Origin of the sequence: Streptomyces sp. BV286 (genome assembly GCF_019090165.1) — a bacterium.
Classification (GTDB): domain Bacteria; phylum Actinomycetota; class Actinomycetes; order Streptomycetales; family Streptomycetaceae; genus Streptomyces.
In genome coordinates, this window is sequence record NZ_JAHRIB010000008.1 from 57672 (window position 1) to 113891 (window position 56220).

Consider the following 56220-nt stretch of genomic DNA (forward strand, 5'->3'; position numbering starts at 1 on the left):
GTCGTCCCCGAAACGCCCCGGTATCCTGCGGATGTCCACACCCCAAAGGGCAACCCCAGTCATCCGAAGCCGAAGGGCACACCCGTGAGCGCCAACCTTCCCCAAGCTTTCGGCTCCGCTCGAGCAGGGGGAACCCCGCTCGCAGCCGTCGTCGTCCTCGCAGCGGGTGAGGGCACCCGTATGAAGTCGGCGACGCCCAAGGTCCTGCACGACATCTGCGGCCGTTCCCTCGTCGGCCATGTGCTCGCCGCGGCGGGCGAGTTGGAGCCCGGGCACCCCGAGAAGACCGTCGTCGTCGTGGGCCACGCCCGCGAGAAGGTCACGGCGCACCTCGCCGGGACCGCTCCGGGCGTCCGGACGGCGGTGCAGGCCGAGCAGAACGGCACGGGGCACGCCGTGCGGATGGGCCTGGAGGAACTGGGCGGCGTCGTCGACGGCACCGTCGTGGTCGTCTGCGGGGACACCCCCCTGCTCACCGGCGAGACCCTCCGCAGGCTCGCCGCCACGCACACGGACGACGGCAACGCGGTCACCGTGCTCACGGCCGAGGTCCCGGACGCCACCGGGTACGGCCGTATCGTCCGGGACGGCGCCTCGGGTGCGGTGACGGCGATCGTCGAGCACAAGGACGCCTCCGAGTCCCAGCGCGCGATCCGTGAGATCAACTCCGGCGTGTTCGCCTTCGACGGACAGCTGCTCGCGGACGCGCTCGGCAAGGTCCGCACCGACAACAGCCAGGGCGAGGAGTACCTGACGGACGTCCTCGGCATCCTCCGGGAGGCCGGGCACCGCGTCGGCGCCGCCGTGGCGGGCGACCACCGCGAGATCGCCGGCATCAACAACCGTGTGCAGCTGGCGGAGGCCCGCCGCACCCTCAACGACCGTCTGCTGGAGCGCGCGATGCTCGCGGGCGTGACCGTCGTCGACCCGGCCTCGACGTGGGTCGACGCCACCGTCACCTTCGAGCAGGACGCGATCGTGCACCCCGGCACCCAGCTCCAGGGCGCCACGCACCTGGGCGAGGGCGCCGAGGTGGGCCCCAACACCCGCCTGAAGGACACCAGGGTGGGCGCGGGCGCGCGGATCGACAACACGGTCGCGGACGGCGCGGAGGTCGGCCCCCAGGCGAACGTGGGCCCCTACGCGTATCTCCGTCCCGGCACCCGCCTCGGGCTGAAGGCCAAGGTGGGTACGTACGTGGAAACGAAGAACGCCTCGATCGGCGAGGGCACGAAGGTCCCGCACCTCTCGTACGTGGGTGACGCGACGATCGGCGACCACTCCAACATCGGGGCCGCGAGTGTCTTCGTGAACTACGACGGCGAGGCCAAGCACCACACGACGGTGGGGTCGCACTGCAAGACGGGTTCGGACAACATGTTTGTGGCGCCTGTCACCATCGGGGACGGCGCGTACACCGCCGCGGGGTCCGTGATCACGAAGGACGTGCCGCCCGGTTCGCTGGCCGTGGCCCGGGGCCAGCAGCGGAATATCGAGGGCTGGGTGGCCCGCAAGCGTCCGGGGAGCGCGGCCGCGAAGGCGGCGGAGGCGAGCTCCCGGGAGGCGGGCGGCGAAAGCTGACCGGAAAGCGTCGGGCCGGACTCGGCGTACCGTGATAGACGAACACCCGCACACCCAGCTGAGACCGCATCTGAGAACTGACTCGACATCCAGCTGAGACACCTCTGAGGAGACAGTGCTGTGACCGGGATCAAGACGACCGGCGAGAAGAAGATGATGTTCTTCTCCGGCCGCGCCCACCCCGAGCTTGCCGAGGAGGTCGCCCACCAGCTGGGTGTCGGGGTCGTCCCGACGAAGGCCTTCGACTTCGCCAACGGTGAGATCTACGTCCGCTACGAGGAGTCGGCCCGTGGCGCCGACTGCTTCCTGATCCAGAGCCACACGGCTCCGATCAACAAATGGATCATGGAACAGCTGATCATGATCGATGCTCTGAAGCGGGCCTCCGCCCGGAGCATCACGGTGATCATGCCGTTCTACGGTTACGCCCGTCAGGACAAGAAGCACCGTGGGCGTGAGCCGATCTCGGCCCGTCTGATCGCCGACATGATGAAGACGGCGGGCGCGGACCGCCTCCTGACGGTCGATCTGCACACCGACCAGATCCAGGGCTTCTTCGACGGCCCGGTGGACCACCTGTTCTCGCTGCCGCTGCTCGCGGACTACGTGGGTCACAAGGTGGACCGCACCAAGCTCACGGTCGTCTCGCCGGACGCCGGCCGCGTGCGCGTCGCCGACCGCTGGTGCGACCGTCTGGGCGCTCCGCTCGCGATCGTGCACAAGCGGCGCGACAAGGACGTCGCGAACCAGGTGACGGTCCACGAGGTCGTCGGTGACGTCGAGGGCCGGGTCTGTGTCCTGGTCGACGACATGATCGACACCGGTGGCACGATCTGTGCCGCCGCGGACGCGCTGTTCGCGCACGGCGCGGAGGACGTCATCGTGACGGCGACGCACGGTGTGCTGTCCGGTCCGGCCGCGGACCGTCTGAAGAACTCGAAGGTCAGCGAGTTCATCTTCACGGACACGCTGCCCACGCCGGGCGAGCTGGAGCTCGACAAGATCACGGTGCTGTCGATCGCGCCGACGATCGCGAACGCGGTGCGTGAGGTCTTCGAGGACGGTTCCGTGACCAGCCTCTTCGACGAGTAGTGAGTCCGGCCGCGGCCTCCTCGGGGTCCGCGTAGATCGATTTCTTGTACGGCCTCCCCGCCGCGTAAGCTGTCACAGTTGCTCGGCGAGGGAGGCCGCACTCTTCTGGTGCGGCGGTCCGTTATCGACGCGCTCTTCGTAGCAGGCCGACGGTGTGGCCGGGTGACTTTCTTCCCCCTGTACTACGAGGAGTGACATGTCCGAGGTCAAGCTCGCCGCCGAGACCCGCACCGAGTTCGGCAAGGGTGCCGCGCGCCGCATCCGCCGTGAGAGCAAGGTTCCCGCCGTTGTGTACGGCCACGGTGGCGACCCGGTCCACATCACGCTGCCGGGCCACGAGCTGCAGCTCGCCCTGCGTACCCCGAACGTCCTGCTGACCCTGGACATCGAGGGCAAGTCCCAGCTGGCGATCCCGAAGGCCGTCCAGCGTGACGCCATCAAGGGCTTCCTCGAGCACGTCGACCTGCTGCTGGTGAAGAGCGGCGAGAAGGTCAACGTCGAGGTCTACGTGCACACCGAGGGCGACCTGGCTCCCGGCGCCTTCCTTCTCGAGCACGTGCTCAGCACGCTGACCGTCGAGGCCGAGGCCACGCACATCCCCGAGTCGGTCACCGTCTCCATCGAGGGCCTGGAGGCCGGTGCCGCCATCCTCGCCAAGGACATTCCGCTGCCCGAGGGCACCACGCTGGCCATCGACGAGGACGCGGTCGTGCTGCAGGTGCTGGCCGCCCAGGCCGAGGAGCCCTCGGACGAGTCCGCGGGTGACGAGTCCGCCGAGGCCTGATCCCGCACCGGATCACTGTTCGCCGGCCGCCGCTCCTGCGGGCCCTGTCGTCACGACGGGACCCGGGGGCGGCGGCCGGCGCGTATCCGCCGATCGACGACCGCTGGTCGAGAGCAGCTGGTCAAGGACCCTTGGGAGACACGGACGTGACCACGGAACCAGGCGCCCCCTGGCTGATCGTGGGGCTCGGCAACCCCGGCCCCGACTACGCCATGAACCGGCACAACGTCGGCTTCATGGTGGCCGACCTCCTCGCCGGGCGGATCGGCGGGAAGTTCAAGAGGGCGGGCAAGGCCCAGGCGCAGGTGATCGAGGGGCGGATCGGCCCGCCGGGTCCGGCGAACCGCCGGGTGATCCTGGCGAAGCCGATGTCGTACATGAACCTGTCGGGCGGACCGGTGACGGGGCTGCGTGACTTCTACAAGGTGCCGACGGCGAACATCGTGGCCGTGCACGACGAGCTGGACATCGACCACGGGGTGCTGCGGCTCAAGCTGGGCGGTGGCGACAACGGCCACAACGGTCTGAAGTCGATGACGAAGGCGATGGGTCCGGACTACCACCGGGTCCGGTTCGGCATCGGCCGTCCGCCGGGGCGTATGCAGGTCGCGGATTTCGTGCTGAAGGACTTCTCCTCGGCCGAGCGCAAGGAGCTGGACTACTTCGTGGACCGGGCCGCGGACGCGGTGGAGGCGCTGGTCATCGAGGGGCTGGAGCGGGCGCAGTCGACGTACAACTCGTGAGGTGTGACGTGCGGCTTCCCGGGTGGGCCGGGCGGATGTGCCGGGGCAGTTGAAAGGTCCGTACAACGCGGGACTTGTCCCCCACCGGAGTTGACCGGGCGCGGGGCCATGGCCAAGGATCGCCGCCATGCCTGCCCATGCCTCCCGTCGGAACGCGTCCGCGGCGCTGCTGTTCGGGCGGCTCGCGGCGATGGGTACGGTCGCGGCGCTGATCCTGATCGCGGGTGTCTGGGCGTCCTGGGGCACCGCTCAGCACGTGATGCTCACCAAGGGGCGTGAGCGCGGCACGATGACGGTCACCCGGTGTGCCGAGGACCGGTGCACGGGTCCGTACCGGCCGGTGTCGGCGGGGTCCACGGCGCGGGAGCTGGTCGTGCTCGACAGTGAGGTGGCCGTCGAGAAGGGCCGCACGTACGCGGTCGTGGTGAAGCCCGGCAGCGACGATGTCGTCCGCACGGGCACGGGTGGTCTTCTCTATGCCTGGGTGCCACTCGGGGGCGCGCTGATGCTCGCGTCGATGGTGGTGGCGGGCGGGCTGCGGCTGAGCCGGCCGGCGTGGGTGCTGGGCGGTGCGGGTCTGACGCTGGTGACGGCCGCGTTCCTGGCGCTCTGAGGTTTTCTCCCCGAACGCGAAGGCGCCTGTCCGGCTCGTACGGGCCGGACAGGCGCCTTCGTGTGCCGTGGCGGTGCGGGTCAGCCGGTGTTGCGCAGGCCCGCCGCCACGCCGTTGACGGTGAGGAGCAGGGCCCGGGACAGCAGCGGGTCCGGCTCGGAGCCGGCCGCGGCGGCGTCGCGCTGGCGCTTGAGGAGGGCGACCTGGAGGTAGGAGATCGGGTCCAGGTAGGCGTCGCGGATGGTGAAGGTCTGCTTGAGCACCGGGTGGGCGTCGAGGAGTTCGGCCTCACCGGTGATGCGCAGCACCTCGCGGACGGTCAGCTCATGCTCGGCCTCGATGGTGGCGAAGACGTGCTGGAGCTCCTCGGGGACGAGGGTCTCGACGTAGTGGCGGGCGATCCTGAGATCGGTCTTGGCGAGCGTCATCTCGACGTTGGAGATGAAGTTGCGGAAGAAGTGCCACTGCTCGTGCATCTCGTCCAGGACGCTGTCGAGACCGGCCTCGCGCAGTGCCTTGAGGCCGGAGCCGACGCCGAACCAGCCGGGCACGATCTGCCGCGACTGGGTCCAGCCGAAGACCCACGGGATGGCGCGCAGGCCGTCGAGCGAGACGCCCGAGCCGGGGCGGCGGGAGGGCCGCGAGCCCAGGTGCAGGTCGGCGAGCTGGTCGACCGGCGTGGAGGCGAGGAAGTACGTCGGCAGGTCGGGGTCCTCGACCAGGCGGCGGTAGGCGGCCTCGGCCGACTCGGAGACGACGTCCATGGCGGCGTCCCAGCGGGCGAGTGCCTCGTCGGACTGGCGCGGTGCGGTGTGCAGCGCGGAGGCCTGGAGGGTGGCCGCGACGGTCAGTTCCAGGTTCTCCCGGGCCAGGGACGGCACGAGGTACTTGTCGGAGATGACCTCGCCCTGTTCGGTGACCTTGATCTCGCCCTCCAGGGTGCCCCAGGGCTGGGCGAGGATCGCGTCGTGCGAGGGGCCGCCGCCGCGGCCGACGGTGCCGCCGCGGCCGTGGAAGAGCCGCAGCCGTACGCCGTACCGGTGGGCGACGTCGCGCAGGCGGCGCTGGGCCCGGTGGATCTCCCACTGCGAGGTGGTGATGCCGCCGAACTTCGAGGAGTCGGAGTAGCCGAGCATGACCTCCTGCACGTCTCCGCGCAGCGCCACGAGCCGCCGGTAGGACGGGTCGGACAGCATGTCCTCGAGGATGGTGTCGGCGGCCTTGAGCTCGTCGGTCGTCTCCAGGAGCGGCACGATGCCGATCTTCGCCCAGCCGGCGTGCAGGTCGAGGAGTCCGGCCTCGCGGGCCAGCACGGCGGCGGCGAACACGTCGTCGGCGCCCTGGCACATCGAGATGATGTACGACTCGATCACCTCGGGTCCGAAGACCCGGAGCGCCTTCTTGACCGTCTCGAAGACGCCGAGGGTCTTCTGTCCTGCCGCGTCCAGGGGGGCCGGGGCCGGCGCGAGGGGCCGGCGGGAGCGCAGTTCCTTGGCGAGCAGCTTGTGGCGGTACTCGCGGGGCATGTCCTCGTAGCGCCAGGACTCCTCGCCGAGGCGGTCGAAGAGCTGCCCGAGGGCGTGGTGGTGGGCGTCCGCGTGTTCCCGTACGTCCATGGTGGCGAGCTGCAGGCCGAAGGCGGCGAGGGTGCGGATCGTGCGGTTCATGCGGCCGTCGGCGAACAGGGCGCCGCGGTGCTCGCGCAGTGAGGACTGGATGAGGGTGAGGTCCTGCAGCAGCTCGGCGGTGCCGAGGTAGTCGCGGCCGTCCTCGTGGGCGGTCCCCCGGGCCAGGCGCTGCTTGGTGTTCTCCAGCTTCTGCCGGATGCAGGTGGCCTTGAGGCGGTAGGGCTCCTCGGCGTTGAGGCGCTTGTAGCGGGGGCTGATCTCGGGCAGCCGCTCCAGGTCGGCCCGGAGGGAGGCGAGCAGCTCTTCGGTGGCGCCGGTGTAGCGGATCGAGTTCGACAGGAAGCCGCGCAGCTCGTCGATCAGTTCCAGCGCGTCGTTGATGCCGTGTTCGTGCTGGAGGATCAGGACGTCCCAGGTGACCTGGGGTGTCACGTTCGGGTTGCCGTCGCGGTCGCCGCCGATCCAGGTGCCGAAGGTGAGGGGCCGGGTCTCGTCGGGGAGCCGGACGCCCACGCGCTCCAGTTCGGCGGTGAGGTCCTCCAGGACGTCCCCGACGGCGCCGGCGTGCAGCTCGTCGAGGTAGTAGATGGCGTTGCGGGCCTCGTCGGCCGGTTCGGGGCGCACGACCCGCAGCTCGTCCGTCTGCCAGACGAGGTCGATGTTCTCGGCCAGACGGGTGTCGTACCGGCGCCGGTCGGCTTCGATGACCGGGGTCTCCAGCAGGGCGGCGATGCGGCGCAGCTTGTTGAGGACGGAGCGCCTGGCCGCCTCGGTGGGGTGCGCGGTGAAGACCGGGCGGACGTTGAGGTGCTGCACGGTCGCGCGCAGGTGCTCGGGGTCGGCGTCCTTCAGGCGGTCCGCCGTACGGGCGAGGAGTCCGCCCTCGGCGGCGCGTCTGGCGCGCAGCTCGCGGCCGCGGTGCACCTGTTCGGTGACGTTGGCCAGGTGGAAGTAGGTGGAGAAGGCGCGGACCAGCTTGGCCGCGGTCTCCAGTTCGGTCCCGCGCAGCAGCTCGGCGGCGGCCTCGCCGTCCTCGCGGGTGAGGCGGCGGACCTTCTCGACCAGTTCGAGGAGTTCGGGTCCCTCCTGGCGTACGAGGGTCTCGCCCAGCAGATCGCCCAGGCGGCGGATGTCGGCGCGCAGCTCACTGCTGGTGGTCGTGGTCCGGTCGTCGGCACTGCTCACAGGTGCGGCTCCTTGCAGTGTTGAAGCTCGTCTGGAGGGGAACCCGTCGGCCCGAGGCGGCGAGTGCCGCATCAGCGGCTGGGCATCCGGGAATGAAACAGAGCGGACCGCGCTGTCCGACCGAGACCAAGGATAGGTGTCCGTGCGGACGCGCAGTTTCTGGGGCTCTTGCCCCCGGGCGGCGCGCTGCCATACTTACGATGCCGTAGGTTACGGACCCGTAGGTGCTGTTTTCGGCTACCCACGGGTGCGATTACCGGCCACTCTCTCAACCCTCGACCCCACAGGGGACGCCCCATGACCACGAGTTCCGATGTGATCGATGACGCCCCGAAGGCGCACGACGACTCCGCGCTCACCTCCGCCACGCTGGGCGGCGAGAAGAAGCGTTCGATCGAGCAGATCACCCTTCTCCTCTTCATCACCGTCCCGTTCCTGGCTGTCCTCGCGGCGGTTCCGCTGGCCTGGGGCTGGGGTGTGAGCTGGCTGGACCTCGGCCTGCTGGTGTTCTTCTACTACCTGGGCTGCCACGGCATCACGATCGGTTTCCACCGGTATTTCACGCACGGCGCCTTCAAGGCGAAGCGTCCGCTGCGCATCGCCCTGGCGATCGCCGGTTCGATGGCAGTCGAGGGGCCCTTGGTCCGCTGGGTGGCCGACCACCGCAAGCACCACAAGTTCTCCGACGCTGAGGGCGACCCCCACTCGCCGTGGCGTTTCGGTGAGACGGTGCCGGCCCTGATGAAGGGCCTGTGGTGGGCGCACATCGCCTGGATGTTCGACGAGGAGCAGACGCCACAGGAGAAGTACGCGCCGGACCTGATCAAGGACCGGACGATCCGTGCGATCTCGCGCCAGTTCCTCCTGTGGGCGGGGCTCTCCCTCATGCTGCCGGCGCTGATCGGCGGCCTGGTGACGATGTCCTGGTGGGGTGCGTTCACGGGCTTCTTCTGGGGCTCGCTCGTGCGCGTGGCGCTGCTGCACCATGTGACCTGGTCGATCAACTCGATCTGCCACGCGGTCGGCAAGCGCCCCTTCAAGTCGCGTGACCGTTCGGGCAACGTGTGGTGGCTGGCGGTGCTGTCCTGCGGCGAGTCGTGGCACAACCTGCACCACGCGGATCCGACGTCGGCGCGGCACGGTGTGGAGCGCGGGCAGGTGGACTCCTCGGCCCGGCTCATCCGCTGGTTCGAGAAGCTCGGCTGGGCGTACGACGTGCGCTGGCCGTCACGCTCGCGTATCGATTCCCGTCGCAACCCGGACGGGAAGGGCGCCCGACGCAAGGCGGAGGCCGCCGACGCGGCATGATTGACGGCGTGGCCGACTCCAGCACACCCAGCAATGAAAAGCCGCGGCGCGTCCGCCGCACCCGGATGACCGGTGCGGAGCGGCGGGCCCAGTTGCTGGAGATCGGCCGCACCCTCTTCGCCCAGAAGGGCTTCGAGGCGACGTCGGTGGAGGAGATCGCGGCGAAGGCGGGCGTCTCCAAGCCGGTCGTGTACGAGCACTTCGGCGGCAAGGAGGGGCTGTACGCGGTGGTGGTGGACCGTGAGATGCGGCGCCTGCTGGACGGGGTGACGAGCTCACTGACGGCAGGGCACCCGCGTGAGCTCTGCGAGCAGGCGGCCTTCGCCCTCCTCGACTACATCGAGGAGTACACGGACGGTTTCCGCATCCTGGTCCGCGACTCCCCGATCCCCCAGTCCACAGGCTCCTTCGCCTCCCTGATCTCGGACATCGCGACGCAGGTGGAGGACATCCTGGGCCGCGAGTTCAAGCGCCGCGGTTTCGACCCGAAGCTCGCGCCGCTGTACGCCCAGGCCCTGGTCGGCATGGTCGCGCTGACCGGCCAGTGGTGGCTGGACGTCCGCCGCCCGAAGAAGGCGGAGGTGGCCGCCCATCTGGTGAACCTGGCGTGGCACGGCCTGGACGGCCTGGAGGCGAAGCCGCGGCTGATAGGCCGCCGGAAGGCCTAGCAGGCGCTACGGCGGGAATGTGCGGGTCCGCGCACCTTCCCACCGAAAGAGTTAAACCAAGAGAGCGCAAGGTCAACCTTGTGGTACCAATGCGTCCATGACTGAGATTGCGATCAGCGCTGCCCGTTCCCAGCTCGGCGACCTCGTCCGGCGCGCGGCGCACGGCCGCGAGACCATCGCCCTCACCGATCACGGCCATGTGGCCGCGCTCCTGATCTCGCCCCAGGTCATAGAGGATCTCGAAGACGCACTCGCGGTCGCCGACTACCAGCGGCGCAAGGCCGAGGGGACGCTTGGACCCGGCATCCCCATGGCGGAGGTACGCAAGCAGCTGGGGCTCGAACAGCAGTGACCTACGAGATCAGCTTCGAGCCGCATGCCCTCAACTCCGCAGCCAGGTTCCTCAAGGAGGACCCCAGCGGCCTCGCCCTTCTCCTGGACACCATCGACAAGCTGGCTGACGATCCTCGTCCGGCAGGTTCGACTCCATACGGCTCTCCCGACCTCCGCCGCCTGCACATCGGCGACTACCGGGTTCTGTACGTCATCGACGACGACGTGATCCGCATCCTCATCACCCACCTGGGCCGCACGCCCTGAGGCCCGGCTCCAGGAACTCCAGCCGGTTGCCCACGGGGTCCTCGGAGTAGAAGCGGCGGTGCCCCGGGAGCCCACCGTCCCAGGTCACGGCCGCTCCACATGCGGTGAGGCGGGCCGCGTACGCCTCGATGCCCGTGACCCGCAGCCCCGGGTGGGCCTTCTTCGCGGGACGGAAGTCCCGCTCGATTCCCAGGTGCAACCGGACCTCCCCCGCCTCGAACCAGCAGCCCCCGCGCGCCGCGAGCACCGGCGGCTTGGGGACCTCCGTCATGCCGAGGGCGTCGGCGTAGTACGTGCGCAGAGCGCCCTCGGAGCCCGGCGGGGCGGCGAGCTGGACATGGTCGACGGCAGCGAGCATGGCGTCACGCGGTCTTCCGCGCGACCGCGAACAGGCGGCGGAACGGGAGGACCGTGCCGTACGGGGCCGCCGGGTAGGCCGTGCGGAGCAGGTCGCGGTACTCGGCGGTGAAGACGTCCGCGGCCTCCGGGTCGTCGGCGAGGGCCGTGAGGACGGGACGCATCCCGGTGCCCTTGGACCAGTCGAGGACCGCGTCGTCGCCCCGCAGGAGCTGCATGTACGTCGTCTCCCACACGTCCACCTCGCAGCCGAGGCGCGCCAGCCGGTCCAGGTAGACGAGCGGGGCGTGGACCGAGTCCTCGCGGCGGAGGACTCCGGTCAGGCGGTCCTTCCACCGGGCGGACGTGGCGAGTTCACGCATCAGGGCGTGCAGGGGCGCGTCGATGTTGTTCGGGACCTGGAAGGCGAAGGTCCCGCCGGGGGCCAGCGCGTCGAGCCAGCCGGGCAGGGCGTCCAGATGCCCCGGCACCCACTGCAGCGCCGCGTTGGAGACGATCAGGTCGTACGTTTCCGTGGGCACCCAGTCCGTGAGGTCCGCGTGGGCGAAGTCCAGCTGTCCGCCGCCGGCCGTGGGGCCCGCGTACTCGTCCGTCCGGGCCAGCATCTGCGGGGAGTTGTCGTATCCGGTGATGTGCGCGCTCGGCCGGCGGCCGGCGAGCTGGACGGTGACGTTGCCGGGGCCGCAGCCCAGGTCGGCGATGCGGGCCGGGTCGCCGGGCAGGGCGGGGACGCGGTCGAGCAGCTCGGCGAAGGGTCGGGCGCGGTGCTCCGCGTGACGCAGGTACTGGCCCGGATCCCAGGTGGGAGTGGTGGCGGGCATCGGGTCCTCCTCGAGGTCGCGGTCCCGGCGGCGGCCACCGGGGAGGCGGGCGGGCGCCGGCCGGGATGCGTCCACCCTCACACCGTAACTCTCTCGACGTCAAGAGACTTCACGTCAAGAGACTTCATGTCGACACAACCACTACACTGATCGTCATGGAGGACGAGGTCGATCGGCTGGTCGCTGCGTGGCGCCGGGAGCGCCCTGACCTCGACGTGGAACCGCTCGAGGTGCTCAGCCGCGTGAGCAGGCTCGCCCGGCATCTGGACCGCGCGCGGCGGATCGCGTTCGCCGAGCACGCCCTGGAGCCCTGGGAGTTCGACGTGCTCACCTCGCTGCGGCGGGCGGGAGCCCCCTACCAGCTCTCTCCCGGTCAGCTCCTCACCCAGACCCTCGTCACCTCGGGCACGATGACGAACCGTATCGACCGGCTCGCGAAGAAGGGCCTGGTCGAGCGGCTTCCCGACCCCAGTGACCGGCGGGGCGTGCTCGTGCGCCTCACCGAGGAGGGCCGCGACCGCGCAGACCAGGCGCTCGCCGGACTCCTCGACCAGGAGCGGGCGATCCTCGCGGAACTGAGCCGCGCCCAGCGCGGCGAACTGGCCGGTCTGCTACGCCAGTTGACCGCCCCGTTCGACAACATCCCGGGTTAGGTCGACCGGGCCGACCCCGGCACGGCGGGCCAGCGCCACGGCCGCCAGCGTCGAGTGCACGCCCAGCTTCCCCAGCACGTTCTGCATGTGGGTGCGGACCGTGTGCGGGGAGAGGAACAGCCGCTCGGCGACGGCCTTGCGCCCGAGTCCGGCCACCATGCAGCGCAGCACCTCACGCTCGCGCGGCGTCAGCGACTCCACGAGCCGCTCGCTCTCGGTGCGGTGCTTGCGGGCGGCGGTCAGTTCACGCAGGACGCCGGTGAGCAGGGCGGGCGGCAGGTGCGTCTCGTCCCGCAGCACGCCCCGGATGACGGTCAGCAGCCGGGACAGCGAACAGTCCTTGGCGACCCAGCCCGAGGCGCCCGCCTGCAGGGCGAGTGCCGCCCGGCGCGAATCGTCCTTCTCGGCGAGCACGACGGTACGGACGCCGGGCTGGCCCGAACGGACGCCCGCCACCAGCGAGATGCCGTCGACCAGGCCTTCTTCGTTGCTGTCGTGCACGGGCACGGCGGGGCGGGCGCCCGGCACGTTGCCGCCGAGGTCGGCGTCGACGAGCAGCACGTCGAATCTGCGGCCTTCCGCGACCGCCCGCTCCAGGCAGCGCAGCGCGGCGGGGCCGCTGCCGGCCGCGGAGACGTCGACGTCGGGCTCCGCCGCCAGGGCGGCTGCGAGCGACTCGGCGAAGATACGGTGGTCGTCGACGACCAGGACACGGATGCGAACCACTGAAACCCCCACTGGTCGGGGGACGGACCGTCGCGGGTACGGCGCCCGAGGTGATCCCGAGCCTCCTGTCGACTCGGAAAACGGGGTACCGCACAGTCCGCACGGCCGCCGCCGTGCTGGAACTGCTACCCCCACTCCGGGCGTCGTACCCGACTGTCTCGCCCCCTGAGCAGCACCGGCCCCCACCGGTGCTGCTCATCAGAGTACGGCTGGGCGCCGGGAGCGGAAGGTGATTTGCAGAACTGATTGGCCAGCGCGTTTATGGTGGGCCGTATGTTTCGTATTGAGACAGAAGTCGACAAAGAGCGTAGCCGATTCCTGCGATCACGGCTGCGGGAGGGCAATACGGCCGCTTCTCCCGTGCTGCGTTCGCTGCGCGGAACGCCTGGTGAACGGGAAGTTCCGCTCCAGGTCTGGGCGTTGGAGGACGACGACCGGGTCGCCGGTGGGCTGGTCGGGCACACCTGGGCGACGTGGCTTCATGTCGCCTACCTCTGGGTCGACGAACGCCATCGCGGGTCCGGGCTCGGGGCGCGTCTGCTGTCCCGGGCGGAGGATCTGGCGCACTCGTCACGGGGTTGCCGGGCCGCGCGCCTGGAGACGTGGGACTTCCAGGCGCCGGACTTCTACCGCAAACAGGGCTACGAGGTGGTGTGCGTGGTCCCCGACTATCCGCCGGGGATCACGGAGTACACGCTGACGAAGCGGCTGCCCTGAGACCGACGGGCTGAACCTGAGACCGACGGGGGGTCGGACGGTCAGGCCACCCGCCGGGCCCCCGCGGACGGCACCGCGGGGAACACCCGCGGCGCGGTGTACCCCGCCGCGGCGAACGCCTCCTCGACCGCCTTGGTGACCGTGTCCGCGTCCGCGGCCTCGACCAGCACGACCGCCGAGCCCCCGAAACCGCCGCCCGTCATACGGGCCCCGAGAGCTCCGGCCTGGTTCGCCGTGGAGACGACGAGGTCCAGCTCCGGGCACGAGATGCGCAGGTCGTCGCGCAGCGAGGCGTGGCCGGCCGTCAGGACGGGCCCGATCGCGCGGACGTCGCCCGCGTCGAGGAGCGCGATGACCTCCTCGACCCTGTGGTCGTCCGAGACCACGTGCCGCACGTACCGCCGTACCCGCTCGTCCGAGAGACGGGCGAGGGCCGCGTCGAGGTCCTCGTGGGGAAGGTCCCGCAGGAAGGGGACGCCGAGCTGTCGCGCGCCCTCCTCGCAGCCCTCCCGCCGCTCCGCGTACGCGCCGTCGCCCAGCGCGTGCTTCACCCGGCTGTCGACGACCAGCAGTTGCAGCCCCTGCGCCGGCAGGTCGAACGGGACCTGCCGGATCGACAGGTCGCGGCAGTCGAGGTGCAGGGCGTTGCCCTCCGTGCAGCAGGCGGACGCCGTCTGGTCCATGACCCCGCAGGGCACGCCCACGAAGTCGTTCTCCGCGCGCTGCGCGACGCGGGCCAGCTCGGGTCCGGTGAGCCCGAGGCCGAACAGGTCCGTCAGGGCCAGGGCCGTGACCACCTCCAGCGCCGCCGAGGAGGACAGGCCGGCGCCCGTCGGGACCGTCGACGCGAGGTGGATGTCCGCGCCGGTGACGGCGTGGCCCGCCTCGCGCAGGACCCACACGACACCCGCGGGGTAGGCCGCCCAGCTCGTGTTCGTCAGGGGCGCCAGCTCGTCGACGTGCAGTTCGACGACGGGGCCCTCGATGTCCGCCGAGTGGATGCGCAGGACGCCGTCGTCGCGTCGTGAGACCGCCGCGACCGCGGTGTGCGGCAGCGCGAGCGGCAGGACGAAGCCCTCGTTGAAGTCGGTGTACTCGCCGATCAGGTTGACCCGGCCGGGGGCCGCCCAGATCCCGTCGGGGGCCGTCCCGTACAGCTTCTCGAAGCCGTCACGGACCTGCTGCTCCACCTGTTCTGCCGCCACTACTGCTCCTTCGAGTTCGCGGTGTTCTGCTGCGCGACGTGCTGTGCGAACTCCCATGCGTCCGCGACGATTCCCGCGAGGTCCGCGCGGGACGGGTTCCAGCCGAGGCGCTCGCGGGCCGTGGCCGCGGAGGCGACGAGGACCGCCGGGTCGCCGGCCCTGCGCGGAGCCGCGACCTCGGGGATCGCGTGCCCGGTCACCTTGCGGACCGTCTCGACGACCTCGCGGACCGAGAAGCCGTTGCCGTTGCCGAGGTTGCAGATCAGGTGCTCGCCCGGCTGCGCGGCGGCGACCGCCAGCAGGTGCGCCTCCGCGAGGTCGGCCACGTGGATGTAGTCGCGGACGCAGGTGCCGTCCGGCGTCGGGTAGTCGTCGCCGTAGACGGAGATGGCGTCGCGGCGGCCCTGGGCGACCTGGAGGACGAGCGGGATGAGGTGCGACTCGGGGTCGTGCCGCTCACCGCAGGAGCCGTACGCGCCCGCCACGTTGAAGTAGCGCAGCGAGACGGCGGCCAGGCCGTGCGCGGCCGCCTCACCCGTGATCATGTGGTCGACGGCGAGCTTCGAGGCCCCGTAGGGGTTCGTCGGGGACGTCGGCGCGGTCTCGACGATCGGGGTCGTCTCCGGCTCGCCGTACGTCGCCGCCGTGGAGGAGAAGACCAGCTTGCGGACGCCCGTCTCGCGCATGGCGGCGAGCAGTGCCATCGTGCCGCCGACGTTGTTGTCCCAGTACTTCTCGGGCTTCACGACCGACTCGCCGACCTGCGAGAACGCGGCGAAGTGCAGCACGGCGTCGAAGGAGTCGTCCAGCCACTTGGCGGCGTCGCGGATGTCGCCCTCGACGAACGAGGCGCCCGCCGGGACGCCCTCGCGGAATCCGGTGGAGAGGTTGTCGAGGACGGTCACCTCGTGGCCCGCCTCCAGCAGGTGCTGGGCGACCACACTGCCCACATAGCCCGCACCGCCGGTGACCAGGTACTTCCCGCTCATGAACTCGCTACCTCTCGCAGTCGCTGGGCCGCGGACTCCGGCGGCACGTCGTTGATGAACACACTCATGCCGGACTCGGAACCCGCGAGGAACTTCAGCTTGCCGGACGTACGGCGGATGGTGAAAAGCTCGAGGTGGAGGGCGAAGTCCTCACGCACCACACCGTCGAACTCCTCCAGCGTGCCGAACGGCGCCTGGTGCCAGGCCGAGATGTACGGCGTCGGAGGCTCACCTTCGCCGAAGATCCGGTCGAAGCGCCTCAACAGTTCCAGATAGACCTTGGGGAACTCTGTGCGCGCGTCCTCGTCGAGGCCCAGCAGGTCCGCGACCCGGCGGCGCGGGTAGAGGTGCACCTCGTACGGCCAGTGCGCGGTGTACGGCACGAAGGCCACCCAGTGCTCGGTCTCCAGCACGACCCGCTCGCCGGCCAGCTCCCGCTCCAGCACGGCGTCGAAGAGGTTCTCCCCGCCCGTGGCCTCCTTGTGCGCCGCCAGCGAGCGGAGCATCAGGGCCGTCCGCGGCGTGGTGAAGGGGTACGCGTAGATCTGGCCGTGCGGGTGGCCGAGGGTCACGCCGATCTCGGCGCCGCGGTTCTCGAAGCAGAACACCTGCTCCACGGAGGGGAGGTTGGACAGCTCGGCCGTGCGGTCGGTCCACGCCTCCAGGACCAGGCCCGCCTGCTCCTCGGTGAGACCGGCGAAGGAGACGTCGTGGTCCGAGGTGAAGCAGACGACCTCGCACCGGCCGGAGTCCCCGGCCAGCGACGGGAAGCGGTTCTCGAACACCGCCACGTCGTACGAGGAGTCCGGGATCTCGCTGAGGCGGTCGCCCTCGGAGGGGCACAGCGGGCACTCGTCCGCCGGCGGGTGGTAGGTGCGGCCCTGCCGGTGCGAGGCGATGGCCACCGCGTCACCGAGGAGCGGGTCGCGCCGTACCTCCGAGGTGGTGACCGTCCGGTCGAGCGGGCGCCGGTCCACCGCGTCGCGCACCGTGTCGTCGCGCGAGTCGTAGTAGATGAGCTCGCGACCGTCGGCCAGCCGGGTCGAGGTCTTCTTCACGCCGGACTCCCCATCCGTACCCGATCAAACCAACAAACAGAACCGAACACATCAAACCACAAATCCCCACGCCCGTCATCACCACAACCAAACAAAGAACACCACATGGGGTGGGTGGGGGTGTCGCGGTCTCCAGGGATCATCGCGAGGGTCGCCGGGACCACCGCTTCCGGCGCCGGCCGCGTGGACCGGGGCATGTCGGCAACGGTCGCAGGCATGCCGGGTCGGGTCGGAGCCCGACGCCGACCGGCCGAAGCGGGCACCACCGAACGGCGAACGAACAGCGCGAGGCCCCGCGGCCCGTGTCGGAGCACGCCTAAAGGTCGCCCAAAGGCGAGCGAGCGATCGCCCGCACCCTACGCCCGTCCGTTGCACCCGCCCCGTACACCCACCCCGTACGCCCGTCCCGCGGTGAACGGTCCACGCGGGGCGGCGTGCGCTAGGCCTCCTGCCCCGGCCCCGCTTCGGGCGCCGCGTGCGAAGGCACCGGGCCCGCCCGGTCGAGCAGGCCGGTCCGGGCCGCCAGCGCGGCGGCCTCCAGCCGGGACCCGACGCCCAGCTTCATCAGTACGCGCTGCACGTGGGTGCGCGCGGTGCTGGGAGCTATGCCCATGCCCGCCGCGATGAGCCGGGTGTCCTCGCCGTCGGCCACCCTCACCAGTACCTCCACCTCCCGCGGCGTCAGCATCTGGAGCAGCCGCTGGCCCTCGTCGTCGGGCTGCGCGGCCGGGTTGAGAAGCTCGCTGAAGGCACCCTGCAGGAGCTGGGGCGCCACGGCCGCCTCCCCCGCGCGGGCCTTCATGATGGCCCGCTCGACCCCTTCTATCCGCTCGTCGTGCCGTACGTAACCGGAGGCACCGGCGGCGAACGCGGCGGCGATGCCCCGCGGGTTGGGCACCGGCCCGAGGACCAGCACCGCGACCTGAGGCCGCTCCCGCTTGATCTTCACGATCGGATCGAATATGCCCGGTTCGGCGGGCGAAGCCGTGCCCAGCAGGCACACCTCCGGCGCCCTGGTGATCACCAGCTCCGCCGCCCCCGCGGCGGGCGCGGCCGCTGCCAGCACCCGGTGCCCGCGCAGCTTCAGGGCCGAGGCCAGCGCCTCGGCGAGCAGTCGGTGGTCGTCGACCACCATGAGCCGCACTCCCATCGAGCCCAACCCCCCAGTCCCCCCACGGTTCCCCACTGGAAACCCCATGGAATCGGAGCCCCCCGGCTCTCCATCCCCCGGAAGCTACACGCTTGTTCGACGTTGCGCTTCCCCTACTGGAGAGAAGTGCCCCGGATTACCGAAATTCCTCGCATTCGCGAGTGATGGGGGGTACGAGAACGACTCCGCCCCTGAGCAGGGACGGAGCCGTGATCGACGGACGAACGCCTGATCGGCGCGCGCCTCGGGCGGGACTACCGGGCGCCGAACCCGATCGCCGCGTAGTCCTTCTCGTCGGCGGAGTACGGGGCGCTGATCAGATCCTCGGCCATGAAGAGCCGGCCGCCGGTGTACCGCATCTCCGAGGACTTCGGCACCATGCCGCTGATGGCGCTGCGGACCTGGTCGGTGGCCGGGGTCTCCAGGAGCTTGGTCTCCTTGAAGGACTTGCCGTCGATGGAGACGACCTGCGAACCCTTGTCGTAGGGGCCGTTCTTGTACGCGATGACGTTGCTGCCGTCCATCCGGATCGGGAAGATCTCGTAGCCCTCGCCGGCGTCGGCCCGGTCGCTCGTGGGCTTGCCCGTGGCCAGCGAGAAGGACACGATCTCGTTGACCCTGCTGTACTGCTTGGCGCCCTCGTGCTGCTTGGTCGGCACGTACAGCTTGTCGTTGCCGACCGCGATGGCCTTGCAGTCGTGGACGGCGTTCACACCGCAGTCGTGCTCGTACTTGCCGTCCTCCAGCGTGATCTTCGCGCGCAGCTTGCCGCTGTCGTCCAGCGAGAAGACGTCCGTCGCGCCGGACGCGGTGATCTCGCCCGAGTCCACGCCGAAGACGACCGGCTTGGTGGAGATGACCTTGGCGTTGTCGATGCCGTCGGGGAGCTTGTAGCTCCACTTGACGGTGCCCGACTTCGGGTCCAGCTTCTGGACCTCGTACTTCTCGTTGCCGTAGTCACCGCACTTGCGGACGGCGACCAGCTGCTCGCCGCCGGCGTAGCCGACGTCCTCGCAGCTGCCGACCTTCGGCTGCCACAGGATCTTGCCGTTGCTGATGTCGAAGGCGGCGCCGCCGTTGAGGCCGGAGCCCGCCGCGACGGTCGTGCCGGTGATGCTGACTTCCTTGAAGGCCGTCTTCTCACCGCCGCCCGGAGCGACGGACTTCGTCCAGAGCTCCTTGCCGGTGTCCAGGTCGAAGGCGGTGACCTCGGTGCAGTCCGGGTACGGGTTGGCCTTGGTGCGCTTGGCGTCCTCGGCGACCACCACGGCGACGCCGTCCTTGGTGATCTCGGGGGACCCGGCGCAGGTCAGACCGGAGAGCGGCAGCGTCCAGGACTCCTTGCCGCTGTCCGGGTCGTAGCCGACGACCTCGCTGACGCCCGACTTGGCGTACACCTTGTCCGTCAGCCAGGAGCCCGCGACGCTCCAGACGTCCTTCTTGGGGACCTCGGCCGCCGGGACCTGGAAGAGGACCTTGGCGCTGGTGCTGGACGGCACCTTCTCCGTGCCGCCGCCTCCGCCGGCCTCCTCGCCTCCGTCGCTGTCGTTCTTGCCCTCGGTGCCGCCGGGGCCCGCGGACGTGTCCTTGTCGTCGCCCTTGTCGGACGACTTCGCGTACATGACGCCGCCGCCGACGATGAGCGCGATCGCCACGACGGCCGCGACGATGATGGCCGCCTGGGCGTTGAGCTTCCGCTTGCCCTGCGGAGCCTGTGGCTGCATCGGCATGGTGCTCGGCTGCGGGTAGCCGTACGGGGGCTGCTGCCCCGGATAGCCGTAGCCGGGCTGAGTGGGCTGCTGACCCGGGTAGCCGTAGCCGGGCTGGGCCGGCGGCTGCTGCGGAGCCCCGGGGCCCTGCGGATATCCGTACGGCTGCTGCGGCGGGCCGGCCGGCGCGGCCGGGGGCGGTGTCTGGGGCGCCTGCGGCGGGGCCTGCGGATAGCCGTAGCCCGGCTGCGGCTGCTGCGGGGGCCCGGCGGGCGGACCGGGCGGTGGTGTGGGCGGGCCGAACCCGCCCGGAGGCGGGTCCTGCGGGGCGCCGAAACCGCCTCCCTGGGGCGGCTGGTTGGGCGGCGGGGGCGGCGGCTGGCTCATGGCGTGAGTACCTCGGATGCGAAGGGGACGGAGGTCGGATGGGCGGGCACGCGGCGTGCGCGAAGGGGAGGAGGAAGAGCGGGCCCGGTCACTTGCCGTAGGCCAGCATCAACTTCTCCTTCGACTCGTCGTTGCCCGTCAGCCGGGTGGTGGAGAGGAAGAAGCGCCCGTCCACGTAGTCGACGGCCTTCGAGAAGAAACCGTTCTCGATGTCCGCCGCACCCTGCGGGTTCTGCAGCAGCGTCTTCGGTGTGTGCGAGCCGCCGCCGGTCGGGATCGAGACGATCCGCCCGCCCGCGTCGTACGAGGGCTGCACGTACGCGACGAGGTTCGTGCCGTCCAGCTTCAGCGGCACCATCGACTCGGCCGCCGGGGACTTGGCGCGCCACTTCTCCTTGCCGGTGTCCAGGCTGACCGCGACGATCTCGTTGGCGCCGCTCTTCGCCTCGGTCGGCAGATAGAGGGTGTCGGCGTCGGCCGTCACGCCCTCACAGCCCTGGAGGTCGCGCGAGAGGATCGCCCAGCCGCACTCCGGCGCGAACGACTCGTCCACGTCGAGCTGCGAACGGGCCGTGCCGTCGTTCTTCAGCGCGGTGACGTTCCACTGCTTCTTGTCCGCGTTGGTGAGGTAGAGGACGACCGGATCGACGGAGTAGGCGCGCTCGACGCGCCAGCCCTTGGGGATCTTCTTGGTCCACTTGGTCTTGCCGGTCTTCGGGTCGAGCTCCTGCACCTCGTCGTGCTCGTCGTCGCCGCCCGCGCCGCAGGAGGCGACGGAGAGCAGCCTGGAGCCACCGGTGAACGCCGACGGGAAGCAGGCGGAACCATACTTCTTCTTGTCGAAGAGCTTGTCGCCGCTGTCCGTGTCGTAGCCGACGCCGGACATGGAGCGGCCGACCATCAGGGTGTCCCCGACGATGTTCAGGCTGAGGGTGAGGGAGCTGTCGAACAGGTCCCCCTCCGGGATCTCCTTGGTCCAGCCCTTCTTACCGGTCGCGAGGTCGACCTCCACGAGCTGGTTGCACTCGGCGGCGTCCTTGGTGCCTTCCTTGTACGCCACGAAGACCCTGTCGTCGGAGGTCTTCTGCTGGGAGGCGGCACAGATCGGCTGCGGGAAGGTGATCGCGGGCCAGCTGACCTCGCCGTCACCGACGTTGTAGGCGAAGAGCTGCTTGTACGCGGCCTTCGCGGCGACCTTGTCCGTGATCCACATGCCGGGGGCGTCGGCTCCGGAACCGGGGGCGTCGGGCGCCTCCTTGTACCAGAGCACCTTCGACTCGCCCGCCTGGCGGCCCTCGTTGAGGTCCTCGGTCCCGGCGTTGCCGTCGCCGTCGCCGTCACCGGGGTTGACCGGCGCGTCCGAGCCGGAGGGCTTGGCGTCCTGGCTCTTGTCGGCGACAGGCTTCTTCTTGTCGTCGTCGCCGCTGCCGGAGACGGCCCACACGGTGCCGCCGATGACGAGCACCGCGGCCAGCGCCGCCCCGATGATCACGGCGGGCTTCCCCTTGAAGGGGCTGCGCGAGCCGCCCCCCGGCGGGGTGCCGGGTCCGCCCGGGAACTGCGGCTGCGTCGGGTACCCGTATCCGGGCTGCTGTCCGTAGGGCCCCGGCTGCTGCGGCTGTCCGTACGGGCCGGGCTGGGTGTACGGGCCCGGCTGCTGGCCGTAGGGCCCCTGCGGCGCGTACGGCCCGGGCTGCTGCGGCTGGCCGTACGGGCCCGGCTGCTGCGGGTAGCCGTAACCGGGTCCCGGCGGGGTCTGTGGAGCACCCTGCGGGGGCGGCGGGGCCGCCGGTGGCTGGGCGGGCGGCGCGGGCGTGGCCGCCGGCGGGTCCTGCGGCGGGCCGAAGCCACCCTGCGGCGGCTGGTCCTGCGGCGCTCCGAACCCGCCCTGCGGCGGCTCCTTGGGCGGCTGAGTCATCAGCGCGTTCCCCCTCTTCACTGATTTTTAGCCATGCCCTGCAGTACGCACCGCACCAGGCGATGCACTCACAGTGGTTGTCAGACGGCCTGGGACTGTTCTCAGACGGCTCTTTCTATCACCCTGCGGCATTCGAACAGCGGGCCGGTTCTCCCCTGTTCCCAAGGGAGGACCGGCCCGTGATGCCCTCGTTACGCTCCTTCACGCGCTCTTCACGCGTCGTCTGCGAGCTCCAGCCAGCGCATCTCCAACTCCTCGCGCTCCGTGGCCAGTTCGCGCAGGTCGGAGTCCAGTTTCGCCACTTTCCCGAAGTCCGTGGCATTGTCGGCGATTTGGGTGTGCAGCCTGCTCTCCTTGTCGGAGATCTTGTCCAGCTGCCGCTCGATCTTCTGGAGTTCCTTCTTCGCGGCGCGGGCGTCGGCGGAGGAGGCGCTCTTCTCCACGACGGGTGCCGGGGCCGAGGCCGCGGCGGTCTCCTCCATGCGGCGGCGCCGCTCCAGGTACTCGTCGATCCCGCGCGGCAGCATGCGCAGCGTCGCGTCGCCGAGGAGCGCGAACACCCGGTCGGTGGTCCGCTCGATGAAGAACCGGTCGTGGGAGATCACGACCATGGACCCCGGCCAGCCGTCGAGGAGGTCCTCCAGCTGGGTGAGGGTCTCGATGTCGAGGTCGTTCGTCGGCTCGTCGAGGAAGAGGACGTTCGGCTCGTCCATCAGCAGCCGCAGCAGCTGGAGCCGGCGGCGCTCACCACCGGAGAGGTCGCCGACGGGCGTCCACTGCTTCTCCTTGTTGAAGCCGAAGGTCTCGCAGAGCTGGCCCGCCGTCATCTCGCGGCCCTTGCCGAGGTCGACCCGGTCGCGGACCGCCTGGACGGCCTGCAGCACCCGCAGGTTCGGGTCGAGTTCGGAGACCTCCTGGGAGAGGTAGGCGAGCTTGACGGTCCTGCCGGTGACGACGCGGCCCGCGACGGGCTGCTTCTCGCCGTCGGAGCGGGCGGCGTCGGCCATGGCGCGCAGCAGCGAGGTCTTGCCCGCGCCGTTCACACCGACGAGGCCGATCCGGTCCCCCGGTCCGAGCTGCCAGGTCAGGTGCTTGAGGAGCACCTTGGGCCCGGCCTGGACGGTGACGTCCTCCAGCTCGAAGACGGTCTTGCCGAGCCGGGTCGAGGCGAACTTCATCAGTTCGCTGCTGTCCCGGGGCGGCGGCACGTCGGCGATCAGTTCGTTGGCGGCCTCGACGCGGAAGCGCGGCTTGGACGTACGGGCGGGGGCACCGCGGCGCAGCCAGGCCAGCTCCTTCCTGACGAGGTTCTGCCGCTTGGTCTCCTCGGTGGCGGCGATGCGCTCCCGCTCGGCCCGCGCGAAGACGTAGTCGGTGTAGCCGCCCTCGTACTCGTACACGTCTCCCTTCTGCACGTCCCACATGCGCGTGCAGACCTGGTCGAGGAACCAGCGGTCGTGGGTGACGCAGACGAGGGCCGAGCGGCGCTCGCGCAGGTGCTGGGCGAGCCAGGAGATGCCCTCGACGTCGAGGTGGTTGGTGGGCTCGTCGAGGACGATCAGGTCCTGCTCGTCAATGAGCAGCTTGGCCAGCGCGATGCGCCGCCGTTCGCCACCGGAGAGCGGTTCGATGACGGTGTCGAGACCCTGCGGGAAGCCGGGCAGGTCGAGCCCGCCGAACAGGCCCGTCAGGACGTCCCTGATCTTGGCGTTGCCCGCCCACTCGTGGTCGGCCATGTCCCGGATGACCTCGTGGCGGACGGTGGCCTTCGGGTCGAGGGAGTCGTGCTGGGTGAGCACGCCGACGTGCAGGCCGCCCGAGTGCGTGACGCGCCCGGTGTCGGCCTCCTCGAGCTTGGCGAGCATCCGGATCAGTGTGGTCTTTCCGTCGCCGTTGCGGCCGACCACCCCGATCCGGTCCCCTTCGGACACGCCGAGGGAGACTCCGTCGAGCAGCGCACGGGTTCCGTACACCTTGCTGACTGCCTCGACATTGACCAGATTGACGGCCATCGCACTCCTGACAAGGGGGATCGATCGACCTTCCAGAGTAGTCGTCCGGAAAGGTGATCCTTTCAACGGCCCAAAACGGACCAGCGCCCCCGTCGAGGGGCAGCGCCCCGACAGGGGCGCGGGGAACTTCGCGAACAAGCCGGCGCCGCAGGCGCCTTTCAGGGGCGCGGGGAACTGCGCGACCAGCCCCCACCGACCCGCACCCGGAAACAAACCCCGCGCCGCAGGCACCGCACACCGCACAGAACAGCGGGCGCCGGCCACGGCTCCGGTCAAAGCACGACAGCCCCCGGCACAGGCCCCGCGGCCACGCGCGCCGCGCGACACGTCCCGGAACCCACCAGCGCGTCGGCGACCTTCTCCGCGGCCTCCGCGTCGGGGACGAGGAACGCGGTGGTGGGCCCGGACCCGGACACCAGCGCGGCCAGCGCCCCCGCGGAGGTGCCCGCGGCCAGGGTCGCGGCCAGCGACGGCCGCAACGAGAGCGCGGCGGCCTGGAGGTCGTTGGAGAGCGTGGCGGCAAGGCCCGTGGCGTCCCCCGCCGCCAGTGCCCCGAGCAGCCGGCCGGAGGCGACCGGCTCCGGCACGTCGATCCCGGCGTTGAGCCGGTCGAACTCCCCGTACACGGCCGGCGTCGACAAGCCGCCGTCGGCGACCGCGAACACCCAGTGGAAGGTCCCGCCGACCTCCAGGATCCGCAGCTTCTCGCCCCGCCCGGTGCCGAGCGCCGCCCCGCCGACCAGGCTGAACGGCACGTCGCTGCCCAACTCGGCACAGATGTCGAGCAGTTCGCCCTGCGAGGCCCCCGTACCCCAGAGGGCGTCGCAGGCGAGCAGCGCGCCCGCGCCGTCGGCGGAGCCGCCCGCCATCCCGCCGGCAACGGGGATGTCCTTGGCGATGTGGAGGTGGACGTCGGCCCGGCGCCCGTACCGCGCCGCCAGTTTCTCCACGGCCCTGGCCGCCAGGTTCGTCCGGTCCAGCGGCACCTGGGAGGCGTCGGGCCCCTCGCAGGTCACGCGGAGCGAGTCGGCGGGGGTCACCGTCACCTCGTCGTACAGGCCGACCGCGAGGAAGACGTTGGCCAGGTCGTGGAACCCGTCGGGGCGGGCGCCGCCGACGGCCAGCTGGACGTTGACCTTGGCCGGGACCCGTACCGTGACGCTCACTGCCGCTCCTTCGGGCGTTCGGGGGCCGCACCCCGGGATGGCGCGGCCTCCGCGATCCGTGCGAACTCCTCCACCGTCAGGGACTCGCCGCGCGCCTGGGGCGAGACGCCCGCCGCGACGAGGGCGGCCTCGGCGGCCGGCGCCGAGCCGGCCCAGCCGGACAGCGCCGCCCGCAGGGTCTTGCGGCGCTGGGCGAAGGCGGCGTCCACGACGGCGAACACCTCGCGCTGGGAGGCGGTCGTGCGGACCGGCTCCGCGCGGCGGACCAGCGAGACGAGCCCGCTGTCCACGTTCGGCGCGGGCCAGAAGACGTTGCGGCCGATCGACCCGGCGCGCTTGACCTCGGCATGCCAGTTCGCCTTCACGGAGGGCACGCCGTACACCTTCGAGCCGGGTGGCGCGGCGAGCCGGTCGGCGACCTCCGCCTGCACCATCACGAGCGTGCGCTCGATGCTGGGGAAGGTGTCGAGCATGTGCAGCAGGACCGGGACGGCGACGTTGTACGGGAGGTTCGCGACGAGGGCGGTCGGGGCGGGGCCCGGCAGCTCGGTGACCTGCATGGCGTCGCAGTGGACGAGCGCGAAGCGTTCGGCGCGGGCCGGCATCCGGGCGTCGATCGTGGCGGGGAGCGCGCCCGCGAGGACGTCGTCGATCTCGACGGCGACGACCCGGTCGGCCGCCTCCAGGAGCCCCAGGGTCAGCGACCCGAGGCCCGGTCCGACCTCGACGACCACGTCCTCGGGGCGGACTCCGGCGGTCCGGACGATGCGCCGCACGGTGTTGGCGTCGATGACGAAGTTCTGACCGCGCTGCTTGGTGGGCCGTACGCCGAGGGCTGCCGCGAGCTCGCGGATGTCGGCGGGGCCCAGGAGGGCGTCGGAGGTGGGGCTGGTCACGCCCCAAGGGTACGGGTGGCGCGCCCCGCTCCTGCTTCTCACCCCCGCCGCGCCTGCCCGTCCCTTCCCCCTGCCCGTCCCTGCCGCCGCTGTCCGCCGTTGCCCTCCGCTTCCGGGGCTGCTCCGGAGCGGCGCCCCGGAGCAGTCCTCACCCGTGCAGCCGTCCCCCGCAGTGCGGCCAGGGGCTCGACCCCCGCCGCACGTACAGCTTCTTGGCCCGGAGGGTCTGCTCGGCGGCGGACGCCTCCTGCGGGCGCCCCGCCCCGCCGAGGCTCTGCCAGGTCTGCGTGTCGAACTGGTAGAGCCCTCCGTACGTCCCGGAGGGATCCACCGCTCCGGGCCGCCCGCCTGACTCGCAGTGGGCGAGCCCCTGCCAGTTCAGGCCGTCCGCGCCCTGCACGGACGTGGGGAGTGGCTGGGTCCCCACCTTCACCACCTGCGTCCGAGGCTCGTGCACCACCTCCGACCTGAGGCGGCGCGGCTTCTGCTTGACCCCGTTGACCGTCCGCAGGGAGTACGTGACGCGCCGCAGCCCGGCCTGGCCGGCCTGCTCGACGACCTCGGTGCCCCGGAAGAGCGTGGGGTCCGGTGTCCGCCGCACGTCGAAGGGGATCGGCTCCTCGCGGACCTCCTTCGTACCGGTGATCCGCATGACCGTCACCGTCTGCCCGTCGCGCGGGAAGCTGCCGGGCGGCACGGACGTGGTGTCCTGCCCGCGCAGCGTGATCCCGGCCTCCTCCACGGTCTCGCGGACCGTCGCCGCGTTCGTCCGGACCGTCCGTGCCCGTCCGTCCGCCATGACCGTCACGGTCCGCTCGGTCCGGACGTCGAGCGCGAGCCCCGCCCGTCCGATCCGCCGGGTGCGCGGCGCCGACACGTACGCGCCCTCCGCACGCACTCCGAGCTCCCGCAGTGCCTCGTCCACGGTGTGGGCGGTGGTCCACACCTGGCTGCGCCGGCCGTCGAGGGTGAGGCGCACGGGCCGCCCGTACCGGACGTCGATCTCGTCGCCGCTGGCCAGCGGCGCTTCCGGGCCGGGTGCCACCACGTCGTGGGCGCCCAGCGGGACGCCCTCCTCGGCGAGCAGTTCGCTCACGTCGTCCGCGAAGGTGTGCAGGGTGCGCGGCTTCCCGTCGACGGTCAGCTCGATCGCCTTGTCGTCGGCGACGAACGCGGAGGTGCCGCCCGCGAGGAACGCCACGACCAGCGCCTGCGGCAACAGTTTCCGTACGTCGGGCCGCTCGGCGCTCCTGCGGCGCCGGGCGGCCCGCCGGGCCTCGGCGCGGCCCCCGGGCAGGGGCAGTTCGGCGGTCGGGGCGAGGGGCACCGCCTGCCGCGGGAGGGTCGGCGCGTCGGGGGGCCAGGCCTCGTGGCCGGGCTCGGGCCCGCGCCCGTGGCCGCGTTCGCCCTCGTACGCGGAGTCGTGTCCGTACGCGGAGTCGTGTCCGTACCCGGGTTCGTGGCTGTAGCCGGGCTCGTGGCCGTACGCGGGCTCGCGGTCGTGCTCGTGGGCGGGCTGGTGCTCGTAGGCGGGCCGGTACGTGTCCGGGTGTCCGTGACCGTACGGCTCGGGATGCTCGTATGTCGGGCCGTACGTCTCGTACTGCGAACTGCTCACGACGACACGCTCCAGAAGGCCGGTGGAGAGAGGTGCGCCCGCGGGGCTCTTTCGATGGGTGGCGGGAGGCGGGTGGGCGCACAGAACCTAGCGGAGCGTTCGTCACTCTCCAAAGCGTCGCGGCTACGCAGTGTCGCGAAACGGTCCCGGCCGGACCTCTCGGCGCGCGTCGGCCGTTACGGCTCAGTAATCGAACGCGCGGGCAGTGTTCGCCGAGATCGCCGTCGCCAGCACGTCCTCGTCCACGCCCCGTACGGCGGCCATGGCACGGACCGTGACCGGAATGAGATAAGGGGCGTTGGGCCGTCCGCGGTACGGCGCGGGGGTCAGGAAGGGCGCGTCGGTCTCGACGAGGACGAGTTCCAGCGGCGCCACGGCGAGGGCGTCGCGCAGCGGCTGCGCGTTCTTGAAGGTCATGTTCCCGGCGAACGACATGTAGTAGCCGGCCCGTGCGCAGATCTCCGCCATCGCCGCGTCACCGGAGTAGCAGTGGAACACGGTCCGCTCGGGCGCGCCCTCCTCCTTCAGGATCCGCAGCACGTCGGCGTGGGCGTCCCGGTCGTGGATGACCAGGGCCTTGCCGTGCCGCTTGGCCATCTCGATGTGGGCGCGGAAGGACCGCTCCTGGGCGTCCTTGCCGTCCGGCCCCGTACGGAAGTGGTCGAGGCCGGTCTCGCCGACGCCCCTGACCTGGGGGAGGGCGGCGAGCCGGTCGATCTCGGCGAGCGCCTCGTCCAGCGCGCCGGAGCCGCCGGCCGTCCGGGCCCCCTGCCGGGACCAGCCGTCCGGGTCACCGTGCACGATCCGCGGAGCCTCGTTCGGGTGGAGTGCGACGGTCGCGTGGACGGCGTCGTGGGCGGCGGCCGTCTCGGCCGCCCAGCGCGAGCCCTTCACGTCGCAGCCCACCTGCACGACGGTCGTCACGCCGACCGACGCGGCCTTGGCGAGGCCCTCCTCGACCGTGCCGGACTGCATGTCGAGATGGGTGTGCGAGTCGGCGACCGGCTCCCGCAGGGGGGTCGGCGGGGGCGGGGCTTCGGCGTGGGAAGGCATGCCCCGATCCTACGAAGGTGCTCTCGCGGAAGGAGAACGCCGGGTCTCACGTCGCCGCGGGGAAGCGGGGGAGCCGAGGGGCGTGAGACCCGGCGCGGGGGTGCCCGGGGGTCACCCCGCCTTGCGGTGGTGGAACGGGTGCAGCAGGTCGGAGAGGTGCCAGTGGTGGTGTTCCTCGGGCACCGCCGTCGTCTCCGGCCCTGCCGTCTCCGCCCCCGCAAGGGCTTCGGCGGCCTTCCGCGGTCGTACGGCCGTCGGCCGGCGCATCGAGTTCTGCACCGAGGACACCTGCCCGGCGCGCATGATGCGCACGACGTGGCCGTCGCAGTTCAGGCACGTGGGCCGGCTCAGCGGCGACGGCACGACCAGGCCGTCGGCCACGTACGTCACGAACTCGGCGCCCTCGGCGTCGAAGTGGTGCTCGATCTCGTACGACTGCTCCCAGCCGTGTCCGCAGCGCATGCAGGCGAAGGAGTAGGACTCGTGGACTGTGTCGGTCGCCGTGGTGCGGTGGGCGGTTGCGCCGGTGGTCCGGCCGCTCTGCCCTGCGATCTCACTCATGCCGACTCCTCTTGTCCGCTGGACGAGGACGAGTACGTCCTGTGTCCAGTGGACTCCTCCGCGGGCGTGAACGCACCAGACCTGTCGAGTGTTGGAGCCGTCTTGGGAGTTCCTTGTCGGACGGCCCTCAGTACGCGGTCCGCGCTTTGCTTTTCGAGACGGTCCTTTGCCCGCTCATGGGGTCGTGCGCGTCGCGTTCTTCGCCGCGACGACCGCGTCGAAGACCTCCCGCTTGGGCAGACCCGCGTCGGCGGCGACGGCGGCGATCGCCTCCTTGCGCCGCTCCCCCGCCTCCTCGCGCACCCGCACCCTGCGCACCAGCTCGCCGGCGTCCAGCTCCTCGGCGCCCTTCTCCGGAGCGCCCTCGACGACGACAGTGATCTCCCCGCGCACCCCTTCGGCGGCCCAGGCGGCGAGCTCCCCGAGGGGTCCCCGCTTGACCTCCTCGTACGTCTTGGTCAGTTCCCGGCAGACGGCGGCCCGCCGCTCGGTCCCGAACACCTCGGCCATCGCGGCGAGCGTGTCGTCGAGCCGGTGCGGCGCCTCGAAGTACACGAGCGTGCGCCGCTCGCCCTCGTTCTCCCGCAGCCGCGACAGCCGCTCGCCGGCCTTCCTCGGCAGGAACCCCTCGAAGCAGAACCGGTCGACGGGCAGCCCGGACAGTGCGAGCGCGGTGAGCACCGCGGAGGGCCCCGGGACGGCCGTGACCTTGATGTCCTTCTCCACGGCCGCGGCGACCAGCCGGTATCCGGGATCGGACACGGACGGCATCCCGGCGTCCGTGACGAGCAGCACGCGCGCCCCGCCCACCAGCGCCTCGACCAGTTCGGGCGTACGCGCCGACTCGTTGCCCTCGAAGTACGACACGACCCGCCCGGACGTCTGTACGTCCAGTGCCTGGGTCAGCCGCCGCAGCCGCCTGGTGTCCTCGGCGGCGATGACGTCGGCCCCCGCCAGCTCCGCCGCCAGCCGGGGCGGGGCGTCCGCGATGTCCCCGATGGGCGTGCCTGCGAGTACAAGGGTTCCTGTCACGGTTCCATCCTCGCAGGGGCGGTCCACGGGACTCACACAGACCTGTTCCCTACGATGGCGCGGTGACAAGTACCGCGTCCTCCACGGACACCCGGCAGGGACAGGGCGTCGAAGAGCAGCGGCCGTCGTGGCAGCAGCGCCTGCGCAGGTTCGGCTGGTCGGCCGGCCCCAGAGACGACGTCCGCGACCGCCTCGTGCCCGCGTACACCGAGCCCGGCCCACGGCTGTGGGCGGCGATCGGACTCCGGCCGGAGGCCGCGGGGCGCGTCGTCCGCTGGTCGGCGTGGGGCGGCCCGCTGCTCATCACGCTGATGGCGGGGCTGATGCGCTTCTGGAACCTGGGCAGCCCGAAGGCGGTGATATTCGACGAGACGTACTACGCCAAGGACGCCTGGGCACTCATCCACCGCGGTTTCGAGGTCAACTGGGCGAAGGACGCCAACGAGCTGATCCTGCAGAACGGCGGCGACGTCAGGATCCCGACGGACGCCGCCTATGTCGTCCACCCGCCGGTCGGCAAGTACGTCATCGGGCTCGGCGAGTGGATGTTCGGGTTCACACCGTTCGGCTGGCGGTTCATGACGGCCCTGCTCGGCACGCTGTCGATCCTGATGCTGTGCCGGATCGGCCGCCGGCTGTTCCGCTCGACGTTCCTCGGCTGCCTGGCGGGCGCGCTGATGGCCGTGGACGGTCTGCACTTCGTGATGAGCCGCGCCGCGCTGCTCGACCAGGTGCTGATGTTCTTCGTCCTGGCGGCCTTCGGCTGTCTGCTCATCGACCGGGACAAGACCCGCGAACGGCTGGCGGCCGCGCTGCCGCCGGACGCGGACGGGATCGTGCGCCCGGACGCGCGCGTCGCGGAGAACACGCTCCTGGGCCGCCGCCCCTGGCGCCTGGCGGCCGGACTGATGCTCGGCCTCGCAGTCGGCACCAAGTGGAACGGCCTGTACGTCCTCGTCGCGTTCGGCCTGATGACAGTCCTGTGGGACGTCGGCTCCCGGCGGGTGGCGGGTGCCCGCCGCCCCCATCTGGCGGTCCTCAAGCACGACGTGGGCTGGGCGTTCCTCTCCACCGTCCCGGTCGCGATCGGCACGTACATCGTGTCGTGGACCGGCTGGTTCCTGTCCGCCACCGACGGCAAGGGCGGCTACTACCGCAACTGGGCCACGGCCGACGGCCGCACCAGCGACTGGTCGTGGCTGTTCCCCGACTGGTGGCGCAGCCTGTGGCACTACGAGACCCAGGTGTACGAGTTCCACGTCGGCCTGCACTCCCCGCACACGTACGAGTCGAACCCGTGGAGCTGGATCGTCACCGGCCGCCCGGTGTCGTACTTCTACGAGTCGCCGCTGCCCGGCAAGGACGGCTGTCCCACGGACGCGGGCGAGAAGTGCGCCCGCGAGGTCCTGGCCCTCGGCACCCCGCTCCTGTGGTGGGCGGCCGCCTTCGCGGTCCTCTACGTCCTGTGGCGCTGGCTCTTCCGCCGCGACTGGCGCGCGGGCGCGATCGCCTGCGGCATCGCGGCCGGCTACCTCCCGTGGTTCCTCTACCAGGAACGGACGATCTTCTTCTTCTACGCGGTCGTCTTCCTCCCCTTCCTGTGCCTGGCGGTGGCGATGATGATCGGCGCCATCCTCGGCCCCCCGGGCTCCGACGAACGCCGCCGAGTGGTGGGCGCGGCCACGGCGGGCGTCCTGGTCCTCCTCATCGCCTGGAACTTCATCTACTTCTGGCCGATCTACACGGGCCAGGCGATCCCCATCGACTCGTGGCGGTCGCGGATGTGGCTGGACACCTGGGTCTAGCCGGTCGGATCCGGCTCGGCAGGCACCACGGCAGGACGCCGGCGTCTCTCCGCGCCCCGCCGTCGCCGGTCATCGGCTCGGATAGGGCCGGTCGTGTCACTCCCGCAGCAAGTCGGTGATCGCCCGTTCCGGCCAGTGGCCCGCCGCGCCCGGGCAGGACGCGAGGTACGACGCGATCGCGTCCGCGTCCCAGGCCCCCGCCGACAGCAGCCCCGAGGCCAGGTGGCTGACGTACGCGGCCGACGGAGGGTTCCACCGGACGTCGTGCATGGTCCAGGGGGCGGTGAAGGTCAGCACCGGCAGTCCGTCCACCTGGCCGGCGCACACCAGCGTCTCGTAACGTCCGTCGCCCAGGGCCGCCGTCCCCAGCGTCAGCACCTCGCCGAGGTCGATCCCCGAGCCCGGCTCCCCGTACATCTCCTGAGCCGCGATGTCCGAGAACTGGCCCGCTGTCACCAGGTGCGCTCTCGCCAGCACGCGGCCCTCGGCTCCCGGGTCGTAGAACGCCCTTCCGCCTCCCCACACCGGCGACTCGGTCGCGAAGTACATCGCGCCCCCGAGCTCGACCGGGATCGACCGGGTGGGCATCCGCGGGTCCCTGCATCCGGGGTGGACCCTCGTCGTGCCGGGGAGCCGGCCGCCGCGGAGGTAGAACGCGAGGCGGTTCACGTGCGTGTTGGAACCGTAGGAGGCGTACCAGACCCGCTCGGGGTCGACGTCGTCCGGCAGGGTCGGATCGATGCTGTGCAAGGCCTTCACGCGCAAGGGCTCCCGGAGGACGGCTTCGCTGGGGGCAACTGGTCGGGCATCCGTTTCCGGCCGGTGCACACGGGCGAGACCATCCTCGTCGACGGCCGGTGTTCACGGATGTGGCCGGCGCCTGGGTCTAACAATCAGGGAACACCACCCCCATCCGCCACTGGCCCCGCATACAGTGCGATGCATGGACACCTTTCTGAACGCGTTCAGAAAGGTTCACGGGGAGGGGACGCGCGATGCGCAACGGGGCCAAGGCCGCCATTGTGGGCGGAGTGTTCGCTGTGATGGTGGGGGGCGCCGGATACGGCGCGTACAACATAGTGAGCGCGGTCAACGGGGACGGCGGTTCGGCGCGGACGACCTCGGCGAAGACCGGGCCGCCCTCGGAGGACGAGGTCCGGGAGACCAGCGAGAAGTTCCTCGCGGCCTGGGCGAAGGGCCAGGCCGCCACGGCCGCGGACCAGACGAACGACGCGACGACCGCCAAGGCCCTGCTGGCCGACTACACCGGCCCGGCGCACATCGGCAAGGTGAAGATCGAGCCGGGTACGGCGTCGGGCACGACCGTGCCCTTCACGGTGTCGGCCACGGTGTCGTACGAGGGAAGGAGCAAGCCCCTCTCGTACCGGAGCGAACTGACCGTCGTACGGGGGAAGACCACGGGCAGGGCGCTGGTCGACTGGCGGCCGTCCGTCGTCCACCCGGACCTCAAGACCGGTGACACGCTGGTCACGGGTGAGTCGGCGAGCCCGCCCATCGAGGCGGTGGACCGCGACGGCGTCATCCTGACCAAGGGGAAGTACCCCTCGCTCGGCCCGGTCCTGGACACGCTGCGCGACCGGTACGGCGACAAGGCGGGCGGCACGCCCGGCGTCGAGCTCGCGATCCGGCACGAGAGCGAGAGCGCGGGCGACACCCCGCTGGTGACCCTTGCCAAGGGCAGGGCGGGAAAGCTGCGCACCAGCATCTCCGCGACCGCGCAGGCGGCGGCGGAGAAGGCGGTCAAGCAGTACGCGGAGTCGTCGGTGGTCGCCGTGAAACCGAGCACCGGGGAGGTGCTGGCGGTCGCGAACCACCGGCAGGACGCGTTCAACGCGGCGTTCCAGGGCGAGGCGGCGCCCGGCTCGACGATGAAGATCATCACTTCGGCGATGCTCATCGACAACGGCATCACCTCGATGAACGGCCCGGCGCCCTGCCCGGCGACCGCCACCTGGCAGAGCCAGACGTTCAAGAACCTCACGGACATGGAGCCCAACGAGGGCGCCACGCTCGCCAACAGTTTCATGCGCTCGTGCAACACGGCCTTCGTGAAGCTCATCGACGGCACCGACGCGCGGCCGCTGACGGACGAGTCGCTCACGGCCGAGGCCCAGGACCGGTTCGGTCTGGGCAAGGACTGGAAGACGGGCATCGTCTCCTTCGACGGGAGCGTCCCCGCCTCCGGCGGCCCGAACCGCGCGGCCAACGCCCTTGGCCAGGGCGAGGTCCAGATGAACCCGCTGAACATGGCGTCGGTCACGGCGACCGCGATCACCGGCACGTTCCGGCAGCCCTACCTCGTGTCACCGAAGCTCGACGACCGCCAACTGGCCACCGCGCGCGGCCTGCCCGGCGGCACGGTCGCCCAGCTGAAGCAGATGATGCGGCTGACCGCGACCGGCGGCACCGCCGCGCGGGCCATGTCGGGGCTCGGCGGCGACATCGGCGCGAAGACCGGCTCCGCCGAGGTCGACGGCCAGGAGACGTCCAACAGCTGGTTCACGGGATTCCGGGGCGATGTCGCGGCCGCGGCCATGACGGAGGAGGGCGGCCACGGCGGCGACGCGGCGGGCCCGATTGTCGCAGCTGTGCTACGGACAGGTGGCTGAGCTCACCCTCACAGGGCGGGACTCTAGGGTGGTGCTGTCGTTCTCGAAGAGGACCGTGAGGGCATCGGGGAAGCAGCGAAGGAACGGAAGCCGTGGGGAACAGAAGGCGCGCACCTGAGCGTGGCAGGACGAGGCCCGCTGTCATCGGCGGGATGATCGCCGTTGTCGTCGGCGGTGCGGGGTTCGGCGTCTACGCGCTGTACGGGGGCGGGGCCGCGGCCGACGACAAGGGTTCGGCCTCCGACGCGAAGCCCGTGAAGACCGGCCCGCTGTCGGCGACCGAGGTGCGGTCCACGGCCACGGCGTTCCTCACGGCCTGGCAGAGCGGTGACGTCAAGGCGGCCGCCGCCGCGACGAACGACACCGCGGCGGCGCGCACCCTGCTGACCGGCTACGGCAAGGACGCGTACGTCAAGGACGTGAAGCTGACCGCCAAGAAGCGCTCGGGTGACGCCGTCCCGTTCTCCGTCAAGGGCACGGTCGCGTACAAGAACCTCACCAAGCCCCTGGCGTACGAGTCCGAGCTGACCGTCGTGCGCCGCGCCAAGGACGGGAGACCGCTGGTCGACTGGCGTTCGGCGGTCGTGCATCCGGAGCTGGAGGACGGCGACAGGCTGGTCACCGGAGCGGCCGGGACTCCCCCGGTCAAGGCCCTGGACCGGGACGGCGGCGAGCTGACCACGGCCAAGTACCCCTCTCTCGGGACGGTTCTGGACGGCCTGCGGGAGAAGTACGGCGAGAAGGCCGGCGGCAAGGCGGGCGTCGAGCTGCGGGTCGTCCGCGCCGGGTCCGAGGATGCCGGGGACAGCAAGAACACCAAGAGGACCAAGAAGGCGAGTGCCTCCGACAAGAACCCCGACAAGACGCTCCTCGCGCTGAGCGAGGGCACGCCGGGCACGGTGCGTACGACGCTCAGTCCGGGCCTTCAGGCGGCCGCCGAGCAACAGGTGTCCACGAAGGAGAAGTCCTCGGCCGTCGTCATCCGGCCGTCCACCGGCGAGATCCTGGCCGCGGCGAACTCCGGGCACGGTTTCAACACCGCGTTCCAGGGGTCCTTGGCCCCCGGTTCGACGATGAAGATCATCACGGCCTCGCTGCTCATCGACAAGGGGCTCGCGTCGACGAACAAGGTGCATCCCTGCCCCAAGTACTCGACGTACGGCGGCTGGAAGTTCCAGAACGACGACAAGTTCCAGATCAAGGGCGGCACGTTCAAGGCGAGCTTCGCGCGCTCCTGCAACACGGCCTTCATCAGCCAGGCCAAGAAGCTGAGCAACGACGACCTGACCAAGCAGGCCCAGCAGGTGTTCGGGCTCGGCATGGACAACTGGGCCATCGGGGTGCCGACGTTCGACGGTTCGGTGCCGGTGCAGTCGCAGGCCCAGATGGCGGCCTCGCTGATCGGCCAGGGCGGGGTCAGGATGAACCCGCTGAACATGGCGTCGGTCGTCGCCACGGCCAAGACGGGCACGTTCCACCAGCCCTATCTGGTCGCGCCGACCGTCGACGACCGCACCCTCGCGAAGGCGTCCCGCTCACTGTCGGCCGACACGCAGGCCCAGCTCAAGGAGCTGCTCCAGTACACGGCGGCGGCGGGCACGGCGGCCGAGGCGATGGCCGGGCTCGGCCCCGACTTCGGCGCCAAGACCGGTTCCGCGGAGGTCGACAACCAGAAGAAGCCGAACGGCTGGTTCACGGCCTGGAAGGGCGACCTGGCGGCCGCGGGAGTGGTTCAGCAGGGCGGCCACGGCGGCGAGACGGCCGGTCCGATCGTGGCCGCACTGCTGAAGGCGGGCAGCTGACGGCGGGCAGCCGGGTCAGTTGCTGACCGGGGTGGCCGTGTACGTGCGCCGCAGGAAGCGGATCAGGGTCTTCGACTCGAACTGCACCACGTCCACCCCCTGCGGCGAGTGGAACTCCATGACGGCCTGGACCCGCCCGCAGGGCCAGATGCGTACGTCACCGGCGGCGGCCGGAGCCCGCAGACCCTGTTCGAGCAGGTCGCGGGTGAAGACCCACTCGTGGTGACCGGGCAGCATGATGTGCACGCTGCGGGGGTCGGCCTCGGGGTCGTAGCGAAGGGCCACCGGAACGGCGGGCGGATCCTGCGCCTCGTCCGTCACGATGTGGGCGCGCGCGTACTGCTCGACGGCGGACATCGATCGCTCCCTCTTTGAAATGATTCCTCTCCAATGTCGCATATTTCCTGCAATGCGCTCCCGGATTGTTCGAGGTCATCTTGCTCTTGCAAGCCGTTCGCATTAAGCCACTATCATCGAACGGTTATAGCCAGCCGGCCTGCCCCCGGAAGCGGAGCCCTCCATGCACGTGCCCGACGGATTCATCAACGCCCCGGTCTCCGTGGCCACCGGCGTCGTAGCCGCCGCGGCTGTCGCGGTCAGCCTGCGCGGCGCCCGCCGTGAGCTGGACGAACGCACCGCCCCGCTCGCGGGTCTGGTCGCCGCGTTCATCTTCGCCGTGCAGATGCTGAACTTCCCGGTGGCGGCCGGGACCAGCGGACATCTGCTCGGAGGCGCGCTGGCCGCGATACTCGTGGGCCCCTTCACCGGGGTCCTGTGTGTCTCGGTCGTGCTCCTCATGCAGGGCATCCTCTTCGCGGACGGCGGTCTCACCGCGCTCGGCGTGAACATCACGGTCATGGCGGTGGTCACCACGGTCGTCGCCTACGCCGTCTTTCGCGGCCTCGTAAAACTCCTGCCCCGCAAGCGCCGGTCCATTACCGTCTCGGCCTTCGTCGCCGCCGTGCTCTCCGTGCCGGCCGCCGCCGCGGCCTTCACCTTCGTCTACGCGATCGGCGGCACCACGGACGTCCCGATCGGGCAGGTCCTCACCGCGATGGTCGGCGTCCACGTCCTCATCGGCATCGGCGAGGCCACGATCACCGCGCTCACCGTCGGCGCCGTCATCGCCGTACGACCGGACCTCGTGTACGGGGCCCGCGGCCTGACCGCCCCGCTCAAGCTGCGCGTCGGCGGCGAGCTGGTCGACACACCCGCCGCCGAGCCCGTCCCGGCCGCCGCCCGCTCCCACCGCACGGTGTGGCTGACGGGTCTCGCGACCTCCCTCGTGCTCGCCGGCGTCGTGAGCTTCTACGCCTCCGCGAACCCCGACGGCCTGGAGAAGGTCGCCGCCGACAAGGGATTCGACGCCAAGGCCGAGGACCACGCCGCCGCCGACTCCCCGCTCGCCGACTACGGCGTCGAGGGCCTCACCGACGCCCGGATGTCCGGCGGCCTCGCGGGCGTGATCGGCGTGGGCGTCACGGTCGTCGCGGGCACCGGCGTCTTCTGGGCCGTCCGCAGGCGCCGTACGGCCGAGACCTCGCCGTCCCAGGTCGGGGACTCCGTCTGACATGGGCGCCGGTCACGCGCACAGGCTCTACCGGCACGGGCACTCACCCGTGCACGCCCTGCCGCCGCACACCAAGCTCGCCGCCGTCTTCGCCTTCGTGCTCGTCGTGGTGTCGACCCCGCGCGAGGCGATGTGGGCGTTCGGGCTGTACGCACTGCTGCTGGCGACGGTCGCGTACGCGGCCCGCGTCCCGGCGGGCTTCCTGCTGAAGCGGCTGCTGATCGAGGTGCCGTTCGTGGCCTTCGCCGTACTGATGCCGTTCGTGGCGCAGGGCGAGCGGGTGGACGTACTCGGCATGTCCCTGAGCGTGAACGGCCTGTGGGGCGCCTGGAACGTGCTGGCGAAGGGCACCCTCGGTGTCGCCGCGTCGGTCCTGCTCGCCTCGACGACCGAGCTGCGGGAACTGCTCCTCGGACTCCAGCGGCTGAAGCTGCCGCCGCTCCTCGTGCAGATCGCGTCCTTCATGATCCGTTACGGGGACGTCATCGCGGACGAGATGCGGCGGATGAGGATCGCGCGGGAGTCACGCGGCTTCGAGGCCCGCGGCGTCCGCTCCTGGGGCGTCCTCGCCAAGTCGGCGGGCGCGCTCTTCATCCGCTCCTACGAGCGCGGGGAGCGGGTGCATCTCGCCATGGTCAGCCGGGGGTACGCCGGTTCCATGCCGGTCATCGACGAGGTGACCGCGTCCCGGGCCCAGTGGTCGTACGCCTGCACCCTGCCGCTCGCCGCACTCGTCGTCTGCCTGTTGGGATGGACCCTGTGACCTCGCCCCCGCCCCCGCCCTCGTCGCCGGCCCCGGACCCGTCCCCGTCCCTGGAAGTGGCCGGACTGGCCTTCGCCTACCCGGACGGCCATCAGGCCCTGTTCGGCGTGGACTTCTCCGTCGCCCGCGGCGAGCGGGTCGCGCTGCTCGGCCCGAACGGCGCCGGCAAGACGACCCTCGTACTGCACCTGAACGGCATCCTGACCGGCGGCGCGGGGACCGTGACCGTCGCCGGGCTGCCCGTCGGCCGCAAGCACATGGCGGAGATCCGGCGGAAGGTCGGCATCGTCTTCCAGGACCCGGACGACCAGCTCTTCATGCCGAGCGTGCGCGAGGACGTGGCCTTCGGGCCCGCGGCCGCCGGACTGAAGGGCCCGGAGCTGGAGGCACGGGTGCGCACGGCCCTCGAACGGGTCGGGATGGAGGCCTTCGCCGACCGCCCGCCGCACCACCTCTCCTTCGGCCAGCGGCGCCGGGTGGCCGTCGCGACCGTCCTGGCGATGGAGCCGGAGATCCTCGTCCTCGACGAGCCGTCCTCCAACCTCGACCCCGCCTCGCGCCGCGAACTCGCGGACATCCTGCGCTCGTTGGACGTGACCGTGCTCATGGTCACCCACGACCTGCCGTACGCCCTCGAACTGTGCCCCCGCGCGCTGGTCCTCAGCGAGGGCGTGATCGCGGCGGACGGCAGGACCGGCGACCTGCTGTCGGACGACGGGCTGATGCGGGAGCACCGTCTCGAGCTGCCCTTCGGCTTCGACCCGCGCTCCGTGACAATGGGCGCGTGACGAACGAAGACCACGGGACCGAGGACCTTCCGGCGGGATCGCCCGAAGGGGGCGCGCCGACCGGTTCGCTGTTGCTCGACGACCAGCTGTGCTTCGCGCTGTACGCGGCCCAGCGCGCCCTGACCGCCGCGTACCGTCCGCTCCTCGACGCGCTCGGGCTCACCTATCCGCAGTACCTGGTCATGCTCGTCCTGTGGGAGCGAGGCGAGCTCACCGTCAAGGAACTGGCCGGGGCTCTGCGGCTCGACTACGGGACGGTGTCGCCGCTGCTCAAGCGGCTGGAGTCGGCCGGGCTCGTCCGCCGGGAGCGCTCGGCGCGGGACGAGCGGTCGGTGCTCGTCGCGGTCACCGGGCGGGGCGAGGAGCTGCGCGAGCGCGCGGAGTGCGTGCCGTCGGCGCTGATGGCCGGGACGCGGCTGACGGGTGCGGAGGCGGAGCGGCTGCGCGAGGACCTCCGGCGGCTGACCTCGATGTTACCGGCGGTTTCTACCCCCAGGTAATAAGTGGCCGGAATCCATGGATACATTGTGTGCGATGTGTTTGTGCACGCTGTTTCTGTGTTTCCGTGAGCCTGGGGGTGAGTCGTTCCATGAACGAGGCCGCTGTTGATCTCGACAGCCGTCCCACGAAGATCATGTACGTGGCCGAGGCCACCGCTCATGGAGGCCGCGACGGCTTTGTGACCAGCCAGGACGGCCAGCTCGAACTGAAGGTCGCGATGCCTCCGGCGCTGGGTGGCGACGGCAACGGCACCAACCCCGAGCAGCTCTTCGCGGCCGGCTTCAGCTCGTGCTTCCACAACGCCCTGGTCCTGGTCGGGCGCCGCGAGGGCTTCGACCTGACCGGTTCCACGGTCGCGGCGAAGGTCGGAATCGGCCCCAACAAGCAGCGCGGTTACGGCCTCGCGGTCGCCCTGAGCGTCTCGCTCCCCGTCCTCGACCAGGACGTGGCCTCGAAGCTCGTGGACGCGGCCCACCAGGTCTGCCCGTACTCGAACGCGACCCGGGGCAACATCGAGGTCACGATCCTGCTGGGCTAGCTTCGCCCTGGAATCGCAGGCGCTGCACGACGGTTGCACCGGCTGTCGCAGGCACAGGCGGAACGGGAGCACGGACGTGGACGTGAACGGCACAGTGGCCGAGGGCTTCGAGCCGGTCGGGGCGGCGTTCGTACGGAACTTCGAGACGCTCGGGGACCGGGGCGCGGCCGTCGCCGTGTACCGGGACGGGCGCAGGGTCGTGGACCTGTGGGCCGGCGTCAAGGACGTCGACGGGACGGCGGGTTCGGCGCCCTGGGAGCGGGGCACCGCCCAGATCGTGCGCTCGGCGACGAAGGGCGTCGCCGCGGCCGCCCTCCTCCTGCTGCACCAGCGCGGGCGGCTGGACCTGGACGCACCGGTGGCCGAGTACTGGCCCGAGTTCAAGGCGGCGGGCAAGGAGCGGGTGCTGGTGCGGCACGTGCTGTCGCACCGGGCGGGACTGCCGGTCCTGGACCGGCCGCTGACGCCCGAGGAGGCGCTGGACCCCCGGCTCGGTGCCGAGGCGGTCGCGCGCCAGGCCCTCGCGTGGGAGCCGGGCGCCGACCACGGCTACCACGCGCTGACCTACGGCTGGCTGGTCGGCGAGCTGGTACGGCGTGTCACCGGCCGTGGGATCGGTGACTGGATCGCCGAGGAGATCGCCGGGCCGGTGGGCGCCGATGTGTGGGTCGGGCTGCCCGCCGGGGAGGCGGGGCGGGTGGGCCGGGTGGGCCGCGTCGAGACACCGGGCAACTCCGAGGGCCTGCGGTCCCGCCCGAAGCGGTCGGTCACCGAGGCCTACGACGACCCGGCCTCCCTCACCCGCCGGGCCTTCGCCGCGATCACCCCGTTCCCCGACCAGAACGACCCGGCGTACCGGGCGGCCGCGCTCCCGGCGACGAACGGCATCGCGACGGCCGACGGACTGGCCCGCTTCTACGCGTCCCTGATCGGCGAACCCGACGGCGGGTCACGCCTGTTCACCCCCGGGACGCTGGCGGCGGCCCGCGCCGAGGAGTCCGCGGGCCCGGACCGCGTCCTGGTGATCAACACCCGGTTCGGTCTCGGTCACATGCTCCACGGTTCGGCCTCGCCGTTCCTGGGCACCGGTTCCTTCGGCCACCCGGGCCGCGGCGGCTCCCTCGGCTTCGCGGACCCCGAGTCGGGCATCGCCTTCGGCTACGTCACGAACGGCTTCCGCAAGACGGTGACGGCGGACCCACGGGCACAGGCACTGGTGAGGGCGCTGCGGACCGCGCTGTCCTCATAGCCGCCGCGCCGTTCGGGTGTCCGGTCCCGGAGCCGGCCGTGGCAAAGGTGTGCCAGGGCTCCCCCACGGTCCTGGCACACCTCGCCGCCGGCTCCCCGGCCCGCTCGTACGACGTCCGCGGTGATCACAAGGATGCCCGGCGGGGCGGGGTCTGTCGTTGGCCGACAGTCCACACCTACTTGGCGGAGCGTCCACTGCCCTGCGCCTTCGCCCCGGAGCCGGCGGACAGTGCCTGCCGGCGGAACTCGCCCGGCGGGACGCCGTGGGCGGTGCGGAAGGCCCGGGTGAACTCCGCGGCCCGGGGGAAGCCCCAGCGGGCCGCGACGGCGCGCACCGGCACCGCGCGCAGGGCCGGGTCGGCGAGGTCGCGCCGGACGTTCGCCAGCCGCTGGTCGCGGACGTAGGCGGCCACGGAGAGGCCCTCGGCCTGGAAGAGGCGGTACAGGTGGCTGCGCGAGACGTGGTGCGCGGCGGCGATCCGGGCGGATGTCAGCTCCGGGTCGGGCAGGTGCCGGTGCACGAACGCCTTGGCGCGCAGGACCAGGGTCCGGTCGTGGGTGTCCGGCGGCAGGCGGAGGTCGTCGTCCACGGCGTGGGCGAAGACGGCGGTGACCAGGTCGGTGACGACCGTGCCCAGGCGGGGTGCGTCCGACGGCCGGTACGGGCCCGTGTCCGAGGCCAGCTGGACGAGGAACTGCGCCAGCAGCGCGCCCGTTCCCTCGCGGCCCGATATCCGGCGCCCGATGACCCGCTCGGCGCGGCCCGCGGGCAGTGCCACCAGTTCCCGCGGGATCTCGACACCGACGATGGTGACCGGATCGGGGCCGGTGACTATCTCGTACGACCGCGAGGAGCCGTTGACGTGGAAGTCGCTGATCCCGTACGCGGCCTGCTGTCCGCCCCAGACGGCCGCTCCCTCGCCGCGCAGCAGCAGGGAGAGGTGGAAGACCTCGGGGTCGGACTGGCGGACGAGCTTCGGTGTCCGGCGGAAGACCAGGTGGTCGAAGGTCGCCGGCCACACCGTCACGTCCCCCAGCCCGATCAGGCGCTGGTGTCCGCGGTAGTCCGCCGCGCGGTCGCTGGCGAGCTGCATGGGCGCGTGCGTGCGGCCCAACTGCTGCGTCCAGGCGTCGAATCGGTCGGTCACCGGCAGATCCACGGTTCGCAGGACCGACTCGTGCAGCACGCACGTAGTCAATCACACGGGGTTCTCGGGGCCCGCCGGACCCGCGACCGGTACCGGAGGGCGCACGGAATGATCCACCCCGCGGGGGGTGTTCGCCATGGCATGACGTCCGACCAGCGCACGATCACCAACCCGCCCGCCCTCCACGACCCGACGCCGTTCGGCTACAGCCACGCCGTCTCCGCACCCGGCGAACTCGTCGTCATCGGCGGCCAGTACGCCTCCGACGCCACCGGCGCCCCCGTGCCCGGCGACTTCGCCGCCCAGGTGGAGCTGTCCTTCGAGCGGCTGCGGTCGGCGCTGGAGGGCGTGGGGCTCGGTCTCGAACACGTCGTCCGACTCGGCACGTTCGTCGTCGACCACGACCTCGCCAGGCTGGAGGTCCTCGGCAAGGCCCTGCACGCCCGCTTCGGGGACCGCCTGCCGGCGCAGACCCTGAGTGGTGTCGCCTCCCTCGCGCTGCCCGGCATGCTGTTCGAGGTCGACGCGCTGGCGGTACGGCCCCCGGGTGACCCGCGCCCCTAACCCGCGTGCAGCATCAGCCCGATCCCGACCACGAGCAGCCCCGCGGCGGCGATGCGCGGCGCCCCGAACCGCTCCTTGAAGAACACGGCTCCTATGGCGGCGCCGACGATGATCGACGACTCGCGCAAGGCCGCGACCGGAGCCAGTTCGGCGCGGGTCTGTGCCCACAGGACCAGGCCGTACGCGGCGACGGACAGCGCGGCCCCGAGGAGCCCCACGCCGGCGAACGGCTTGAGTACGGTCAGCAGTTCACCGCGCCACCGGTACAGCGCGTACGCCGGGACCGCCACCCCCTCCAGCGCCATCAGCCAGGCGATGTACCCGAGGGAGGAGCCGGAGGCGCGGACGCCCAGGCCGTCGACGACCGTGTACGCGGCGATCGACAGGCCCGTCGCCAACGCGGCGCCGATCGCCGCCCAGTGGGGCCGGCGTCCGCGCAGGCCCCACAGCGCGACGCCGGTCAGGCCGGCGCAGGACACCGCGATGCCCGCCGCCGCCCAGCCGTCCGGCACCTCGTGGGCGAAGACGGCGGCGAGCACGGTCACGACCAGCGGGGCGGTGCCGCGCGCGATCGGGTACGCCTGCCCGAAGTCCCCCAGCCGGAAGGACTTCATCAGCAGCACGTAGTAGACGACGTGGATGACCGCCGAGGCGATCAGGTAGGGCCAGGCGTCCGCCGCCGGGACCGGCACGAACGGGACCATCGCCAGGCCGATGAGCATCCCGCCGCCCGCGATGAGCGTGAAGCCGACCAGTTTGTCGGTGATCCGGTGGGCGATGGCGTTCCAGCTGGCGTGCGTCACCGCGGCGAGCAGGACCGCCGAGGCGACCAGGGGCGTCACGCGCTCTGCTCGCGTACGTCCACCAGCGTGCCGCCCGCGTGGGCGACCAGGGTCTTCGGGGCCATGGGGAAGACGGTGTACGGGGTGCCGGCGGCGGCCCACACCGTGTCGTGGTCCAGGAGCGAACGGTCGGCCAGGACACGGGTCCTGGTGCGGTGTCCGAAGGGCGGGACGCCGCCGATCGCGTACCCGGTCGTCTCCCGGACCAGCTCGGCCCTGGCCCGGGTGACCTTCTCGGCCCCCAGCTCCCGGCGTACGAGGTCGACATCGACCCGGGACGACCCGTCCATCAGCACCAGGACCGGGACACCGTCCGCCGCGAAGATCAGCGACTTGCAGATCTCACTGAGTTCACAGCCGAGCGCGGCGGCCGCCTCGGCGGCGGTCCTGGTCGCGTCCGGGAAGCGGCGGACGCGCGGCAGCAGGTCGTCGAGGCCCAGCTCCCGCACGGCCTCGGCGAAAAGGGGATGGGCGCCGGAGTCGCCGGCCTGCTGGGCGTCGTGTGCGTCGGTCGTCGTCATGCACGGCACGCTAGCGGTGCGTGTACGGGGCACGCGAGCGGGTTCCGGACGGCGGCCGGCCTCGGGGCGCCGGACAGCGCCCCGCGCGGCGAGGCCGGCCGCCGTCCGCCCGGATCGGCGAGCTCGGTCGCCGCACCCCGTTCCCGGCGAGGCGAGGCGCCCCGACCGGGGCATCGGCCCCGCCCTCCGGCCACCGCTCCGCTGCGGCGTCGCGGCCCGCGCACCCGCCCGTACGTACGAAGCCGGTGAGGGCCGCCCGTCCCCACGGAGCCCTCACCGGCTGGTTCTCAGTGCGGCCGCGCGCGCACGGCCGTCGTGTCGGACGCGTACGTCAGACCCGTACCAACTCCCGGTCCTCGTCGGCGTCCGAGTCCTTCGGCCGGTCGTCGAGCGCCCGCAGGCCCTCGCCCTCGACGTCCACGTTCGGCAGTGCGCGGTCCAGCCACTTCGGCAGCCACCAGGCCTTCTTGCCGAGCAGCGCCAGGACGGCCGGGACGATCGCCATGCGGACGACGAAGGCGTCGAAGAAGACGGCGATGGCGAGACCGAAGCCGATCATCTTGATCATCGCGTCGCTGGCACCGATGAAGCCTCCGAAGACGGCCATCATGATGATCGCGGCCGCGACGACGACCCGGGCGCTGTGCCGGAACCCGGTCACCACCGCCTGGCTCGGCGTCTCGCCGTGGACGTACGCCTCCCGCATGCGGGTCACGAGGAACACCTCGTAGTCCATCGCGAGACCGAAGACCACGCCCACCATGAAGATCGGCATCATCGACATGATCGGGCCGGTCTCCTCGACGCCGATCAGGCCGGCGAGCCAGCCCCACTGGAAGACCGCGACCACGGCGCCGAGCGCGGCCAGCACGCTGAGGAGGAAGCCGAGGGCCGCCTTCAGCGGGACCAGGACGGAGCGGAAGACGACGATCAGGAGGAGGAAGGCCAGGCCGACCACCAGGGCCAGATACGGCACCAGCGCGTCGTTGAGCTTCTGCGAGAAGTCGATGTTCATGGCGGTGGTGCCGGAGACCAGCACCTGGCCGCCCGTGTCGGCCTTGATGCCGGGGCCCGCGTCACGGATGGCGTGCACCAGGTCCTCGGTCTGCGCCGAGGACGGCTTGGAGCCCGGGATCACGGTGATCATCGCGGTGTCGCCGGCCTTGTTGAACGTCGCCGGGGTCACCGTCGCGACGTCCTTCAGACCCTTGATCCGGTCGGCGACCACGGTGGCGCCGGCCTTGGCGTCGTCGCTGCCCTCGGCGTCGTAGACGACCATCAACGGGCCGTTGAACCCGGGGCCGAAGCCCTCCGACAGCAGGTCGTAGGCGCGGCGCTGTGTCGTGGACGTCGGCTGCGAGCCGTCGTCGGGCAGGCCCAGTTCCAGCTGGGTGGCCGGGACGGCGATGACGCCCAGGCCGACCACGCCGAGCAGCAGTACGGCGACCGGGCGGCGGATGACGAAGCTCGCCCAGCGGGTGCCCATGTTGGGCTTGGCGGGCCTGCCCGCCGTGTCGGCCTGCGCGGACCTGTCGCGGCCGAGGCGCTTGCCTTCGCGCTTGCCGCCGCGCTTGTCGCCCGCGGGCCGGATCTTCTTGCCCGCGTATCCGAGCAGCGCGGGGATCATGGTCAGTGCGATGAGTACGGCGACCACGACCGTGCCGGCCGCGGCGAGGCCCATCTTGGTCAGCATCGGGACGTTGACGACCGCGAGGCCCGCCAGGGCGATGACGACCGTGAGTCCGGCGAAGACGACCGCCGAGCCGGCGGTCCCGGTGGCGCGGCCCGCCGCTTCCTCACGGTCGCGGCCCTCGGCCAGCTCGCCCCGGTAGCGGGAGACGATGAACAGCGCGTAGTCGATGCCGACCGCGAGACCGATCATCAGCGCGAGCGTCGAGGTGGTGTCGCCGAGGTCGAGGGCGCTGGCGAGGGCGGTGATGGTGGAGACACCGATGCCGACGCCGATGATCGCGGTCAGCAGCGGCAGTCCGGCCGCGACCAGCGAGCCCAGGGTGATGACGAGGACGACCGCTGCGAGGGCGAGGCCGATGATCTCGCCGACGGCCCCGGGGTCGGACGCGGCCTGCAGCGCGTCACCTCCGACGTCGACGGTCAGACCGGTGGCCCGGGCCTCGTCCCCGGCCTTCTCCAGGGCGGTCCTGGTCGAGTCCGCGAGCTCCATGCCGGGGAGGTCGTACCTCACCGAGGTGTAGGCGACCGTCCCGTCCCTGCTCACGGCGTTCGTGGTGAACGGGTCGGTGACGGAGACGACTTCGGAGCCGTCGCCCAGTTCCCTGACGGTCTTCTCGACGGTCGCCTTGTTGCCGGCGTCCGTCATCTTCTGCCCCTCGGGCGCCTTGAAGACGATGCGCCCGGTCGCTCCGTCGGCGCTGGCGCCGGGGAACCGCTGCTCCAGCAGGTCGAACGCCTTCTGCGCCTCGGTGCCGGGGATCGAGAAGGAGGTGGTGCCGGCGGCGGGCGCGCTCGCCGCGCCGACGCCCGCGAGGGTCAGCAGCGCCACCCATATGAGTGCGACGAAGTGCCGTCGCCGGAAGGCGAGTCGGCCGAGTTTGTAGAGGAACGTGGCCACGAGGGCGTACTCCCGATCAGGTCGGTGATGGCATCAGGGCAGGGGTCATCGGCCCGACGACGTGAGCGTTCGCGTCAGGTGCAGCTGGGGAGGGGTGCGCAGCGGGTCGAGCCCCGGGGCTGGAGGCTCGAGGGGTGGGGCCGGGGATCGGGATCGGGGGCGGGCTCGGGTACGGGGGTCAGGCGACGAGGGCGGGGATGACCACAGCGTCGATGTACGAGGCCAGGAAGGCCTGTGTCGGTGGCTCTTCGTCGATCATCGTCCGGGCCACGAAGGCACCGATGATCATGTGCAGCACGAAGTCGATCGCGGGGTTGTCCGCACGGACCTCGCCCCGGTCGACGGCACGCTGCACCACCTGGCGCATCTCCCCCAGCTCAGGCTCGATCAGCCATTCGCGCAGGGCCCGCAGCAGCTCGGGGTTGGTGTGGGCCGCCGTGCCCAGGACCCGCATGAGGGCGGAGTCCTGTTCCATCTGGCAGTCGTCCTGGCGGGTCGTCAGGGCCTGGAAGTCGCCCCGCAGGGAACCGGTGTCCACCTGGGTGAGATCGACCGGCTTGTGGTGCCGGATCGCCTTCGCGACCAGTTCGGCCTTGCCGCCCCACTGGCGGTAGAGGGTGGCCTTGCTGGACCGGGTGCGGGCGGCCACGGCATCCATGGTCAGGGAGTCGTAACCGACCTCCCGGAGCAGGTCGAGCACGGCCTCGTACAGCTCGGCCTCGCGCTCGGGCGTGATCCGGCTGCGACGCGTCGTCGCTGTCTCAGCCATCCCGCTCACCTCTTCCACTCGAACGAAACTGTCTCGTACGTCTACGAAGGTACCGCACCTCTAAGCGAAACGAAACCGTTTCGTACGTGTTCCAGGTCACGGGTTCCCACCGGGCTCTCGCCCCGGACCGCGCACTCCTGTGCCCCGGACCACGAGTTGCCGGGCCCCGCCCACCGGAAAAGCATGGGTGGGTGAACTACCAGTACGAGGACAGGCACGAGAACGCGACCAGGGACAGGAACGGGAACGGGCCCCTGCCGGGAGAGGCCGGAGGCGACAGCGGGGCGGCCGCCTACCTGCGCTTCCCGCACCTCAACGGCGGCCACCTCTGCTTCGCGGCCGAGGACGACCTGTGGGTGGCACCCCTGGACGGGCCCGGCCGCGCCTGGCGGCTCACCGTCGACCGTACGAAGGTGAGTCATCCGCGCTTCTCCCCCGACGGGCGGCACATCGCGTACACGACCTGGCGCAGCCTCGTGCCGGAGATCCATCTGGCGCCGGTGGACGGCGGCCCGGCCCGGCGGCTCACCTACTGGGGCAACGCCGACACCCAGGTCTGCGGCTGGTCGCCTCCCGACAAGGACGGCAACTGCGACATCCTCGCCGTCGCCTCCCACGGCGAGCCCTTCTCGTACTTCACCTGGGCCCACAGCGTGCCGGTGAACGGCGGCCCCGGCGGAAAGCTCCCCTGGGGCCCGGTCTCCGACATCGCCGTCGCGAACCTCCACGGCGAACGCAGGACACTCCTGCTCACCGGCACACCCCCGCACGAGCCCGCCGCCTGGAAGCGCTACCGGGGCGGCGCCACCGGGCGGCTCTGGCTGCACGGGCAGCGCATCCTCGCCGACCTCGACGGCCATCTGGACTCGCCGATGTTCGTGGGCGACCGGATCGCCTTCCTCTCCGACCACGAGGGCATCGGCAACCTGTACTCGTGCCTGCACGACGGCTCCGGCCTGCGGCGCCACACCGACCACGACTCCTTCTACGCCCGGCACGCGTCGAGCGACGGCACTCGCGTCGTCTACCAGTGCGCGGGCGACCTGTGGATCGTCGACGACCTGGCGCGGGACTCGCCGCCCCGCCGCCTCGACGTCCGGCTCGGCGGGCCGCGCGCGGGGCGCCGCCCGTACCAGGTGCCGGCCGCCCAGCACGTCGACGGGATCTCCGTGGACGAGACGGGCCGGGCCAGTGCCGTCGTCGTCCGCGGCAGTCTGTACTGGCTCACGCACCGCGACGGCCCGGCGCGCACGATCGCGGACACCCCGGGAGTCCGCGTCCGGCTGCCCGAGATGCTCGGCTCGGGCGGGCAGGTGGCGTACGTGACGGACGCGGACGGCGAGGACGCCGTCGAGATCGCGTACCTGCCGCGCGCGACGGGCTCGCGCGAGCCGCGCCGGCTGGCCTCCGGGAAGCTCGGCCGCGTCCTGGAACTCGTCTCGGACCCGAAGGGCGAGCGGCTCGCGATCGCCTCCCACGACGGCCGGCTCCTCCTCATCGACGCGACGGAGCATGCGGACGGGGTCGGGGACGGGGACGCGGGAGGGGCCTCGGACCGGGGCGCAGGAGAGGGCGCGGACGCGTCCGGGCCTGCGGACGGTGAGGTCACCGAGCTCGTCCGGTCCACCAACGGGCCGGTGCGCGACCTCGCCTTCTCCCCCGACGGGACATGGCTGACGTGGTCGCACCCCGGCATCGGCCGTACGCTCCGGCAGATCAAGATGGCGCGGATCGAGGGGCCGGGCGCGCGCACGGTCGTCGACGTCACCAACGGCCGTTTCGAGGACGAGAACCCGGTCTTCACCCGGGACGGCCGCTATCTCGCCTTCCTGTCCTGGCGCGGCTTCGACCCGGTGTACGACGTCCACACCGGCGACCTGTCCTTCCCGCTGGGCTGCCGCCCGTACCTCGTGCCGCTGTCCTCCGCGACGCCGTCCCCGTTCGCCCTGACCCCCGAGGGCCGCCCGGCGGCCGGGGGCCTGGACCCGGCGGAGAACGACCCGGACGCGGGCACCTCCCGCCCGGGTGACGGCGAGACGGGCGGCCGGGCCGGCGCGACGACCGTGGAGACCGAGGGCCTGGAGAGCCGCGTGACGCCCTTCCCGGTCACGGCCTCCAAGTACTCGGCCCTGTACCCGGTCGCGGGCGGCGGCCTCGTGTGGCTGCGGTGGCCGATCTCGGGCGCGCTCGGGGAGACCTTCGCCAACCCCGACGACACCTCGGGCCGTCCGACCCTCGAGTACTTCAACATCACCAAGGCGAAGAAGTCCGAACTCGTCGACCATCTCGACTGGTTCGCGCTCAGCGGTGACGGCAGCCGACTGGTCGTGGTCGACGAGGGCGACCTGCGCGCGGTCCCCTCCACGGAGTCCGGTGACGGCGACACGACGGTCTGGATCGACCTGCGCCGCGTCCTGCACGAGGCCGACCCCGCCGCCGAGTGGCGCCAGGCGTACGCCGAGGCGGGCCGCCTCATCCGCGCCTACTTCTGGGCACCCGACATGTGCGGCATCGACTGGGACGGCGTCCTGGACCAGTACCGTCCGCTGGTCGAACGGGTCGCGTCCCCCGACGAGTTCGCCGACCTGCTCCGTGAGGTGCTGGGCGAGCTGGGCACCTCGCACGCGTACGTCTCCGCGGCGCGCCGCAACGAGGGCCCGCCCCACTACCAGCGACCGCAGGGTCTGCTGGGCGCCAACTTCGTACGCCGGGACGGCGGTTGGGTCGTCAAGCGCATCCTGCCCGGCGACTCCTCCGACTCCAAGGCGCGTTCCCCGCTGGCCGGTACGGGCATCCGTGAGGGCGCGCGGCTCACCCATGTGGACGGCCGTCCGGTGGACCCGGTCACCGGCCCGTACCCGCTGCTCGCGGCGGCGGGCGGCACGACGGTGGAACTCACCTTCACCCCGGCCGGCGGCGAGGGCCGCTCCCGCCGGGTCGCCGTGGTCCCGCTCGTCGACGAACGCCCCCTGCGCTACCAGGACTGGGTGGCCAAACGCCGCGAGGTCGTGCGGGAGCTGAGCGACGGCCGGTGCGGGTACCTGCACATCCCGGACATGGGCGGCTCGGGCTGGGCGCAGTTCAACCGCGATCTCCGTATGGAGGTGTCGCGCCCGGCCCTCATCGTCGACGTACGCGGCAACGCGGGCGGCCACATCAGCGAGCTGGTCATCGAGAAACTCACCCGCACGATCATGGGCTGGGACCTGACCCGCAACGCCGAACCGGTGTCGTACACGTCGAACGCGCCGCGCGGTCCGGTGGTCGCCCTGGCGGACGAGATGACCTCGTCGGACGGCGACATGATCACGGCGGCCTTCAAACTGCTCGGCCTGGGGCCGGTGGTGGGCCAGCGCACCTGGGGCGGGGTCGTCGGCATGACCGGCCGCCACCGCCTGGGCGACGGCTCGGTGATCACGGTTCCGATGAACGCGGCCTGGTTCGGCGCGTACGGCTGGTCGGTCGAGAACCACGGTGTCGTCCCGGACCTGGAGGTCCTGCGCACACCCCTGGACTGGGCGGAGGGCCGCCACGCCCAGCTGGACGACGCGGTCCGCCTGGCCCTGGAGCTCCTGAAGGCCCACCCGGCGGCCACCCCACCGGACTACACCCGCCTCCCGGACAGAAGCCGCCCGAAACTCCCCCCACGCACCTGAAGCCACGACCCGCACCCGCCCCCCGCCCCGTCAGGGGCGCGGGGAACTGCGCGACCAGCCACACCCGCCCCGCACCCGAAGAACGAAGAAGCGGGAGCGGAAACGGGGAACGGGCGCACCAGCGCGGCAGCGGCAGCGGCAAAGCAACAAAAAAAAGACGTGGGGCGCCCCCTGAGAAGAGGGGCACCCCACGTCGAGTCCGGCCAAGGCCGAGCTTCAGGCGCGTTCGTCAGATGTCGAAGTCCTGGTCGAACCGACCCTGCGCGTCCTGCTGAGTCCGCTGCGACTCCTCAGGCATCCGACGCTCCCGCTCCGAGCGCTCACGCTCGGGACGCTCACGGTCCGGGCGCTCACGGTCCGGACGGTCACGCTCGGGCCGCTCGCGCTCGGGCATCTGCTGCCCGCGCTCGCTCGCCTCGTCGCGCCGCTCGCCGGGCCGCTGCTTCGCGTTCTGCTGAAGCCGCTCGGCCTTGTCCTGGAACTGGTCCTTCATGCCCATGAGGTTCACTCCCGTTTGTGGGTGAGGGGATCGGGGCTCGACCAGACTTACACGCACGGACATTGCGCGCATTTCGATCAGTTACGGTCGGTGACGCAGGGTGTCGCGCGCCAACTCGTCAGCCTCTCCCCCGGCCCCGACGAGCCCCGTCCCCACGCTCCCCAGCCGCGGCGCGAACCGGCGCATCTCCCGCTGTCCGACCGTCCCGATGAGCGCCGGGAGGTACCCACGCACCCCCTGCATCCCCCGCAGCCACCACTGCCCGTACACATGGCTGGACCGCCGCTCGATGCCTGCCACGATCCGGTCGACGGCCGGCCCGAGCGGATACGTCTTGTTGGCGGGCCACGGCAGCCGCTGCCTCAACTCCCGCATGACGTCGTCCTGATCGGCTCCGCGGACCATGTCGGTGTCGGTCCACGACAGGTACCCGACCCCGACGCGTACGCCCTTGTAACCGACCTCGGCCCGCAGGCTGTGCGCGTACGCCTCGACGCCCGACTTGGACGCGCAGTACGCGGTCATCATCGGCGCGGGCGTGATCGCGGCGAGCGAGGCGATCTGCAGCAGGTACCCGCGGCTCTCCATGAGGACGGGCAGGAAGGCCCGGGCGGTGACGGCCGACCCGATGAGGTTCACCTCGATGACCCGCCGCCAGGCCAGCGGGTCGGAGTCGACGAACGGCCCGCCGTTCGCGACCCCCGCGTTGGCGACGACGATGTCGACCTTCCCGAACCGCGCCTTCACCTCCCGCGCGACCTCCGCCATCGCCTCGTGGTCGGTGACGTCGGCGTACCAGTGGCCGCTCTCGCCGTGCAGCCGCTCGGAGACACCCTTGAGCGCCTCCTCCTCCAGGCCGACGAGCGCGACGGTGGCGCCGCGGGCGGAGAGCTTGCGGGCGAGCAGCTCTCCGACGCCCCGCGCGGCCCCCGTGACGACGGCGACCTGTCCTTCCAGACCGATCCTGCTCATGCGCCCTCCTTGATCACTGCGTACGTGGAGACGAGTTCCCGTATCCGTGCGGTGACCTGTTCGGGGGCCTCCACCGGAGTCATGTGCCCGATCCCGGGCAGTTCGGTGACGCCGACGCACCGCGGCAGCGCGGCGACCAGGGCGCGCGCGTGCACGGCGGGCGTCAGCCGGTCGGCCGTGCCGACGACGACCGCGGTCGGCACGGCCAACTCCCGTACCGCGTGGTCGAGATCGAGCAGGTCGAGCACCTTCGACCAGGAGTACCGCACCCGCCGGGGGCAGGCGTGCACGATCCGCGCGCACGCCTCGACCATCTCGGGCGCCGAACCCGGCCCCATCGTGCCGTACTTGAGGATGCGCCGGGCCAGCGGCGTGACCGGCCCGAGGGGCGCCCGGGACCCGAGGATCTTCTTCGTGAGCCAGGTCCGCGGCCGCCCGGCCCGCATCGGCACCACCAGCGACTCGGCGACCAGCCGCGAACTGCCCGTACTGCACAGCAGCACGGCGGCCGCGTGCTCCCGGAACCCGGCGCGCGTGGCCGCCGCCATGAGCGTCATCCCGCCCATGGAGTGCCCGGCCAGGACCGCCTTCTCGCCCGGCGCGAGGGTGGCCGCGAGCACCGCCTCCAGGTCGTCGGCGAGCCCGTCCGTGCTGCACACAGGGCTCGCGGCGCTCCGGCCGTGCCCGCGCTGGTCGTACACGATCACCCGGTGGTCGGCGGCGAGGTCCCGTATCTGCGCCGCCCAGAAGGCGGTCGAGCAGGTCCATCCGTGCGCGAGCACCACTGCCGGGGCGGTGGCGTCGTCCACGGCTCCGTGCACCTCGACGTGCAGCCGCGCCCCGTCGGCGGAGACCGCCGTCAGCTCGCGCGCGGGGACGGGCGGGGCGTAGGGGCCAGAGGCCACCCGCGTCAGCCGGCTCATGCTCCTGCCTCGGCCTTCTTCTTCGTACCGCGGGCGGACGGCCCGGACGGCACGGGCTGTGCCGGGGCGGGTGCGCGGAGCAGGTCGTACTCCGCCAGGTCCACACGCCGTGTGGCGCCGCGGAACTCCGTGGTGGTGCCCGGCCAGACCGTCGTGTTGACGCCGTTCTGGTCGAGGTACCAGCTGGTGCAGCCGCCGGTGGACCAGACCGTGCGCTTCATGCGTTCCTGCACCCGGTGGTTCCAGGCGTCGACCGCGGCGGGCCGCGCGTCGAGGGCGGCGCGGTCGCCGAGCACGTCCAGCTGGCGTACGTAGTCGGCCATGTAGTTCAGCTGGGACTCGATCATCAGGATCATGCTGGAGTTCCCGAGGCCCGTGTTGGGCCCGATGATCGTCATCCAGTTGGGGAATCCCGCCGCGGTCGCGCCGCGCAGCGACTTCATGCCGGGCGCCCATGCCTCGGCGAGCGTCCTGCCGCCCACGCCGACGACCCGGTCGGCGATGGGCATGTCGGTGACGTGGAAGCCCGTGCCGAAGACGATCGCGTCGACCTCGGCCTCGCTGCCGTCGTCGGCGACGAGGGTGGACCCGCGGATCTCGCCGAGCCCGCTCGCGACCACGTCCACATTGGGCTGGGCGAGGGCCGGGTAGTACGTGCTGGACAGCAGGATGCGCTTGCAGCCGATGCGGTAGTCCGGGGTCAGCCTGGCCCTGAGCTCCGGGTCCTTGATGGCGCGGAACAGGTTCCGTCTGGCCACCTGCTCGACGAGGCCCAGCTCGCGCGGCCGCTTCGTGAACGCCTGGACCTGCAGCTCCCGGATGCCCCACAGGAGTGCGCGCCGCAGCTGCGCGGTGACGGGAAGCGTCCGGTGCAGCAGGCGCTCGGCCCCGCTGATGGCCCGGTCGACGCGGGGCATCACCCAGGGCGGGGTGCGCTGGAAGAGGGTGAGCTTCGCGACGTCCGGCTGGATCGCCGGCACGATCTGGGCGGCCGAGGCGCCGGTGCCGATCATCGCGACCCGCTTGCCGCGCAGGTCGTAGTCGTGGTCCCAGCGGGCCGAGTGGAAGACCTTGCCGGGGAAGGTGTCGATCCCCGGGATGTCCGGCACCTTGGGGTCGGAGAGCGGCCCGGTGGCGGACACGACGATGTCGGCGGAGAGGGTCCCGCTGCTGGTCTCGATCACCCAGCGCAGCCGCTCGCCGTCCCAGGTCATCACCTTGACCTCGGAGTTGAGGCGCAGGTGCGGCCGCAGCCCGAAGACGTCGGTGACGTGCTCCAGATAGGCGCGGATGTGCTCCTGTCCGGAGAAGCTGCGCGGCCAGTCGGGGTTGGGCGCGAACGAGAACGAGTAGAGGTGGGAGGGCACGTCGCAGGCGCAGCCCGGATAGCTGTTGTCGCGCCAGGTCCCGCCCACACTGCCGGCCCGTTCCAGGACGACGAAGTCGGTGACGCCCTCGCGGCGCAACCGTACGGCGGCGCCCAGGCCGCCGAATCCCGAGCCGATCACCGCCACCCGTACATGCTCGTGCTCGGTCATCCCGATGCCTCCATGCCGCGTACGACCGCGCCAGTGAACACTGGCGCAATGGGGAGCGTAGAGCAGCTCCGTACCGATGGGTAGGGGTTGCGCCCACGAAAGTTACCGACGGTACGACATAGGGTGCCGGTGTGGCGGACAAGCGGGAGTACCGGATGGAGGAGCTGGCCAGGGAGGCCGGCATCACCTTGCGCACGCTGCGCTTCTACCGCGAGCGCAAGCTGATCCCGCCACCGCGCCGCGAGGGCCGGATCGCCTGGTACGACGAGGACCACCTGGCCCGCCTGCGCACGATTGCCGCACTCCTGGAGCGCGGCCACACC

51 protein-coding genes (1 of these 51 cut by a window edge) are annotated in these 56220 nt (G+C 71.5%); 23 read left to right on the plus strand and 28 right to left on the minus strand.

From position 1 onward, the window contains the following. Positions 1-84: 84 nt before the first annotated feature. From glmU to KUF83_RS01305, 5 genes are all read left to right on the plus strand, one after another. Positions 85-1581, plus strand: a complete 1497-nt coding sequence (gene glmU, locus KUF83_RS01285) for a bifunctional UDP-N-acetylglucosamine diphosphorylase/glucosamine-1-phosphate N-acetyltransferase GlmU (RefSeq protein WP_217452606.1) — start codon at positions 85-87, stop codon at positions 1579-1581. A gap of 120 nt (positions 1582-1701) precedes the next feature. Next, on the plus strand, positions 1702-2673 hold the full coding sequence (locus KUF83_RS01290) for a ribose-phosphate diphosphokinase (RefSeq protein ID WP_200396421.1): 972 nt from the start codon (positions 1702-1704) through the stop codon (positions 2671-2673). A gap of 196 nt (positions 2674-2869) precedes the next feature. Continuing rightward, a complete protein-coding gene (locus KUF83_RS01295) occupies positions 2870-3457 on the plus strand; it encodes a 50S ribosomal protein L25/general stress protein Ctc (RefSeq protein ID WP_217452607.1) in 588 nt (195 codons plus the stop codon). 146 nt (positions 3458-3603) lie between these two features. Continuing rightward, entirely contained in the window at positions 3604-4200 is a 597-nt protein-coding gene (gene pth, locus KUF83_RS01300; RefSeq protein ID WP_217452608.1) for an aminoacyl-tRNA hydrolase, read from the plus strand. A gap of 127 nt (positions 4201-4327) precedes the next feature. Then, entirely contained in the window at positions 4328-4813 is a 486-nt protein-coding gene (locus KUF83_RS01305; protein WP_217452609.1) for a hypothetical protein, read from the plus strand. An 80-nt stretch (positions 4814-4893) separates the two neighbouring features. Here the strand turns inward: KUF83_RS01305 and ppc are convergent, their stop codons facing one another. Continuing rightward, a complete protein-coding gene (gene ppc / locus KUF83_RS01310; RefSeq protein ID WP_217452610.1) occupies positions 4894-7626 on the minus strand; it encodes a phosphoenolpyruvate carboxylase in 2733 nt (910 codons plus the stop codon). Positions 7627-7923: 297 nt separating this feature from the next. Between ppc and KUF83_RS01315 the strand changes: the two genes are divergently transcribed. The 4 genes from KUF83_RS01315 to KUF83_RS01330 all read left to right on the plus strand — a co-directional run bounded on the left by KUF83_RS01315 (position 7924) and on the right by KUF83_RS01330 (position 10202). After that, complete coding sequence (locus tag KUF83_RS01315) at positions 7924-8934, plus strand: fatty acid desaturase (RefSeq protein WP_217452611.1); 1011 nt, start codon at positions 7924-7926, stop codon at positions 8932-8934. Continuing rightward, on the plus strand, positions 8931-9602 hold the full coding sequence (locus KUF83_RS01320) for a TetR/AcrR family transcriptional regulator (protein WP_217452612.1): 672 nt from the start codon (positions 8931-8933) through the stop codon (positions 9600-9602). The genes KUF83_RS01315 and KUF83_RS01320 overlap by 4 nt, the downstream gene beginning before the upstream one ends. Positions 9603-9699: 97 nt before the next feature. After that, a complete protein-coding gene (locus KUF83_RS01325) occupies positions 9700-9954 on the plus strand; it encodes a type II toxin-antitoxin system Phd/YefM family antitoxin (RefSeq protein ID WP_217452613.1) in 255 nt (84 codons plus the stop codon). After that, positions 9951-10202, plus strand: coding sequence for a type II toxin-antitoxin system RelE/ParE family toxin (locus tag KUF83_RS01330; RefSeq protein ID WP_217452614.1), 252 nt, complete (start codon positions 9951-9953; stop codon positions 10200-10202). The genes KUF83_RS01325 and KUF83_RS01330 overlap by 4 nt, the downstream gene beginning before the upstream one ends. On the opposite strand, the gene KUF83_RS01335 is transcribed toward KUF83_RS01330, so the two are convergent. Both KUF83_RS01335 and KUF83_RS01340 read right to left on the minus strand, forming a co-directional pair. Next, positions 10177-10560, minus strand: coding sequence for a VOC family protein (locus tag KUF83_RS01335; RefSeq protein WP_217452615.1), 384 nt, complete (start codon positions 10558-10560; stop codon positions 10177-10179). The genes KUF83_RS01330 and KUF83_RS01335 overlap by 26 nt on opposite strands. 4 nt (positions 10561-10564) lie before the next feature. After that, entirely contained in the window at positions 10565-11380 is an 816-nt protein-coding gene (locus KUF83_RS01340) for a trans-aconitate 2-methyltransferase (protein WP_217452662.1), read from the minus strand. A gap of 155 nt (positions 11381-11535) precedes the next feature. Here KUF83_RS01340 and KUF83_RS01345 point away from each other — a divergent pair, with 155 nt between their 5' ends. Beyond that, a complete protein-coding gene (locus KUF83_RS01345) occupies positions 11536-12033 on the plus strand; it encodes a MarR family winged helix-turn-helix transcriptional regulator (protein WP_189775043.1) in 498 nt (165 codons plus the stop codon). Here KUF83_RS01345 and KUF83_RS01350 read toward each other — a convergent pair. Beyond that, complete coding sequence (locus tag KUF83_RS01350) at positions 11992-12759, minus strand: response regulator transcription factor (RefSeq protein WP_217452616.1); 768 nt, start codon at positions 12757-12759, stop codon at positions 11992-11994. The two genes, KUF83_RS01345 and KUF83_RS01350, sit on opposite strands and share 42 nt — an antisense overlap. A 261-nt stretch (positions 12760-13020) precedes the next feature. On the opposite strand from KUF83_RS01350, the gene KUF83_RS01355 reads away from it, so the two are divergent. Beyond that, the gene (locus KUF83_RS01355) at positions 13021-13476 is read left to right on the plus strand and encodes a GNAT family N-acetyltransferase (protein ID WP_217452663.1); all 456 of its coding nucleotides are present in this window, start codon (positions 13021-13023) and stop codon (positions 13474-13476) included. A 41-nt stretch (positions 13477-13517) separates the two neighbouring features. On the opposite strand, the gene galK is transcribed toward KUF83_RS01355, so the two are convergent. The 13 genes from galK to rsmI all read right to left on the minus strand — a co-directional run bounded on the left by galK (position 13518) and on the right by rsmI (position 30230). Continuing rightward, positions 13518-14738: a galactokinase gene (galK, locus tag KUF83_RS01360; RefSeq protein ID WP_217452617.1), complete on the minus strand. Its 1221-nt coding sequence runs from the start codon at positions 14736-14738 to the stop codon at positions 13518-13520. Next, positions 14681-15670 carry a UDP-glucose 4-epimerase GalE gene (galE, locus tag KUF83_RS01365; protein WP_217452618.1) on the minus strand — a complete coding sequence of 330 codons (990 nt, stop codon included), beginning with the start codon at positions 15668-15670 and terminating at the stop codon, positions 14681-14683. Before galE ends, galK begins: the two co-directional genes overlap by 58 nt. After that, on the minus strand, positions 15667-16728 hold the full coding sequence (galT, locus tag KUF83_RS01370) for a galactose-1-phosphate uridylyltransferase (RefSeq protein ID WP_217452619.1): 1062 nt from the start codon (positions 16726-16728) through the stop codon (positions 15667-15669). Before galT ends, galE begins: the two co-directional genes overlap by 4 nt. A 439-nt stretch (positions 16729-17167) precedes the next feature. Continuing rightward, positions 17168-17878, minus strand: coding sequence for a response regulator transcription factor (locus KUF83_RS01375; protein ID WP_217452620.1), 711 nt, complete (start codon positions 17876-17878; stop codon positions 17168-17170). A gap of 254 nt (positions 17879-18132) precedes the next feature. After that, positions 18133-19974 (minus strand): PQQ-binding-like beta-propeller repeat protein, encoded by a 1842-nt coding sequence (locus KUF83_RS01380; protein ID WP_217452621.1) that lies wholly within the window; start codon positions 19972-19974, stop codon positions 18133-18135. A gap of 88 nt (positions 19975-20062) precedes the next feature. Continuing rightward, the gene (locus KUF83_RS01385) at positions 20063-21892 is read right to left on the minus strand and encodes a PQQ-binding-like beta-propeller repeat protein (protein WP_217452622.1); all 1830 of its coding nucleotides are present in this window, start codon (positions 21890-21892) and stop codon (positions 20063-20065) included. Between the two features lie 212 nt (positions 21893-22104). Then, complete coding sequence (locus KUF83_RS01390; RefSeq protein ID WP_217452623.1) at positions 22105-23904, minus strand: ABC-F family ATP-binding cassette domain-containing protein; 1800 nt, start codon at positions 23902-23904, stop codon at positions 22105-22107. Positions 23905-24176: 272 nt separating this feature from the next. Further along, positions 24177-25070, minus strand: coding sequence for a 4-(cytidine 5'-diphospho)-2-C-methyl-D-erythritol kinase (locus KUF83_RS01395; protein ID WP_217452624.1), 894 nt, complete (start codon positions 25068-25070; stop codon positions 24177-24179). Next, a complete protein-coding gene (rsmA, locus tag KUF83_RS01400) occupies positions 25067-25966 on the minus strand; it encodes a 16S rRNA (adenine(1518)-N(6)/adenine(1519)-N(6))-dimethyltransferase RsmA (RefSeq protein WP_217452625.1) in 900 nt (299 codons plus the stop codon). The genes KUF83_RS01395 and rsmA overlap by 4 nt, the downstream gene beginning before the upstream one ends. Before the next feature lie 148 nt (positions 25967-26114). Next, complete coding sequence (locus tag KUF83_RS01405) at positions 26115-27584, minus strand: resuscitation-promoting factor (RefSeq protein WP_217452626.1); 1470 nt, start codon at positions 27582-27584, stop codon at positions 26115-26117. Between the two features lie 183 nt (positions 27585-27767). Next, on the minus strand, positions 27768-28637 hold the full coding sequence (locus tag KUF83_RS01410) for a TatD family hydrolase (protein WP_217452627.1): 870 nt from the start codon (positions 28635-28637) through the stop codon (positions 27768-27770). Between the two features lie 111 nt (positions 28638-28748). Then, entirely contained in the window at positions 28749-29198 is a 450-nt protein-coding gene (locus KUF83_RS01415) for a hypothetical protein (protein ID WP_217452628.1), read from the minus strand. Positions 29199-29372: 174 nt separating this feature from the next. Next, positions 29373-30230 carry a 16S rRNA (cytidine(1402)-2'-O)-methyltransferase gene (gene rsmI / locus KUF83_RS01420; RefSeq protein WP_217452629.1) on the minus strand — a complete coding sequence of 286 codons (858 nt, stop codon included), beginning with the start codon at positions 30228-30230 and terminating at the stop codon, positions 29373-29375. A gap of 62 nt (positions 30231-30292) precedes the next feature. Between rsmI and KUF83_RS01425 the strand changes: the two genes are divergently transcribed. Then, complete coding sequence (locus KUF83_RS01425) at positions 30293-32035, plus strand: dolichyl-phosphate-mannose--protein mannosyltransferase (protein ID WP_217452630.1); 1743 nt, start codon at positions 30293-30295, stop codon at positions 32033-32035. 96 nt (positions 32036-32131) lie between these two features. Here KUF83_RS01425 and KUF83_RS01430 read toward each other — a convergent pair whose 3' ends face one another. Beyond that, entirely contained in the window at positions 32132-32794 is a 663-nt protein-coding gene (locus KUF83_RS01430; protein WP_217452631.1) for a histone deacetylase, read from the minus strand. Between the two features lie 236 nt (positions 32795-33030). On the opposite strand from KUF83_RS01430, the gene KUF83_RS01435 reads away from it, so the two are divergent. Together KUF83_RS01435 and KUF83_RS01440 are read left to right on the plus strand one after the other, a co-directional pair. Beyond that, positions 33031-34665: a penicillin-binding transpeptidase domain-containing protein gene (locus tag KUF83_RS01435; RefSeq protein ID WP_217452632.1), complete on the plus strand. Its 1635-nt coding sequence runs from the start codon at positions 33031-33033 to the stop codon at positions 34663-34665. 92 nt (positions 34666-34757) lie between these two features. Beyond that, complete coding sequence (locus KUF83_RS01440) at positions 34758-36467, plus strand: penicillin-binding transpeptidase domain-containing protein (RefSeq protein WP_217452633.1); 1710 nt, start codon at positions 34758-34760, stop codon at positions 36465-36467. A 15-nt stretch (positions 36468-36482) separates the two neighbouring features. Here KUF83_RS01440 and KUF83_RS01445 read toward each other — a convergent pair whose 3' ends face one another. Further along, the gene (locus tag KUF83_RS01445; protein WP_217452634.1) at positions 36483-36824 is read right to left on the minus strand and encodes an SsgA family sporulation/cell division regulator; all 342 of its coding nucleotides are present in this window, start codon (positions 36822-36824) and stop codon (positions 36483-36485) included. Between the two features lie 163 nt (positions 36825-36987). Here KUF83_RS01445 and KUF83_RS01450 point away from each other — a divergent pair, with 163 nt between their 5' ends. The 6 genes from KUF83_RS01450 to KUF83_RS01475 all read left to right on the plus strand — a co-directional run bounded on the left by KUF83_RS01450 (position 36988) and on the right by KUF83_RS01475 (position 41876). Then, positions 36988-38037, plus strand: a complete 1050-nt coding sequence (locus KUF83_RS01450) for an energy-coupling factor ABC transporter permease (RefSeq protein WP_217452635.1) — start codon at positions 36988-36990, stop codon at positions 38035-38037. A 1-nt stretch (position 38038) separates the two neighbouring features. Then, entirely contained in the window at positions 38039-38800 is a 762-nt protein-coding gene (cbiQ, locus tag KUF83_RS01455) for a cobalt ECF transporter T component CbiQ (RefSeq protein WP_217452636.1), read from the plus strand. Next, complete coding sequence (locus KUF83_RS01460; protein WP_217452637.1) at positions 38788-39588, plus strand: energy-coupling factor ABC transporter ATP-binding protein; 801 nt, start codon at positions 38788-38790, stop codon at positions 39586-39588. Before cbiQ ends, KUF83_RS01460 begins: the two co-directional genes overlap by 13 nt. A gap of 68 nt (positions 39589-39656) precedes the next feature. Continuing rightward, a complete protein-coding gene (locus KUF83_RS01465; protein WP_254643215.1) occupies positions 39657-40088 on the plus strand; it encodes a MarR family winged helix-turn-helix transcriptional regulator in 432 nt (143 codons plus the stop codon). 89 nt (positions 40089-40177) lie between these two features. Further along, on the plus strand, positions 40178-40627 hold the full coding sequence (locus KUF83_RS01470; RefSeq protein ID WP_217452639.1) for an organic hydroperoxide resistance protein: 450 nt from the start codon (positions 40178-40180) through the stop codon (positions 40625-40627). A 76-nt stretch (positions 40628-40703) separates the two neighbouring features. Then, positions 40704-41876: a serine hydrolase domain-containing protein gene (locus KUF83_RS01475; protein WP_217452640.1), complete on the plus strand. Its 1173-nt coding sequence runs from the start codon at positions 40704-40706 to the stop codon at positions 41874-41876. A gap of 175 nt (positions 41877-42051) precedes the next feature. Here the strand turns inward: KUF83_RS01475 and KUF83_RS01480 are convergent, their stop codons facing one another. Next, entirely contained in the window at positions 42052-43062 is a 1011-nt protein-coding gene (locus KUF83_RS01480; protein WP_217452641.1) for a helix-turn-helix domain-containing protein, read from the minus strand. Positions 43063-43164: 102 nt separating this feature from the next. Between KUF83_RS01480 and KUF83_RS01485 the strand changes: the two genes are divergently transcribed. Continuing rightward, positions 43165-43587, plus strand: a complete 423-nt coding sequence (locus KUF83_RS01485) for a RidA family protein (RefSeq protein ID WP_217452642.1) — start codon at positions 43165-43167, stop codon at positions 43585-43587. On the opposite strand, the gene KUF83_RS01490 is transcribed toward KUF83_RS01485, so the two are convergent. The 4 genes from KUF83_RS01490 to KUF83_RS01505 all read right to left on the minus strand — a co-directional run bounded on the left by KUF83_RS01490 (position 43584) and on the right by KUF83_RS01505 (position 48309). Beyond that, the gene (locus tag KUF83_RS01490) at positions 43584-44429 is read right to left on the minus strand and encodes a DMT family transporter (RefSeq protein WP_217452643.1); all 846 of its coding nucleotides are present in this window, start codon (positions 44427-44429) and stop codon (positions 43584-43586) included. The two genes, KUF83_RS01485 and KUF83_RS01490, sit on opposite strands and share 4 nt — an antisense overlap. Next, positions 44426-44950 (minus strand): YbaK/EbsC family protein, encoded by a 525-nt coding sequence (locus tag KUF83_RS01495; protein WP_217452644.1) that lies wholly within the window; start codon positions 44948-44950, stop codon positions 44426-44428. Before KUF83_RS01495 ends, KUF83_RS01490 begins: the two co-directional genes overlap by 4 nt. Positions 44951-45281: 331 nt before the next feature. Beyond that, on the minus strand, positions 45282-47540 hold the full coding sequence (locus KUF83_RS01500; protein WP_217452645.1) for an MMPL family transporter: 2259 nt from the start codon (positions 47538-47540) through the stop codon (positions 45282-45284). A 178-nt stretch (positions 47541-47718) separates the two neighbouring features. Further along, positions 47719-48309, minus strand: a complete 591-nt coding sequence (locus KUF83_RS01505; RefSeq protein WP_217452646.1) for a TetR/AcrR family transcriptional regulator — start codon at positions 48307-48309, stop codon at positions 47719-47721. Positions 48310-48563: 254 nt separating this feature from the next. On the opposite strand from KUF83_RS01505, the gene KUF83_RS01510 reads away from it, so the two are divergent. Continuing rightward, positions 48564-51965, plus strand: coding sequence for a S41 family peptidase (locus KUF83_RS01510; RefSeq protein ID WP_217452664.1), 3402 nt, complete (start codon positions 48564-48566; stop codon positions 51963-51965). Positions 51966-52194: 229 nt separating this feature from the next. Here the strand turns inward: KUF83_RS01510 and KUF83_RS01515 are convergent, their stop codons facing one another. The 4 genes from KUF83_RS01515 to KUF83_RS01530 all read right to left on the minus strand — a co-directional run bounded on the left by KUF83_RS01515 (position 52195) and on the right by KUF83_RS01530 (position 55897). Beyond that, the gene (locus tag KUF83_RS01515; protein WP_217452647.1) at positions 52195-52464 is read right to left on the minus strand and encodes a hypothetical protein; all 270 of its coding nucleotides are present in this window, start codon (positions 52462-52464) and stop codon (positions 52195-52197) included. An 81-nt stretch (positions 52465-52545) separates the two neighbouring features. Next, complete coding sequence (locus KUF83_RS01520) at positions 52546-53436, minus strand: SDR family oxidoreductase (RefSeq protein WP_217452648.1); 891 nt, start codon at positions 53434-53436, stop codon at positions 52546-52548. Next, entirely contained in the window at positions 53433-54359 is a 927-nt protein-coding gene (locus tag KUF83_RS01525; RefSeq protein WP_217452649.1) for an alpha/beta fold hydrolase, read from the minus strand. The genes KUF83_RS01520 and KUF83_RS01525 overlap by 4 nt, the downstream gene beginning before the upstream one ends. After that, a complete protein-coding gene (locus KUF83_RS01530; protein WP_217452650.1) occupies positions 54356-55897 on the minus strand; it encodes an NAD(P)/FAD-dependent oxidoreductase in 1542 nt (513 codons plus the stop codon). Before KUF83_RS01530 ends, KUF83_RS01525 begins: the two co-directional genes overlap by 4 nt. A 155-nt stretch (positions 55898-56052) precedes the next feature. Between KUF83_RS01530 and KUF83_RS01535 the strand changes: the two genes are divergently transcribed. Next, positions 56053-56220, plus strand: the 5' portion of a protein-coding gene (locus KUF83_RS01535) for a MerR family transcriptional regulator (RefSeq protein ID WP_217452665.1). Its footprint extends 456 nt past the window's final position; 168 of the gene's 624 nt are visible here — the first part of the coding sequence; the start codon lies at positions 56053-56055; its stop codon lies off the right edge, out of view.

What these genes read in the sequence shown, in the direction of transcription:
- KUF83_RS01295 (WP_217452607.1), top strand. Translation starts at nt 2,870, where the DNA reads ATGTCCGAGGTCAAGCTCGCCGCCGAGACCCGCACCGAGTTCGGCAAG.
- KUF83_RS01305 (WP_217452609.1), top strand. Translation starts at nt 4,328, where the DNA reads ATGCCTGCCCATGCCTCCCGTCGGAACGCGTCCGCGGCGCTGCTGTTC.
- KUF83_RS01315 (WP_217452611.1), top strand. Translation starts at nt 7,924, where the DNA reads ATGACCACGAGTTCCGATGTGATCGATGACGCCCCGAAGGCGCACGAC.
- KUF83_RS01320 (WP_217452612.1), top strand. Translation starts at nt 8,931, where the DNA reads ATGATTGACGGCGTGGCCGACTCCAGCACACCCAGCAATGAAAAGCCG.
- KUF83_RS01325 (WP_217452613.1), top strand. Translation starts at nt 9,700, where the DNA reads ATGACTGAGATTGCGATCAGCGCTGCCCGTTCCCAGCTCGGCGACCTC.
- KUF83_RS01335 (WP_217452615.1), bottom strand. Translation starts at nt 10,560, where the DNA reads ATGCTCGCTGCCGTCGACCATGTCCAGCTCGCCGCCCCGCCGGGCTCC.
- KUF83_RS01340 (WP_217452662.1), bottom strand. Translation starts at nt 11,380, where the DNA reads ATGCCCGCCACCACTCCCACCTGGGATCCGGGCCAGTACCTGCGTCAC.
- KUF83_RS01345 (WP_189775043.1), top strand. Translation starts at nt 11,536, where the DNA reads ATGGAGGACGAGGTCGATCGGCTGGTCGCTGCGTGGCGCCGGGAGCGC.
- KUF83_RS01355 (WP_217452663.1), top strand. Translation starts at nt 13,021, where the DNA reads ATGGTGGGCCGTATGTTTCGTATTGAGACAGAAGTCGACAAAGAGCGT.
- galK (WP_217452617.1), bottom strand. Translation starts at nt 14,738, where the DNA reads ATGGGAGTTCGCACAGCACGTCGCGCAGCAGAACACCGCGAACTCGAA.
- galE (WP_217452618.1), bottom strand. Translation starts at nt 15,670, where the DNA reads ATGAGCGGGAAGTACCTGGTCACCGGCGGTGCGGGCTATGTGGGCAGT.
- KUF83_RS01375 (WP_217452620.1), bottom strand. Translation starts at nt 17,878, where the DNA reads ATGGGAGTGCGGCTCATGGTGGTCGACGACCACCGACTGCTCGCCGAG.
- KUF83_RS01380 (WP_217452621.1), bottom strand. Translation starts at nt 19,974, where the DNA reads ATGAGCCAGCCGCCGCCCCCGCCGCCCAACCAGCCGCCCCAGGGAGGC.
- KUF83_RS01385 (WP_217452622.1), bottom strand. Translation starts at nt 21,892, where the DNA reads ATGACTCAGCCGCCCAAGGAGCCGCCGCAGGGCGGGTTCGGAGCGCCG.
- KUF83_RS01390 (WP_217452623.1), bottom strand. Translation starts at nt 23,904, where the DNA reads ATGGCCGTCAATCTGGTCAATGTCGAGGCAGTCAGCAAGGTGTACGGA.
- KUF83_RS01410 (WP_217452627.1), bottom strand. Translation starts at nt 28,637, where the DNA reads ATGCCTTCCCACGCCGAAGCCCCGCCCCCGCCGACCCCCCTGCGGGAG.
- KUF83_RS01415 (WP_217452628.1), bottom strand. Translation starts at nt 29,198, where the DNA reads ATGAGTGAGATCGCAGGGCAGAGCGGCCGGACCACCGGCGCAACCGCC.
- KUF83_RS01435 (WP_217452632.1), top strand. Translation starts at nt 33,031, where the DNA reads ATGCGCAACGGGGCCAAGGCCGCCATTGTGGGCGGAGTGTTCGCTGTG.
- KUF83_RS01445 (WP_217452634.1), bottom strand. Translation starts at nt 36,824, where the DNA reads ATGTCCGCCGTCGAGCAGTACGCGCGCGCCCACATCGTGACGGACGAG.
- KUF83_RS01450 (WP_217452635.1), top strand. Translation starts at nt 36,988, where the DNA reads ATGCACGTGCCCGACGGATTCATCAACGCCCCGGTCTCCGTGGCCACC.
- cbiQ (WP_217452636.1), top strand. Translation starts at nt 38,039, where the DNA reads ATGGGCGCCGGTCACGCGCACAGGCTCTACCGGCACGGGCACTCACCC.
- KUF83_RS01460 (WP_217452637.1), top strand. Translation starts at nt 38,788, where the DNA reads ATGGACCCTGTGACCTCGCCCCCGCCCCCGCCCTCGTCGCCGGCCCCG.
- KUF83_RS01470 (WP_217452639.1), top strand. Translation starts at nt 40,178, where the DNA reads ATGAACGAGGCCGCTGTTGATCTCGACAGCCGTCCCACGAAGATCATG.
- KUF83_RS01485 (WP_217452642.1), top strand. Translation starts at nt 43,165, where the DNA reads ATGACGTCCGACCAGCGCACGATCACCAACCCGCCCGCCCTCCACGAC.
- KUF83_RS01495 (WP_217452644.1), bottom strand. Translation starts at nt 44,950, where the DNA reads ATGACGACGACCGACGCACACGACGCCCAGCAGGCCGGCGACTCCGGC.
- KUF83_RS01505 (WP_217452646.1), bottom strand. Translation starts at nt 48,309, where the DNA reads ATGGCTGAGACAGCGACGACGCGTCGCAGCCGGATCACGCCCGAGCGC.
- KUF83_RS01515 (WP_217452647.1), bottom strand. Translation starts at nt 52,464, where the DNA reads ATGGGCATGAAGGACCAGTTCCAGGACAAGGCCGAGCGGCTTCAGCAG.
- KUF83_RS01520 (WP_217452648.1), bottom strand. Translation starts at nt 53,436, where the DNA reads ATGAGCAGGATCGGTCTGGAAGGACAGGTCGCCGTCGTCACGGGGGCC.
- KUF83_RS01525 (WP_217452649.1), bottom strand. Translation starts at nt 54,359, where the DNA reads ATGAGCCGGCTGACGCGGGTGGCCTCTGGCCCCTACGCCCCGCCCGTC.
- KUF83_RS01530 (WP_217452650.1), bottom strand. Translation starts at nt 55,897, where the DNA reads ATGACCGAGCACGAGCATGTACGGGTGGCGGTGATCGGCTCGGGATTC.